Here is a 56,353-nt window from a genome sequence, read left to right as displayed (position 1 = left end):
CGGGGCGAGCGAGACGCCCTCGCTGAAGGTCAGCGTCACGGTCGCGGGCGCGGTGGGCACCACGGAGTTCTGCGCCGGGTCGGTGGAGATCAGCGTGGCGTGCGCGGCGGCGGTGCCGGCCGCGCCGAGCAGCAGGATCAGCGCCGCGCCGAGGGCGCCGAGCAGGGCCCCGAGCCTTCTCAACATGGTTCGGTCAGCTCCCGGGTCGGTAGGTGAGGGGCTGGACCGGCACCTGGACGGTGATGGTGGCGCCCTTGGCGAAGGTCAGGTCGAGTTCGAGCCGGTCGCCCACGGCGGGGTCCTTGGACCACCCCATGATCATCAGGTGGTTGCCGCCCCGCTCCAGCTTGAGCGCGCCGTGCGCGGGCACCGGCAGGCTATCGGCCTGCTCCATGGTGGAGCCGGTCGAGCGGTGCATGGTGACCGACTTCGCCGCGGGGCTGCTGACCTTGACCAGCTGGTCGTCCCCGCCGCCGTTGTTGGTGACGGTCAGGTAGCCCGCGCCCATCCCGCCGGGCGTGGCGGGCAGCGGTATGTACGAACCGGAGATGCTCAGCTCGCTGGCCTTGGTGTCAGTGGCGCCGTCGGAGCCGCAGCCGACCACGAACACCCCGGCGGTGAGCGCCGCCGCCAGGCCGGCGCCGATCAGGGCGCTGCGACGGAAGGCGTTCACGCCGGCACCCCCTTGGCGAGCAGGGCTAGGTCGTGGGTGAAGGTCTCGGTGGAGCTGCCGCTCAGGTAGAGCAGATGGGCCTTGTTGTCGGAGGGCAGGAAGGCGAGCACCTGGGCGCCGTGGGTGGAGGTCACGCTGCCGTCCTTGTTGACGATCGGGTCCTCGACCATGATGCCGAGCGGTTTGGCCGCCGCCTTGACCTTCGTCAGGTCGCCGGTGAGCCCGACGAAGCTCTTGCCCATCGAGTCCAGCCAGGTGCGCAGCACCTTGGGGGTGTCGCGGGTCGGGTCGGTGGAGACGAAGACCACGTCGATCTTCTTCTGGTCCTCCGGCGAGAGCTTGGACATCGCCACGCCGATGTCGCCCATGGTGGTCGGGCAGACGTCGGGGCAGCTGGTGTAGCCGAAGAAGAGCAGCGTCGGGTGGCCGTCGGTCTGCTTGCGCAGGTCGTACGGCTGCCCCGAGGTGTCGTTCAGCACCAGGTCGGGCTTGTCGAAGTGCTTGCTCAGCACGCTGCCCTGGTACGGGGAGTTGCTGGTCTCCCTGGTCACCTTGGCGGTGCCGTCGGTGCCGTCGGTGGAGCCGCCGCTGGAGCCGCAAGCGGTCAGGGTGAGCGCGGCGGTCAGCGCGAGGGCGGCCGCGCCGAGCAGTCGGTGGTTCTTGGCCATGGTGGTCGGTCCCATCTGGGTGGTGCGGTGGCCGGCCGGGGCCCGGCGGGGGCCCCGGCCGGCCGAGGGGGTCAGGAGGCGCTGCTCTTGCGGCGCAGGCCCATGACGCCGAGGGCGGCGCCGAGCACGCCGACCACGATGCCGACCACGCCGAGGGTGCGGGCCGCATTGTCGGTGCCGCCCGCCTTCGAGGTGGCCTCGGCCGTCTTGGCCTGGTCCTGGGAGGCGGTCATGCCGTGGTGGTCGCCGGCGGCGTCGGCCTTGGTGAGGGTCAGGGTGGGCGCCGGCTTCGCGGGCTCGGGCTGGCCCTCCTTGGCCTCGTCGATCCAGCGGACCACGTTGCCGTCGTCGTAGGTCTGGAGTGCCTTGAAGGTGAGCTTCTCGGTGTCGGTCGGCAGCGCGCCGAGCGAGACCCGGAACTCCTGGAACTGGCCGGGGGCGATCTTGGTGCCCGCGTCGGCGGTCCAGGTGATCTTGGAGACGGCCTCGGTGATGTCCTGGCCGTGTGCCTTCAGCGGCTTGTCGAGCTTGGACTTCTCCAGGGTGGCCGTCCAGCCCGGCAGCGGCTGGGTCCGCACCGAGGCCATCGGGTGGTCCATCGGCAGGCTGACCTCGAGCTTCACGGTGGAGGCGGTGTCGCTCTCGTCCGGCACCCGGAAGGCGACGGCGGTGTACCCGCCCTGGGCGGCCGTACCGGGCTGCACCGTCACGTGCGCGAACGCGGGGGAGGCCACGGCGACGAGCGTGGCGGTGGCCACGGCCACGGTGGCGGCGGCGAGACGGTTGGCAGGGGTGAAGCGCATGACGTACTCCAAGGGAGGCGGGCACGCGGAAACGCACGCGTGCACGACGGAAGAGGCGGTGGGTGCTGGCCGTCGGTGGTCCGGACGGCCGTGCTCGGGCGCACGCCTCTGCTACTCGGAGGTACCTGGAGAGGTCAGCGCGCCAGGGCGGCCACGGGCGGGCCGCGCCGGATCACGCTGTGCCGCAGTGCGGCGGTGACGGGCAGCCGCCAGCTCCCCGCCCGCTCGGGCCGGGCGCGGTACGCGGCCGGGGCCTCGCCGAGCAGCACGGCGCTCAGCAGCGCGAGCGCCCGTCGCAGCGGCGCCGCGTACTCCCGGGCGGCCTCGCGGGTGACGGTGGCCATCAGGCGCAGCAGGCGCCAGAGCGCGGCCTCGCCTCGCCGCAGCCACCAGCCCGCGACCACGGCGGCGGCCAGGTGGCCGAGCAGCATCGCGGGGCTCAGGCCGAGCGGCGCGGAGTGCGGCGCGGCGGTGACGTACGCCTGCGGGTCGAGCCCGGCGGCGCTGACCACCTGCTCGGGGGTGGTGCCGAGCGGCACCACGGTCAGCCCGTCGCGCGGGTTGTCGTCGCAGAGCAGCCGGCCGGCGACCTGGGCCAGTGGGCTTCCGCCCATGCCGCCCATGCCGCTCATGCCGGGCATGCCGGCGGCGTGACCGGCGCAGTAGTGGAAGAGCAGGTGCAGGCCGAGCTGGCCCGCGCCCAGCGCGGTTGAGATCGCGAACAGTGAGCGCTCACACCCGCCGAGCAGCGCGGCCACCGCGCAGACGGCGGCGAAGCCGAGCGCCAGCGTGGGCGCCGACACCTCACCGGCGCCCAGCAGGGCGTGACCGGCGGCGGCCACCAGCGTGCAGACCAGGGCGAACGGCACCGCACGGGCCAAGCGCAGATCCCAGGCGGCGGCCGGGGCCTGGCGGCCCTGGGCGGCGATGCCTGTGCGCGAGGCGGCGGTGACGGTAAGCATGGCCGGGCAATCCTCTCATCACCTACCTGGGCCGCCGGGGGAGGGTGCAGAAATACATCAGAATGCCCCGTTCGGCCCCGGCGCGTGGCCAAGGCCATGCGCCGCTCGGCACAGCACGCTGCCCCAGTCCATCCGCCGAACGGGCGGTACCGGGCCCGCCGTACGGTTCACCGCGAGATCGGTCGGAGATACCTAGTTGTATGTGGAGCCGCAGCCAGGAGGGACCTCCCGTGGACATCTGGTGGACTCTGCACCTCAAGCGCGACCCGGCCAGCGTTCCGCTGGCCCGGCGCATCCTGCTCGGCGCCATGGACACCGCCGGGGTCGATCCGCAGATCGCCCACGACCTGGGCGTCGCGCTCAGCGAGGCCTGCGCCAACGCGGTCGAGCACGCGGTCGGCGAGGGCTTCCAGATCACCGCCTCGCTGGAGGGCGACCGCCTCCGGATCGAGGTCACCGACTCCGGCCCGGGCCTGCCGGCCGTCGCCGCCGCCCCGTCGCCGCTGCCCCGGCTGCGCCGCCCCGCCCCGGCCGCCCCGCCCCGGCCGGCCGTCCACCGCCGCACCCGCCGAGGCCGCGCCTCCCTCCCGGCTCCCGTCCCGACCCGCCCCCGCCCGGCCGGCCCCTACGACACCCACGTCCTGCCGCTGCGCCGCCCCGCCGCCACCCGCACCCCGGAGTTCGACGGCCTGCCCGACCTCTTCGCCGAGAGCGGCCGCGGCCTCTTCCTGATCCACGCCCTCACCGACCACGTCCAGCTCCACAACCACCCCCTGCGAGGAGCGACGGTCAGCTTCGACAAGCAGCTGAAGTGGCAGGACCGCGGCCTGTTCTCGGTGGCCTCCTGATCAGCAGCGCTCTGCGTGATCCGGCCAGGAGCTCCCTTCCCGGTGCGGGGGGCTCATGAGGCCGGCACGGAGTGGGCCAGGCGGCGGAGTCCGGCGCGGAGCCGGTCCTCACCGAGCTCCGGCAGCAGGGCGCCTACGTGGTCGGCGGCCAGCGCGGCGAGCAGGGCGTGGGCGTCGTACTCGGGGTCGGCGCTGCCGGTGAGCAGGATCGCCAGGTGGCGGTGCCAGAAGCGGTAGGCGCCGATCCGGTAGCGCGCGCCGGGGGTCGAGGTCTCGGACATCCGGACCAGGGGCAGGTGCGCCACCAGGTAGTCGAGGTACGCGTCGACGAACGCGGGGACGCGCAGGGCGGCCGGGGCGCCGGGGCCGAGCGGCGGCGGGCCGGCCAGGACGGCCTCCTGCAGGGCGCGTTCGCGGGCGTCGAGCAGGGCGGTGGCCAGGCCCGACTTGTCGCCGAAGCGGCGGAACAGCGTGCCCTTGCCGACGCCCGCCGCGGCCGCGATCTGGTCCATCGAGACGGCCTCGACGCCGTGCTCGGCGAAGAGCCGGGCGGCTGCCTCGAGTACGGCGGCCCGGTTGCGGGCGGCGTCGGCGCGCTCCTTGGGCGGCGGGGTGCGGAGCAGCTCCAGTGGCACCGGCTCCGAGGGCCTTGCATAAGCGGACTGTGGTCCGCTAGCGTTCTGGGTCATAAGAGGACTGTAGTCCGAATCCACCGGAGGTACTGGCATGACCGCACTCATCACCCGCGGCGACCTGCTCACGGCGATCGAGACCGGCTCCGTGACCGTGGTCGACACCCTGGGCGGCGCGTACTGGGAGCAGCAGCACCTGCCCGGCGCCGTGGCGCTGACCCCGAGCGAGGTCGATGCCCGGGCGGCCGACGTGCTGCCCGACCGTGCCGCCGCGATAGTCACCTACTGCTCCAACCCGGCCTGCGCCAACAGCGGCCAGGTGGCCGACCGGCTGACCGCCCTCGGCTACACCGATGTCCGCAAGTACCGCGAGGGCATCCAGGACTGGGTCGAGGCGGGGCTCCCCGTCGAGTCGGCCTGACGTCCGGCTTGGCCGTCCGGTCCGCCGTCACCCGTCATAGCCTGGCGGGATGGCGGTGGACTGGGATCTGCGGAAGTTGCGGGTGCTGCGGGCGGTGGCGGAGTGCGGGACGGTGACGGCCGCCGCCGAGCGGCTGGTGCTGTCGCCGTCGGCGGTGTCGCAGCAGGTGAGTGCGCTGGCGCAGCAGGTGGGGGCGCCGATGCTGGAGCCGTACGGGCGGCGGGTGCGGTTGACGGGGGCGGCGCGGTTGCTGCTGCGGCATGCCGAGCGGGTGTTCGGGGAGTTGGAGGTGGCGGAGGCCGAACTCGCCGGGTACCTGCACGGGTTGGCGGGGGAGGTGCGGGTCGGCGCCTTCGCCACGGCGATCGGGGGGCTGGTGGTGCCGATGGCCGTCCGGCTGCGGGCGGCGGCACCGGAGTTGACCGTCACCGTGGTGGAGGCGGAGGCGGGTGAGGCGTACCGGCTGCTGGCGGCGGGCGAGGTGGAGCTGGCGCTGTCGCTGGCGGCCCGGCAGGGGGTGGCGGAGGATGCCCGGTTCGTCCAACGGCCTTTGCTGAGTGACCCGTTGGACGTCGCCCTGCCGCTCGGCCATCCGCTGGCCGAGGTCCCGGGGCTGCGGCTCGCGCAGCTGGCGGACGAGCCGTGGATCTACGGCGCCACCGGCCCCTGGCAGGAGATCACCCTGACCGCCTGCGCGGACGCCGGCTTCGTGCCCGCGCGGGCGCACACCGCCGCCGACTGGTCCGCCGTCCTGGCGCTGGTGGGCGGCGGGCTCGGGGTGGCCCTGGTGCCCCGGCTGGCCTCGGCGGGGCCGTGCTCGCGGCGGGCGACGAGTTCTTCGCCGACCGGGAGAACCTGCTGCTGCCGGAGCGGCCCGAGTTCCGGCCGCACACCTTCGGCAACAAGGGCCAGATGATGGACGGTTGGGAGACCCGCCGGCGCCGGGGCGGCCCGGACGGCGGGGTGCACCCGGGAGCCGGGGACCACGACTGGGCGATGATCCGGCTCGGGGTGCCGGGGGAGGTGCACGGGGTGCTGGTCGACACCGCGCACTTCCGGGGCAACTACCCGCCCGAGATCTCGGTCGAGGGCGCCGAACTGCCCGGCACCCCGGGCCCGGAGGAGCTGGCCGCCGCCGCGTGGCGCCCGCTGGTGGCGCGCTCGAAGGTCCGGGGCCACGCCGCCAACGGCTATGCCACGGTGGACCGTTCACGCGTCACCCACCTGCGCCTCAAGCAGTACCCGGACGGCGGGATCGCCCGGCTGCGGGCCCACGGGGTGGCCCGGCCGGATCAGGCCTGGCTGGCGGCGCTCGGCACCTTCGACCTGGCGGCACTGGAGTACGGCGGAGCGGTCGAGGGCTGCTCGGACCGCTTCTTCTCCGACCCGGCCAACGCGATCATGCCCGGCCGGTCCCGGGTGATGGGCGAGGGCTGGGAGACCAGGCGGCGCCGTGGCGCCGGCCATGACTGGCTCCGGCTCCGGCTGGCCGGCCGAGGGCTGATCCGCGCGGTGGAGGTGGACACCGCCAACTACCTGGGCAACGCCGCCGGTTGGGTCGAGCTGTACGGGCGGGACGGCGAACACGGCGAGTGGTTCGAACTGCTGCCCAGGCTCGCGCTCCAGCCGGACACCTGCCACCGGCTGCCGCTCCCGCACTCCCGCCCGGTGACCCACGTCCGCCTGGACGTGCTGCCCGACGGCGGTGTCGCCCGGCTGCGGCTGCACGGCAGCCTCACCTGACGGCCGCCCGTTCGGCGTAATCGAGCTTGCCCGGCCGAGCCGGGCGTTCGCAGCATGGTGATCATGGACCACCAGATGCGGGCCGAGTACGGCCCCCGCGGCGCCGACGGCGGAGTGAAGACCTGGCACATCGTGGCGGAGGACCCGGCCCGGGCGATGTGCGGCCGGGAGCTGAGCCCGGAGGCCGAGACGCTCTCGCCCGCGCACTGGGGCGACGACCCCGGGCTGTCCTGCCACACCTGCGGGGCGCTGCTGCTGCGCGAATCCCCCTACCTCCCGGCCGAGCACGAGGAGGGCGAGCGCCGTTCCGCCTGGTGAGCCGGGCGGTGGCCGCCCCGGCCCGTACAGTCGGGCCATGGAGCCTCTGATCCACCACGTACCGCTGCGCCCCGGCCACCCCGAGCAGCCCGGGTACGTCGACCAGCTCTGCACCCGGATCGACCAACTCGACCCGCTCGTGCAGGCGTTCGTGGCCGAGCCGGGCCGCTACACCCGGCTCTCCGCCGAGGCGGAGCAGCTCGCCGCCGGGCCGTTGCACGGGGTGCCGGTCGGGGTGAAGGACGTCATCCACGTCAACGGGCTGCCCACGCACGCCGGGTCCGCCCTGCCGCCGGGGGTGCTCACCGGGCCGGAGGGCACGGCGGTGCGGCGGCTGAAGGCGGCGGGGGCGCTGATCACGGGCAAGACCGTCACCGCCGAGTTCGCCGTGCTCGCGCCCGGGCCGACCAGGAACCCGCACAACCAGGCCCACACGCCCGGCGGTTCGAGCAGCGGCTCGGCCGCCGCCGTGGCCACCGGGCTGGTGCCGCTGGCCCTCGGCACCCAGACGGTCGGCTCGATCGTCCGCCCGGCCGCGTACTGCGGGGTGGTGGGATGGCGCCCGAGCGCCGGGCGGATGCCGGTGGACGGCCTGATCCCGCACTCGCCGACCCTGGACACCCTCGGCGTCTTCACCGCCGAGCTGGCCGGGGCCGAGCTGGCCGCCTCGCTGCTGTGCGACGAGTGGCGCCGACAGCCGCCGGCCACGGGCGAACTGCTGCTCGGCGTACCGGACGGGCCGTACCTGGAGCGGGCCACGCCCGAGGGCCGGGCGGTGTTCGAGCAGCAGCTGCGGGTGCTGGCCGGGCTGGGCGTCGGCATCCGGCGGGTGCCCGTGATGGGGTCCTTCGACGAGCTCGTGCAGGACTTGCGGACGGTGATCCGGTACGAGCTGGCGCAGGTCCACGCCGAGTGGTTCGCCCGGTTCGGCGGGCTGTACCGGCCGGAGACGGCCGCCGCGATCCGGATCGGGCGCGAGGTGGACCAGGCCGAGCACGCGGCGGCGCTGCGGGCCCGGAGCCTGTTCCAGGAGGTGCTGGCAGACACCATGGCCGCCACCGGCGTCGACCTCTGGGTCACCCCCGCCGCCCCCGGCGTGGCGCCCGTCGGCCTGGAGACCACCGGCGACGCCGTGATGTCCCTCCCCTGGAGCTTCGCCGGCCTGCCGGCCCTCGCCCTCCCGGCCGGCCGCAGCCCCGCGGGCCTCCCGTACGGCCTCCAGCTGGTCGGCGCGGCGGGGGCGGACGAGCGGCTCATCGAGCTGGCCCGCCCGCTCGAAGGCACGCTGGACCGGGTCTGGCCGGCCGCCTGACCTCGGCCACCGGCTGACCTCGGCTACTTGTCGCGGTACTCGGGCCCGCCGATCAGGAAGAGCACGAGCAGCGTCGGGAAGCCGATCGCGGCCACGATCAGCACGATGGTCTGCCACCACATCAGGGCCTCGCAGGAGAGGTCGGGGATCTTGGTCCCTCCGACGCTAGACGGGCCCCGAGGGCCCCGCCACCGGAGCACCGGGCCCGGCGGCGCGGGACCAAACGTGTGCACGGGTCTGGGCCGGACCGGTTCGGACCCGCACACTGGCGGGATGCAGGTACAGCTCGCGGGCGAACCGCAGAAGCCGGGCAGGACGAGCGAGGACTACGCGGCCGCCTCCCCGGAGGCCCTGGTACTGCTCGACGGTTCGAGTACGCCGGAGGACATGGACTCCGGCTGCCGGCACGGCACCGCCTGGTACGTGCGCAGACTCGGCGCCCACCTGCTCACCCGGCTCACCGACCGCTCGGACCGGTCGATCGCCGAGTGCCTGGCCGACGCCATCGTGGAGACGGCGGCCCTGCACGGCGGGCGCTGCGACCTCGCCCACCCCGGCACCCCCGCCGCGACGGTGGTCGCGGCCAGGCTGCACGGGCGCTCGCTGGAGTACCTGGTGCTCGGCGACTCGATGCTGGCACTGCAGTACAAGGACGGGACCGTCCGGCCGATCGGCGACAACCAGCGCTTCCCCGGCGGGGACGAGCTGCGCCGGCAGGTCTGGGCGACGGTGCCGGGCTCCGCCGAGCGGGCCGCCCTGCACCGCCGCTACACGCTGGCCGTCCGCGCCGCCCGCAACACCGGCCGGGGCCCGTGGATCGCCGCCGCCACCCCCAAGGCCGCCCCGCACGCCGAGACCGGCTTCGCCCGCCTGGACGACCTGCGGGCGGTCGCCGCCCTCACCGACGGCGCCGCCCGCTGGACCGACCGCTTCGGCCTGGGCAGCTGGACCGACGCCCTGCGCCTGCTCGGCGAGGCCGGCCCGACCGCCCTGATCGGCCAGGTCCGCGCCGCCGAGCGCACCGACCCGCACTGCGAGCGCTGGCCCCGGGGCAAGGCGCACGACGACGCGGCGGCTCTGTACGCGGTGATCTGACTCAGCCGGTGACGGTGGCCAGCAGGGCCAGGTCCTCCGGGGTGAGGCGCAGGGCGGCGGCGGCGACGTTGTCCTCCAGGTGGGCCGGGTCGCCGGTGCCGGGGATGGCCAGCACGTGCGGGCCCTGGCTCAGCGTCCAGGCGAGGCGGACCTGGGCGGTGGAGACGCCGTGCGCCCGGGCCACCGTCTCGACCTGCTCGCTCTCGCCCGGCGCCGCCGCCACGCCGGCCTCGGTGCGCTGACCGGCGATGGCGTAGAACGGCACGAAGGCGATGCCCTGCTCACCGCAGAGCCGGAGCATCTCGTTGTTCGCCCCGCCGTCCAGGTGGTACTTGTTCTGCACGCACACCACGGGTGCGATGGCCTGGGCCTCGGCGAGGTGGGTGGCGTTGACGTTGGACACCCCCAGGTGGCGGATCAGGCCGGCCTGCTGCAGCTCGGCGAGGGCGCCGAAGTGCTCGGAGACCGAGGTCAGCGAGACCTGGCGGCGCAGGTTCACCACGTCCAGGTGGTCCCGGCCGAGCTGGCGCAGGTTCTCCTCCACCTGGCCGCGCAACTGCTCGGGCGTGGCGGTGTACCACTCGCCGTCCGGCCCGCGCCCCGGCCCGACCTTGGTGACCACGACCAGGTCGTCGGCGTACGGGTTGAGCGCGCTGTTGATCAGCTCGTTGGCCGAGCGCAGCCAGGAGAAGTAGAAGGAGGCGGTGTCGATGTGGTTGACGCCGAGCTCGACCGCGCGGCGCAGCACCCGGATCGAGGTCTCGCGGTCGCGCGGGGTGCCCTGGTCGAAGGCGGCGGTGCCGGTCAGCCGCATGGCGCCGAAGCCGAGGCGGTTGACGGGCAGGTCGCCCAGCTGCCAGGTGCCGGCCGCGGCGGCGGTCGTGGTGGTGGTCATGGTGGTGCTCCCCCTCGTGATGTCCTTGCCGTGAGGCTCACGCATCATGGACCTCGCGCCGGCATACCGCCAAGATCCGCCGGGAGCAGCGATTCTCACACCGCGAACGGGAACCCGGTGCGGTGCCGCCACGTTTGACCTGGTGAGAATCGGGAGCTGTGACCACCTGGACGAAGTACCTCGACCACCCCGAACTCCCACCCGTCCCCGAGCTGCTGCCGGCCCTGAGCGAGGCGCTGCGCTCCCCCGACCCCGTGCTCCGCGACGACCAGGCGTACACCCTGTTCGCCCGTTGGATACCCGTCCTCCCGCTCGAACTGCTGCGCCCGCTGGGTGACGAGATGGCGGCGCGGCTCGCCGATTCCGAGATCCAGGCGCGCAGTTTCGCCCCGCTGGTGCTGGCCAAGCTGGTGCGGCGCGGGGTGTACGCACCCGACTGGCAGGCAGCCTTCGCCCGCTGGTACCCGGCCGAGACCGACCTGCGCGGCTACCACGCCCACCTCGGCTGGCTGCACGCCGTGGCCCACGGGGCCGATCTGCTGGGGGAGTTGGGCCGCTGCCCGGAGGTTGATCCGTTCTCGATGCTCGAGCTGGCCGCCGCCCGCCTGCTGGCGCCGACCGGCCACCTCTTCGACGCGATGGAGGACGACCGCCTCGGCGCCGCCATCGCCCTGACCCTGACTAGGCCGGAACTGACGGAGCGCCAGTGCTCCGACTGGCTGGTACCGATCGCCGCAGACTTCGAGGCGGGCGAGCCCGGGCCCGTCCCGGCCTACGCGTCGAACACGATGCGGACGCTCCGAGTGGTCCATCTGCTGGCCGACCGCGGCGTACGGCAGTCGGACGGCGGCCCGGTCCTGCAGCTGCCCCGGGCGGCGGCGGTGAAGGCGGCGGTGGCCGGAGTGCTCGCGACCTGCGCGCCGTACCAGGGCTGAGAGCAACCGGCCCACCGAGCACTCGGTCGCGGCCGCCCCGCCGTGCGTCAGGGGGTACGCACGGTGGGGCGGCCGTGGGCCCGGAGGCCCGCGGCCCGTTACGGGCGGAGCGGGAGCCGGGCGGTCCGTGACAGCGACACGCAGATGACGGAGGTGGCGGCCCACACCAGGGGGACGGTCCACGGGCTCCACCACATGAGCGGCAGCGAGACGGCCGCGGCCGCCAGCAGCGCGACGGTGACCGGCAGGACAACGTCGCGCCGGTGCCGCCTCAGCTGCTCGCCGAGCACCTCTTCGACGATCTCGGCGACCCGGTCGTCGATGGTGTCCTCGTAGTGCACGAGGAACTGCTCCATGTCGTCGCTCCTGCCGGTCGGGCAGGGGCGGCCGGCGGCGCTCGAGTGTCGATCGGTCATGTCCCCACGATGTCGCACCGGGCGGCGCCGGGTCGACAGCGTGAACCCACCGGCCGGACGGGGGGTAAACCCTACCCCCGCTCATGGGCTTTCCCCGCTGTCGACGGGTGGTCGGGTTGGGTACCGTCCCCTTGTCGAATCGAGGTGCGGACGGTGACCTGGTCGCCGCCCGCACTGCCCACGAGAGCGGGTCTGAAGCAGTTGACCGAGAACATCGCCGGCCGTGCCACCGGCAGAGCCTGGACGGATGCCCGGCCGCCCCGCGAGGTGGTGCCGGGCAACCCGCTGCGCGCGCTGATCTCCCCGGTGCTGTGGCGGGCGTCGATCCACCTGGTACTCGACGGTCTGGTGGCGCTGGCGGGAGTGGTCGTGCTGCTCGTCCTGGTCGTCGCCGTCTGCCTGGCGCCGGCCGGCCTGGTGGGCCTGCCGGTCACGGTGGCGGTGGGGTGGGCGCTGTTCCGGCTGGCCGCCGTCGAGCGCGCCCGATTCGCCGTGACCTGCGGCCTGGAGCTCGACGAGCTGCCGACGCCGGTCTGGTCGTGGCGGTTGGCCAGGACGCTGCAGTCGCTCGTCCAGAACCGCTGCACCTGGCGGCTGATCGGCTACTTCGTCCTGCTGATGCCGGTGGCGGTGATCACCGTGGTCGGGGTGGCGCTGACCTGGGCCGTGCCGCTGACCCTGGGGCTGCTTCCGGCCTACTACCGGGGTCTGCCAGGCGGGCAGGCCCAGATCGGGCCGTTCCTGGTGGACTCCTTCCCCCGGGCGCTGCTGGTCGCGCTGGTGGCGCTGCTGGTCGGCGCGGTCTTCTCCCCACTGATCGTCAAGCTCCTGCTGGCGCTGGACACCGCACTGGCCGTCGCACTGCTCTCCCGGCCCCGCGACATGGAACTGGAGCAGCGGGTCATCGACCTGACAGAGAGCCGGGCCCGGGTGATGGAGGCCGCCGAGGCGGAGCGCAAGCGGATCGAGCGGGACCTGCACGACGGTGCCCAGCAACGGCTGGTGGCGATGTCGATCACCCTGGGCCGGGTCAGCTCGCGGCTGAAGAAGTCCGGTGACCACGAGACCGGCAAGATGGTCGAGGACGTCCGTCGGGAAACCCTCAGCACCATCGCCGAGCTGCGCAACCTGGCCCGTGGCCTGCACCCGCCGGTGCTGACCGACCGCGGCCTGGAGGGGTCGCTCGCCGCCGTCGCCGCGCTGGCTCCGGTGCCGGTGCGCCTTGACGTCCAGGTGGAGCCGCGCCCCTCCCCCGCCATCGAGGCGGTCGCCTACTTCACGGTGACCGAGGCGCTCACCAATGTGGCCAAGCACGCTCAGGCGACCCGCGCTTGGGTGGAGATCCGACGGGAGGGCGACCGATTGGACGTTAGGGTTGGTGATGACGGGCGTGGCGGAGCCGACCGCGCGGCCGGCACGGGTCTGACCGGTCTGGCGGATCGGGTGTCCGGGGTGGACGGGCGGTTCCGGCTCAGCAGTCCGGTGGGTGGACCGACCGTGATCGAGGTGGAATTGCCATGCGGGTAGTGCTGGCCGAGGACTCCGCGCTGCTGCGCCAGGGCATCGAACTGCTGCTCAGCGAACAGGGGATCGAGGTGGTCGCCGCAGTCGGCGACGGTGAGCAACTCCTGCGCGCGGTGGCCGAACATCAGCCGGACGCCTGTGTGACGGATGTCCGGATGCCGCCCACGTTCGTGGACGAGGGCCTGCGCGCCGCACTGGCGGTACGCGCCCGCTGGCCGGAGATCGGCGTCCTGGTGCTCTCCCACTACGTCGAGGAGCGCTACGCCATCGACCTGGTCAACACCAATGACAACGGGGTCGGTTACCTGCTCAAGGACCGGGTGTCGGACGCCGAGGAGTTCGTGGACGCGCTGCGCCGGGTCGCCGCGGGCGAGACGGTCCTCGACCCGGAGGTGGTCAAGCAGTTGCTGGCCGGCAGCCGGCAGCGGGATCCGCTGTCCACCCTGACGCCGCGCGAGCGGGAGGTCCTCACGGCCATGGCGGGGGGCCGTTCCAATGCCGGGATCGCGGCCGATCTGGTGATCGGCACGGCGGCGGTGGAGAAGTACATCCGCAGCATCTTCGTGAAATTCGATCTGCAGCAGGAGTCCGGAGACCACCGTCGCGTGCTCGCCGTTCTGCGCTACCTGGGAGCTTGAGATCAGTACCACACCCATGAAGCGCCGCGGATTCCTCCTCATAGGGCTGGCGGTCCTCGTCACGGTCGTCTCCGTGGCCAGTTGGGTTGTGGTCGGCCTGCTTCCGGCGCACCACCCGTACAGCGGCAACTGGCAGCAGGACGCGGCCGGCGCCGGCCGGGTGACGGTCCAGGCCGACGGACTCGGCGTGACGCTGACTCAGAACGGCTCCTCGCGCGTCATGGTGGCCATGAGCGGCAGCTACACGGGCCATGTTCCGCGGGTCTCCGTCAGCCGGTCCGGGCCGGAGATCACGGTCACCGCCGGCTGCTCCGACGACTGCTCGGGGGACCTGCAGATCACGGTGCCGCCCGGCCTGGCCGCGCAGGTGAGCACCGGGGACGCCGGGATCCAGGCGAAGGGCCTGACCGGCCGGCTGGATCTGACCACCGAGCTGGGCGGGGTCAAGGTGGACCGGTCGTCCGGCCCGCTGACCGTGCGGAGCACGGACGGCGCGGTGACCCTCGCCGACAGCAGCGCCCCGAACGCCGAGGTGACCACCACCGACGGCGCGGTCAGCGCCTCCTTCACGGTGCCCCCCGCCTCCCTGAAGGTCACCACGGGCTGGGGCGGGGTCGACCTCAAGGTGCCCCACGACGCCACCTACCACGTCGACGTGCAGAGCTCCCAGTCGACGCCGAGCGTCTCGCTGCCGAACACCGCTACGGACGCGCCGCACAGCGTGGTGGTGAAGACCACGCGCGGCAACATCACGGTCCACTGAGCACACCCTGCCGCTCCGGCCATTTCTCCGTTTCGGTACTGAGGAACTGACGTAGTATCGACGGCTTTTTTGCGCGAGCCCGGACTCGCTCGACGGTGCACGTCGGCGTGGTCAGAATCGTCTTTCCCAGCGCTGCGCAGTCCTCTTCGTCTCCCATGTGACGCCGAGGCGGCCGCACCCGCCGTGGGCACCGCCCACCACCCCGCACGACGACAACGGCTGAGACCGATAGGTGGGTTATCCCTACCCCGGTTCGGTGGGCTGGCCACGTGTCGGGCCCGAACGAACTGCTGTTGGCTAGAGGGCAGATGGTCAGGGCGGGGCGGGGCAGGTGCGCCGGACCGCAGCGCGACCGCGAACGACCGGTGAAGGCCACCGGCCTTCCCGAGAACGAGGAGTGGAACCATCAAGACCTCAAGCAAGGCCGGCATCTGGGCCCTTGCGGGCGCCGCGGCCGCGGCCGCGGCCACCGCCTGGTGGGTGACCGACTCCGCGCCGTACCCCTACGGGCAGCACCGACTGCTCGATCTGAACCTGCCGTTCCTGTCCTTCGAGCGGCTGGCCGACCAGCTCCAGCCGCTGCCGGGCGAGCGGATGCTGGAGATCGGTCCCGGCACCGGGCTGCAGTCGCTCCAGGTGGCGCCCCGACTCGGCGCCGAGGGCCGGCTGGACATCGTCGACATCCAGCAGGAGATGCTCGACCACGTGATGCGCCGGGCCGCCGACTCCGGCCAGGACAACATCGTGCCGACCCTGGCCGACGCGCGTGAACTCCCCTTCGAGGACGCCACGTTCGACGCCGCCTACCTGGTCACCGCGCTGGGCGAGATTCCGGACTTCCCCTCCGCCCTGCGCGAGCTGCGCCGGGTCCTCAAGCCGACCGGCCGCCTGGTCGTCGGCGAGTTCTTCGACCGCCACCAGATCCGCCCGGCGAATTTGGCCCGGAACGCCAACGCCGTCGGCCTGCACGTCGTCCAGCAGTCCGGACCGGCCCTGGCCTACTACGCGCTGCTCCGACCCTGCACCTCGGGCTCCGACGGCCGGCCGAACGCCGGTACCGCGGACCTGTGTGCGGCCACCATCGACTGCTGATCGGACTGGAGGTCCGTCGTGAACAACAATTCCGGAATCCGGCGCGTGGCCGAGAGCGAGTGGGGCTTGGTCTACCGCCAGGCACGTGCCCGGCTGCAGGCCAGAGGCGCCGCCGCACTCACCCTCACCATGGTCTCGAGCTGCCTGGTGCTGTTGTTCGCGGCGATCGACAAGTTCCCGAGCGGGGCGGCCTTCGTCTCCAAGATAGGCGTGGTCCGGGCCACCGAGCCGTGGGACGTCGCGCTGCTGCGCCTCCCGCTCTCGATCTTCGTCCCGGCCATCCACCTGCCCTGCTGGACCGCTCTGGTCATGGTGGGCCTCACCTTCGGGATCGCCGAGCTGACCCTCGGCCCGTGGCGCACGCTCGCCGTCGGGTTCACCTGCTCGCTGGTGGGCACGTACTACGCGCGCTTCGGGATCTCCCAGCCGCCCGGCCACCTGTTCCACCTGCCCGCCGAGTTCGCCCAGGTCCGGGACACCGGGCCGTCGGCGGCCGTGGTCGGGCTGGGCCTGATGGTCGCCTGGCGGTTCGGGGCACGCTGGACCGCGCTGGGCGTGGTGCTGCTGACGACCGTGACCACGGTGTTGGACCCGGAGCTGGCGGGTTACGAGCACATGGCCGCACTGGTGACCGCCGGCCTGCTGCTGCTCACGGACGGGGTCGCCCGCAGGCTGGCCGCCCGCAGTGCGCACGGCTCTGCCGCACTGGCACCCCAGCTGCGGTGACCTGACCGGCGGCCGGGGCGGTGACCTTCCGCCACTGCCGCCGCAGGACAGTGAAGCCACTGAGCCCGGACCGGTCGTACCGGTCCGGGCTCAGTGGTCTGTGCGGTGCGGTCAGTCGGCGTCGGCGGGGATGGTGCCGAGGCGGCCGGCCTGGAAGTCCTCCATGGCCTGCTGGAGCTCGCGGTGGCTGTTCATGACGAACGGGCCGTAGTGGGCGACGGGCTCGCGGATGGGGAGGCCGCCGAGCAGGACGACCTCGAAGTTGGGCTGGCGGGAGTCCTGCTTCTCGTCGGCGCGGATGGTGAGGGAGTCGCCGTCGCCGAAGACGACCGCCTGGCCCATGTGGAAGGGGCGGCGCTCGGTGCCGGCGGAGCCGCTGCCGGCCAGGCCGTAGGCGAGGGCGTTGAAGTCGGAGCGCCAGGGGAGGGTGACCTGGGCGCCGGGGTTCACCGAGACGTGGGTCATGGTGATCGGGGTGTGGGTGGCGCCGGGGCCCTGGTGGCCGGCGAGGTCGCCCGCGATCAGCCGGACGAGGGCGCCGCCGTCCTCGGTGCTGAGGAGCTTGACGCTGCTGCCGCGGATGTCCTGGTACTTGGGAGCGATCATCTTGTCCACGGCGGGCAGGTTGACCCAGAGCTGGAGGCCGTGGAACAGGCCGCCGGACATGACGAGGGACTCGGGCGGGGTCTCGATGTGCAGGAGCCCGGAGCCGGCCGTCATCCACTGGGTGTCGCCGTCGGTGATGACGCCGCCGCCGCCGTGGGAGTCCCGGTGGATGAAGGTGCCGTCGATGATGTAGGTGACGGTCTCGAAGCCGCGGTGGGGGTGCCAGGGGGTGCCCTTGGGTTATGTCAGTTAGGGGAGTAGTACCATCCGTTTTCATGTCCGCACCACCAGCGATCACCGGCATGGACGTCCACGCGGCCGTCTACGCGCGCCAGTCCGACGCGCGTGAGAACGCCAGCGAAGCCTCCACCACGACCCAGCGCGAACTGGGTACGGCGGAGGCCAAGCGTCGTGGCGCCAAGTCGGTCACGTACTACGAGGACCTCGGCATCTCGGCGTTCACCGGAGTCGAGCGGCCGAAGTTCGAGAAGCTGCTACAGGACTGCCGGGCAGGCCGGATCAACCTGCTGGTCGTCTACTACGTCAGCCGCCTCTCGCGCCTCGACCCGCTGGACGCGATCCCGGTCGTCGTCGAGCTGTTGAACCTCGGCGTGACCATCGTCAGCGTCACCGAGGGAGAGTTCCGCAAGGGCAACCTGGTGGACCTGATCCACATGTTCATGCGGCTGGACCAGGCCCACAACGAGAGCAAGAACAAGAGCGTCGCCGTCCGGGGCGCCAAGGCCACGGCGCTCGAATTGGGCGGGTACATCGGAGGCAAGGCGCCGTACGGCTTCGAGTTGAAGGCCGAGACCAGGCTCACGGCGGACGGTCGGCCGATCGTCATCCAGACCCTCGTACACACGAAGAACGAGCCGGGGGTCATCCGCGACATCTGGGCGACGATCAAGAAGTACAAGGACCAGGTGTACGACCCCAAGCGGCGCCGCCACCCCGGTTCGCTGGGCGGGATCGTCAACAGCATGAACAACGAGGTCGTCGTGCCCACGCGCGGCGCGACCTACGGCAAGAAGACGAAGAACAGCGCGTGGGACACCAAGACCGTCAAGCGCATCCTCAGGGATCCCCGGATAGCCGGGTTCGCCGCCGTACCCGTCTACAAGGTCGGCGAGAACGGCAAGCCCACGAGCACGGTGGAGAGTTACCGCATCCTCCGCGACCCCGAGACGATGCTCCCGCTCCAGATCTACGAGGCGATCATCCCGCCCGTGGAGTGGTACGAGCTGCAGGAGTGGCTTGACGGACGGGGCCGCGGGAAGGGGCTCTCGCGGGGTGAGTCCCTGCTGTCCGCGATGGAGGTCCTGTACTGCGAGTGCGGATCCGTGAAGACCTCCCACGCCGACAGCGCCAAGGCGGTTAAGCGCTCGTACCGCTGCCGGCGGCGCAAGAGGCTGCCCGGCCAGCACGCCGGAGAGTGCACGGTCAGCCAGGCGGCACTGGACGACCACGTGGCACGCAGCATCTTCGAGCTGCTGAGGGAGGTCGAGCACGACCACGAGGCCCTCGCGGTGCTCGCCGAGGCGACGCGCAGGTTCGGTGTCGCCACTGAGTCCCCGGAACGTTCGCGGGAACGCGCGACCCTCGTCGCGGAGCGCGCTGATGCGGTGCGGGCACTTGAGGAGCTCTACGACGACCGCAAGGCGGGCGGCTTCCGGGGAGACATCGGCCGGCGGAGGTTCGTCACGGAAGAGGCCGCGCTCCTGCACCTCCTGGAGGCGGCCGAGGCGAGGATCGCCGTACTGGAGGAGGCGGCAACCCCGGTGATCCCCATCGCCGAGTGGCTGCCCGAGGACCCGGCGGCCGACCCCATCGGCCCGGGTTCGTGGTGGGAGAGTGCCCCCCTCGCCGAGCGCAGGAAGTTCGTCAAGCTGTTCGTGGACCGGATCACGGTGTCCAAGGCCCCGGAGCGCGGGGGCCGGGCACCGGTGCACCAGCGGGTGGAGATCGAGTTCGCCAAGCGCCGGGAAGCGGCCGACGACGGCGAGGGACAGCGCGTGCTGTGACGGGTGCCGACATGTGAAGGCGGCCCCGGACAACGGATGTCCGGGGCCGCCTCTACGATTTGGGCCGATAGGCCACGTCTCTACGACGCCACCTGCAAACGCGAGGCACTGCCGGCCTCGGGGATCAATGGAACCGTGGTTGGCGCTGAGATTGATCATGGTCTGGGGTTCGGTATCACGGGAGGGATCTTCCGCGCAGAGGTTCGAGTGACGGCTAACTGATCCAGCGTCAGCCCGGCTAGCCTCCGGCCCGTGCCGGTTGAGTTCTTAACTGATGAGCAGGCCGAGGCGTACGGACGGTTCGTGGAGGAGCCGACCCGCCCGGAGCTGGAGCGGTTCTTCTTCCTGGACGACGTGGACCGGGACCTGATCGCGCTGCGGCGGACCGAGCACCACCAGCTCGGCTTCGCGGTGCAGATGTGCACCGTCCGGTACGTGGGCCGGTTCCTGGTGGACGACCCGCTGGACGTGCCGTGGCCGGTGGTCGAGCACCTGGCCGTGCAGCTGGGGATCGAGGACCCCTCGGTGGTGAAGCGGTACACCGAGCGGTCGAAGACCGCGTACGAGCACGCCTGGGAGATCCGGGACGCCTACGGCTACCACCCGTTCGAGGACCACGAGTGGGGCCGGCGGTTCCGGTCGTTCCTGCATGGGCGGGCGTGGACGCACGCCGAGGGGCCGGTGGCGCTGTTCAACCAAGCGGTCGGGTGGCTGCGCAGGCACCGGGTGCTGCTGCCGGGCGTCTCGGTGCTGGCCAAGCAGGTCGCCGCGGTGCGCAAGGTCGCGGAGGACCGGCTGCACGCCACGGTGGCCAACGCGACCCGGCGAGCGGACAGCGCGCTGCCCGGGGACCTGGCGGCGCTGCTGCAGGTGCCGGACGGGCGGCGGATCTCGGAGCTGGAGCGGCTGCGTCGGCCGCCGACGCGCACGACCGGCACCAGCATGGCCAAGGCGCTGGAGCGGGTGGAGGAGATCTCCGGCTTCCGGCTGGGCCGGGTGAAGCTGGACAAGGTGCCGCCGAACCGGCTGGCGACGCTGGCCCGGGTCGGGCTGGGGTCGAAGGCGCCGATCCTGGAGCGCACCCCGGAGCCGCGCCGCACCGCGCTGCTGGCCTCGGTGGTGCGGCACCTGGAGGCGTCGGCGATCGACGACGCGCTGGACGTGTTCGCGCTGCTGATGCAGGTGAAGCTGCTGAACGTGGCGAAGCGGGCCACGGACAAGGAGTGGCTGGCCTCCCGGCCCCGGGTCGCGCGGGCCTCGCGCACGGTGCAGGCGGTGTACCGGCTGTGGTCCGAGCAGCTGGACCTGGTTGCCGAGGCCGGCGCCGACCTGGACGCGGCGGCGCTCTTCCTGGCGCTGGAAACCGAGATCGGGCCGCGCGCCGAGGTCGAGGCTGCGGTGCGGCTGCTGGACGAGCTACTGCCGCCGGGCGACGACGAGTCGGAGGCGGAGATGCGCCGCCAGCTGGCAGGCCGCTACAGCACGGTGCGCCCGTTCCTGTCGCTGCTCGGCGAGTCGAGCGCGCTGGGGGCGGCGGCCGGCGGCAAGCGGGTGCTGGAGGCGGTGAAGCGCCTGCCGGCACTGGCGCGGCGCAAGGTGAAGGCCAAGCCGCTGCTGCCGCGCGAGATCGACCAGAAGCTGGTGCCACCGGCCTGGAAGAAGGCGGTGTACTCCAACCCCGACCTGCCGGTCGGCGCTGTGGACCGGGACGCCTATGCCGTGTGCGTGCTGGAGCAGCTGCACAAGGCGCTCGGACGCCGGGACGTGTACGCCTCGCCGTCGAACCGCTGGTCCGACCCGCGGGCGCGGCTGCTGGACGGTCCGCAGTGGGAGGCGGTGCAGGTCGACGTGCTGCACGGGCTGAGCCTGGACCAGCCGGTCGAGCAGCACCTGGCCGAGCGGGTCGGCGCGCTGGACGCGGCGTGGCGGCTGATGGCCGAGCGGCTGGAGGAGGCAGGGCAGGACGCGAAGCTCAGCTTCGAGGTGCAGCCGAACGGCCGGCTCAAGCTGAACGTGGACCGGCTCGGTGCGCTCGGCGAGTCGAAGTCGCTGAAGTGGCTGCGCCGGACCACCGCGGCGATGCTCCCGAAGATCGACCTGCCGGACCTGCTGTTCGAGGTGGACTCCTGGACGGGGTTCCTGGACGCCTTCGTGCACCTGGACGGCGGCCGGCCGAGGATGGAGCGGGTGAAGACTTCGCTGGTGGCGCTGCTGGTCGCCGAGGCGTGCAACATCGGCTACACCCCGGTCATCGACGCGAACGACGAGGCCCTGACGAGGGCCCGGCTGGCGCACGTTGATCAGTACTACTTGAGGACCGACACGATCGCCTCCGCGAACGCGGCGCTCATCAGCGCCCAGGGCCGGGTGCCGATCGTGGAGCACTGGGGCGAGGGGCTGCTGGCGTCGGTGGACGGGCTGCGGTTCGTGGTCCCGAAACGGACGATCAGCGCGGGCCCGTCGCCGAAGTACTACCACTTCAAGCGCGGGATCACCTGGTTGAACGCGGTGAACGACCAGGTGGCGGGGATCGGGCAGATGGTGGTGCCGGGCACCCCGCGCGACTCGCTGCACGTGCTGGACACCCTGCTGAACCTGGACGTCGGGGTGCGGCCGGAGATGGTGGCGACCGACAACGCCTCGTACTCCGACATGGTGTTCGGGCTGTTCTCGATGCTCGGCTACAACTTCTCGCCCCGGTTCCGGGACCTGGCCGACCAGCGGTTCTGGCGGGCCGAGCTGCCCGGGATGGCGGGCGGTGACTACGGGGTGCTGGAGCCGCTGGCCCGCAACCGGGTCAACCTCGCCAAGGTGACCGTGCACTGGCCCGACATGCTGCGGGTGGCCGGCTCCCTGGTGACTGGCCAGGTGCGCGCCTACGACCTGCTGCGGATGTTCGGCCGCGAGGGCCGGCCCACCCCGCTGGGCACCGCGTTCGCCGAGTACGGGCGGATCGCCAAGACGCTGCACCTGCTGCGGGTGGTCGATCCGGTGGACGACACCTACCGGCGGCAGATGAACCGTCAGCTCACCGTGCAGGAGTCGCGGCACAAGCTCGCCCGGGACATCTGCCATGGCAAGCGCGGGCAGATCATGCAGGCGTACAGGTCGGGGCAGGAGGACCAGCTCGGCGCGCTCGGCCTGGTCCTCAACGCCGCGGTGCTGTGGACGACCCGCTACCTGGACGCCGCCGTCGAGCAGCTGCGGGCGCTGCCGGCCGGGCAGCGCGAGCACCCGGTGCTGGACGAGGACGTCGCCCGGCTGTCCCCGCTTCGCCACGCCAACCTGAACGTGCTCGGCCGCTACACCTTCCGCGCCTCCGGCCCGGCAGGCGGCAGGCTTCGGCCCCTGCGCGACCCGGCGGAGGCTGCGGACGAGGACGATGAGACGGGACCGGACTGAGCGTCAGGAACCGGCCTGGGGGCTGATCAGCGTGCGGACCCGGCCACGGCCTGGACGTCGGCCGCGGTCGCGAGGGCGCCGCTCTGGGCTGCGTCGCCCTGGTAGGACGGGTAGTCCGTGTAGCCGGCCTGTCCTCCGCCGTAGAACGTGGCGGGGTCGGCTGCGGCCAGCGGGAGGTTCTCCCGGTAGCGGCGGACCAGGTCCGGGTTGGCGATGAACGGCGTGCCGAAGGCGACCAGGTCGGCATCACCGGCGTCCACGGCCGCTTGGGCGCGGGCGAGGTCGTAGCCGTTGTTGGCGATGTACGCGCCGGCGAACCGCTCCCGCAGCGCGCGGTAGTCGAGGAAGACGCCCGTCGTTGCCATGCCGCCCTCCAGGACGTGCGCGTACGCCAGCCCGCGCGGGCTCAGCTGCCCGAGGAAGTACTCGAAGTGGCCCTGCGGGTCGGAGTCCGACATCGAGTTGAAGCCGTTCTCCGGCGTCAGGCGCACGCCCACCCGCTCGGCGGCCCAGTGCTCGCCGACGGCGTCGAGGATCTCGTTCAGCAGGCGCATGCGGTTGGCCGCGCTGCCGCCGTACGCGTCCGTGCGGTGGTTGGTCCCATCACGCAGGAACTGGTCGATCAGGTAGCCGTTGCCTGCGTGGACCTCGATGCCGTCGAAGCCCGCCTGCCTGGCCAGCTCGGCGGCGCGACGGAACTGGTCGACGACGTCCGGCAGCTCGCCGGCGTCGAGCGCGCGGGGCGTCACGAAGTCCTGCGGGCCGCTGTAGGTGACGGCCTGGCCCGCGGGTGCGAGCGCCGAGGGGGCGACGGGCTCCTGCCCGTCCAGCAGGCTCGGGTGGGAGATGCGGCCGCAGTGCTGCAGCTGGACGAAGATCCGCCCACCCTCCTCGTGGACGGCGTCGGTCAGGCGCCGCCAGCTCTCCGCCTGGGCGCCGGTGTACAGGCCGGGCGTGAAGGGGTAGCCCACCGCCTGCGGGGAGACGGTGGTGGATTCCGCGACGATCAGGCCCGCGGTGGCGCGCTGACGGTAGTGGTCGACCATCAGCGCGGGAACGCACCCGTCGGCGGCGGCGCGGTTGCGGGTCATCGGCGCCATCACCATCCGGTTGGCGAGCGTGAGGCCGCCCAGGTCGAACGGCGCGAACAGGTCGAGGTGCATGCGGAACTCCTGCGGTGCGGCGAAGATCGTAGGACAGCTGTCCTAGAGCGCCGTCACGCTAGGCCGCTGGTCTCGGCGGTGTCAACGGCTTGACGATCTAGGACGGCTGTCCTACGTTGTGCCTCTAGGTCGACTGTCCTACGGCATCGGAAGGGGATCACCATGGCTGCTGTGGCGACCCGGGAACAGATCGTGGCGGCGGCCGACCGGCTCTTCTACCACGGCGGTTACGAGCACACCTCGTTCGCGGACATCGCCGGTGCGGTCGGCCTGTCGAGGGGCAACTTCTACTACCACTTCAAGTCCAAGGACGCGATCCTGGACGCGGTGATCGACGCCCGCCTCGCCGACACCCGGCGGATGCTGGAGCAGTGGGAGGCCGAAGCGCCGACCCCGGCCGGGCGGATCATGCGGTACGTGGAGATCGTGCTGACCAACCGCGCCGACATCCAGGACTACGGCTGCCCGGTGGGCACCCTGACCACGGAGCTGGCCAAGCTGGAGCACGCCATGCTGGGCCAGGCCGGCCGCCTGTTCACCCTGTTCCGCACCTGGCTGCGCGAGCAGTTCGTGCTGCTCGAGCATGCCGAGCAGGCCGACGAGCTGGCGATGCACGTGCTGGCGTTCAGCCAGGGCGTCGCCGTCATGGCCAACGCCTTCCACGACGAGGCGTTCATCCAGCGCGAAGTCGACCGGATGCGCGAGTGGCTGCACACCTACGAGAGATGAGAGAAAGCATGTTCGTGGTCCTGCTCCGGTTCTCCGACAACAAGGCCGCCGCCGCCCAGCACATGGCCGGCCACCAAGAGTGGATCAAGCGCGGCCTGGACGACGGGGTCTTCCTCCTGGTCGGCAGCATCCAGCCGGGCCTCGGCGGCGCGGTCCTCGCCCACAACACCTCGCCCGAGGAACTGCGTAAGCGCGTGGATGAGGACCCGTTCGTCGCCCAGGACGTCGTCACGGCCGAGATCATCGAGATCGCCCCGGGCATGGCGGACGAGCGGCTGAGCTTCCTGCTGTGACGACACTCCGAGGATCTTGGCGATCGACGTGATCGTCAGGGGCTTACCGCTAGCCACGTCCTGACTGATCCCCGAAGCCGGTCACCTCGCCGAACGCAGCCTTCACGGTGTCGGTCACGTCCTCGGCGTAGAACTCCAGTAGCTGCCGGCCGCGGTGCCCCTGCACCAGGATGTCCGCGATATTGTCGCCGGCCGCGTTGTCGAGCCAGTCCCGGATGGTCGGCCACGATCTCCCGCTCATGCTCCGAGTCTCGCCGGGGCTTGGGCCGTCTGCTCGTCGTGCTCGCGCAGCATCCGCATGACGGTGGCGGGCGAGGGGTGCTGGCCCCTTTTCGCGCCCGTGGTGATGACGAGCCGCTTGGCGATGTCGCGCAGGCTCATCTCCTGGTCGCGCAGGTGGAGGGCCATGGACAGCATGGACTCGTCGGTGACGCCGGCGCCGCCGATGGTCTTGCCGCGCTTGCGGGCGGACTCGTGGCCCTCCAGAGTGCGGTCGCGGATGTACTCGCGCTCCATGCCGGACATCGCGGCGAGCACGGTGAACACGATGCCGGAAGGGTCGTGCGAGCCCTTGAGCTCGCCGGTGAGGAACTCCAGCCCGACGTCACCGGCCTTCAGCTCTTCGGCGAGCATGGCGAGTTCGATCCCGCGGCCGAGCCGCTTGTGCTCGTGGACGACCAGGGTGACGCGGACGCCGGAAGAGCGGATCTCCCCGGCGAGCCTCACCGCGGCCTCCAGCTCGGGGCGCCGGGTCGCGCGAGTGGAGATCTTCTCCGCGAAGACCCGGGTGACCCCGGCTTCGGTGAGGGAGTCGAGCTGCGCGTCCAGGGACTGCCGGGCGGTCGAGGCACGGGCGTACCCGAGACGGACGTGCCCGACCGGTTCGGCGCCGGCGCTCACCGGCCGAGGCAGCTCGGCCCACACGGACCCCGGCTTGCGTACGGCTGGGGTCGGCACGCTCAGCACCTTGGCGAGCTGGGGCACGAGGCGGAAGCGGGCGGTGTGGTACTGGATGGCCACCTTCCCCTTGCCGGTGCGGCACGGGGAGCCTGCGGGGGCGGCGCAGGTAGACATCGGGCAGTCGTGCGATTCCACGCGCTTGAAGTCGTCGCTCACGACCGCTGAGCGTTTCATGAGGGTGTTTCAGGTGTCCAGCCGTTTGCAACAACTCATGAAACGTGATCGGTGCAGGTAGCCCGGCGTACGGCCGAGTGTTTCACGAGCGACCACCTATGAAACAGCGGCCAAGCCCACACCATGATCAATCTCAGCGCCAACCACGGTTCCATTGATCCCCGAGGCCGACTGCAGGGACGAAAGGGCTGGCCAAACGAGCGCGAGGCCCGACTCGAACTCTTTCGCTGGCTGCACCGCTACAACACCGTCCGCCGCCACTCCCGCTTGGGACAGCGCAGCCCGATCGCCTACGAGCACGCACTCAACACAACATCAACTACGCTGGCACAAGCCGCATAACCCGTGTCCAAGATCCGGGGTGAAGGCCCGACGTCAGCTTCCGACGATCACATCCATAGTGAAGATCGATTTGCACTTCGAGCACTGGAGCCGGTTCGTGCTGATCCGTTGCAGCGTGTGGGTGGAACAAACCGGACACTTGTGACCCTTGGGCATCGTTCTACTCCTGCGATCGGATGCGTGCGCTTCACGCGATAGCCGCGAGCGTACGCTCGCTCGGCGTTTGAAGCCGCGTTTCGCTCTAATCAATACTGTGTTGCTGCAAGGCTGTTGATCGATGGCGTTGTCACAGGTCAACGGCCCGACGTGGGTTCTATCGCCAGGCGCTTCGCGAGCATCATCGGACCTGAAATGGCCTCAGGGCACCTGCTGACCTGCCTATATGGCTGCGTGGTCAAATCCTGCAAAAAACCTGCTTGGGCGCGATCATACTTGACGCTGCAACGGGCATGGTGGTAGCGGTAGTTGGGTGCATCGTGGTTCGGTCTTCCATGGGCCGAACCGCTCCAGCAGGTTGCGCCACTGCACTCCGGTCCGAACTCGGTGCAGGACACTGTTGATCACCTGTCGATGGTCCCGCCACCTGCGGCAACGTCCACCACGCACCGGCAGAAGCGGCGCCAGCCAAGCTCATTCCGCATCCGCCAGATCACCACAACCAGCCATATGAAGCTAACGGTCCGATGATCGGAGTGGCAGGGCCTAGCTCCAGGGGCCGAGGACCGTCAGCGTCGGCTTGCGGTACGAGACCTCGACGCCACCGCCCACCGTGACCGTGACGAGCTCAAGTGCCAGTTCACAGAGCGCTTCTCCTGCGATACCGGCTAGCTGGGCGCGGGTCGTGACCGCTGCGTCGGCGAGGATCCGAGAGGGCGAACTGAACTCGAACCGTCCGAGGTCGTAGCGCCCCGCCAGTCGGAAGACCACGGTGGTCGCGGGCTGCGGAGCCCGCAGCTTCTTCGCCAGCGCCGCCCGTTCCTCGGAGGACTCGGGGCAGCCACATGGAGTCCCCTGGACCTCGGTCGGCGAGAGGAACAGGGCGCCGTCACAGTGGTGGACGAGTCCCTGCGGCCCCCACAGCCGCAGCTCTGTCGTGACGGAGTCCACGCCGTCGAGGACGACACGAACCGCAGGAGAACCGGTCACTACCCCCTGGGCCCAGTCGTCGGCCGTTGTGCCGCCGAGGAGTTGGGAGATCGCTGCAGCAGTCTCCGGGGTGGTGGTGGAGACCCGCCAGTTGGGTAGCGACTCAGGGCGGTTGTCGATTCGGCGGCCGGTGTGGAAGCGGCCCACGACTGCGTCGTTGGGCGTGCAGACCGCCAGGCCCACCGAGGGGTCACCGGCGGGCTCCCGGTCACGTAGCGCTGCGAGCGAGCCGTCGATCACGCGGCTGGAGCGGGGGAAGTTGGTAGTGGCCAGTGCTGGCCGAGCCGCCGTCGCTGGGAACTGAAGGGCCTTCAGACAGGTGGCCGCAGAGCGGGCGTCCGGCTGGGCGGCGCTGAGGGACAGCTGGGGCATGTGGATCCTCTTGCGGTGGCCGGCGGGCTGCAACCCGGGCTACCGCATGGCGACATCGTGGATGGGCGGTTGGGGGAGAGGGTGGCTCCCGACTGGGAGCGAGAAGGCGGCGATCGGACGTCAGCGTCGAGATCGCAGGAGCCGGGCTGGCCGCGGTCTGTCGCGGTGGCACGGCGGAGAAGCTGCGTCGGCGTCCAGCGCAGGTGGCCTGCGGCTGCGGACGGCAGCTGGGGACAGACCCGTCAGATGGGTCTGGGGGAGGCGCTGGGGGTGGTCACGGCGGAGCCCGAGACGAACCGCGCGGCGGTGGCCAGGCAGAAGCTGCGGGCTGCAGCTGCGTATTGCTGAGGCGGCATGCGGGTCCCTCCTCGGTGCGCGCATGGGCTGCAACCCTGCACCGTGGTCGACGTCGTGGATGGGCGCTGCGCGGTTGGTGGCCGCGTGGGGTGTGACGTTAGCTCTGGATCCCGGCCGCGCCAAATGGCTGGTCGGGCTCGCGAGCACAGTAGGAGCGGCCCGGCCGTTTTCCAAAGACGATCTCGAGTGGTCCTGGCGAACGGTCGACAGCGGCCTGGGTGACGGACGCGGCCGGGTCACTCGTCGGTGTGGACCGGCTCGGACGGCATCTTGCCGCCCCGGAGGAACTCCTGCACCAGCGGCGTGGGCGCGTATCTGCGGTACTCGAAGGAGAGGCCGATCGCGATCTTCCCGCGCAGCCGTTTGCGGTTGTGGGGGAAGTCCTGGCAGTACTTCTCGGCGGCCGCCAAAGCCTTGGTTGTGAACTCGGCGCCCTGCGCAGCTAGTCGGTAGCCCTGGACCACGTGGTCGGCGAGTTCCTGCATGATCTTCTCTTCGGGAGAGGTCGGCGGGCCGAGGAGGTCCTCCAGGGGCAGGTCGAAGACCTTGGCGAAGCCGATCGCCTCGTTGAGGTTGATCCGTCGGCGCGGCTCGCCGCTTTCGATGCGCCAGACCGAGGACTGGTTGATCGGGTAGCCGGCCTCGGTCATGCGCTTGGCCAGCTCGCCGGTGCTCCAGCCGCGGCGCTCGCGCTCCATTCGGACACGCTCGGCCGCATTCTCCTCGCTCATGCCAGCGGGGGCTCCCGGGCCTGCAGGCTCGCTTCCTGGCGACTCCGCTTCCGGCCCGCCAGTCGTGTCGTCCGTGGGCTCGTCCGTCCCGGGCATCAATTCACCTCGCATCTGATCCTGAGGCGGCTTGCATAACGGCCGCCAGGGTGCCATGGTGATGCACGGTGAAGCGCATGTCAAGCCAAACCGCATCGCGGCGCGGTGCTGCGCTCACCCAGAAAAGGCCGAAGGCCCCCGGTGCTATCAACACCGAGGGCCTGAAAGGTCCCAAAACCGCCCATCCACGACGATCGACCACGGTGCAGGGTTGCAGCCCATGCGCGCACCGAGGAAGGACCAACGTGCTCCAGCGTACGGCGTCGCCCCTGTGTGGCGCACCTGCCTCGCACACCTCCTCCCCGAAGGCGGGGTGGTAGGCCATGGCGCGCATCCGCACCATCAAGCCCGAGTACCCCGTCTCGGAAGACCTCGCCTCGGTCTCCCTGGCCGCCGAGCGCACGTTCGTCTGCCTGCTCACCCAGGCCGACGACGAGGGGCGCCAGCGCGACAACGCGGCCGTCCTCAACGGCGCGCTGTGGTCGCTGCGGCCCGAGCACACCGCGCTCGACACCGAGGACGAGCTGCGCCAGCTCGCCGAGACCGGTCTGATCTGCCGGTACACCGGCTGCGACGGCCGCCAGTACCTGCACGTCACCAAGTGGCACGAGCACCAGAAGATCTCCCACCCCACCGCATCGCGCCTGCCCTCCTGCCCCGTCCACGAGCCCGCCGGTTGGTGCGGCAAGTGCAAGGCCAAGGGCCAGGGCTGCGCGCGCCCGGCTCCGGAGAACTTCCGGAGCCTTCCGGAGCCGCTCGCGACCCTCGCGGAGGCCCTCCCCGCCCAGCGGCCCTTCGCGGCCGACGCCGAGTCCACCCCCGCCGTGGCCCTGCCGGTGCCAGCTGCGGCAGGGCCGAGCGAAAGCGCAGGTCAGACCGCTTCTCCGGAGTCTCTCCGGAGGGCTCCGGAGAACGTCGTGCCTGGACCATGGACCTTGGACCATGGATCTACCCCTGAAGGGGGCGGCGGCGCCGCGCCCACCCCGGCACCCTCGTCGGCAGCACCTGACCGGGACGGCCCGGTCCTGGTCGCCGCGCCCACCAGCAAGCCGTCGGTGAACGCGGGCGACCTGGTGGCCGAGTACGTCGCCGGCTGCCGGAAGCCGGTACCGGCCAACGTGCGGGGGCACCTCGGCAAGGTCATCAAGGACCTGCTCGACGGCGGCACCAGCGACGACGACATCCGCGCCGGGCTGCGGCTGTACGCAGCGAAGCCGATGAGCCCGAGCGTGCTGCCGAGCATGGTCCACGAGGCGATCAACGCCCAGCCCGCCGCGCCCTCCCGCGCCGGGCAGAGCGCTGCCCGCGCGCCGTACCGGCCATTCGCCAACCCGGCCGACGCCCGCGACTACTACGAGGGGGACCTGTGATGACCGGCCTGCCCAACCCCCGCCGCACGGACGAGCGTCGCGACCCGCAGGCGGCCTCCGGCGCCGTCCTGCGCCTGGAGCGGATGCTGGCCGCAAAGGGCATCGACCCCGACCGGCCGTTGCCCGACACCGACCAGCCCTCCACCGCGCTGGAGCTCGCCGACCGCCGCATCCCCCCGCGCTACCGCCTCGCCGAAGCCGACCACCCGGAGGTCACGACCTGGGTCCAGCAGGTCACCCTGGCCTGCCGACCCGGCCCCGGCAGCACCCTGGGCATCGCCCAGGGGCCCTCCCTCCTGATTGCCGGACCCACCGGCTCGGGCAAGACCCACCAGGCGTACGGAGCGATCCGCAGCCTGCTGAAGGCCGGTGTGCGTCTGCGCTGGACCAAGCTCACCGCCACGGAGCTGTACGCCTCCCAGCGGCCCCGCCAGGGCGCGGACACCGAGCGGGAGATGCGCGATCTGATGGCGAGTCCGCTGCTGGTCCTCGACGACCTCGGCGCCGCCAAGGCGTCCGAGTGGACCGAGGAGCTCACCCTGCGGCTGGTCGACCACCGCTACGAGCACCTGCTCCCGACGATCTTCACCACTAACCTGGCGCCCGGCGATATCAAGAACGCCCTCGGCGACCGCACCGCCTCCCGCCTCGCCGAGATGTGCGAGCGCGCGATCCTCACCGGCACCGACCGCCGCAGGCTACGCGCCGCCTGACCGGTGCCGGTGCCCGGTACGCCCCGGCCGGTGCGCCGACCTCCCCGAACTTCACCCCGCCCTCGCCTCGCCGCTTCGCCATACCTGCATGCGGCGAGGCCACCCCTGGAGCACCACCCTTGACCACCATCGCGATACCCCCTGCCCGCACCCCGTCCGCCCAGGTCACCCTCTGGGACCGCCTCGCCGTCGCCCTGCTCGGCGTCCTCGGCTTCGTCCTGTCCTACGACGCGCTGCGGCAGATGGCCGGCGCGACCCACGTGCGCGGACCGCTCACCTACCTGTTCCCGATCATCGTCGACGGCTTCATCGCCTACGGTGTGCGCGCCCTGCTCGTCCTGCGCGAGGCTCGATGGCCCGCCCGCGCCTACGCCTGGATGCTGTTTGCCGGAGCGACCGCGACCAGCGTCTGGGCCAACGCCCTGCACGCCGTCCGCCTCAACCAACTGCCCACCGCTAGCAGCGGGCTGAGGCTCACCGACACCGTCGTCGGTGCCCTGTCCACCCTCGCCCCGCTCGCCCTCGGCGGCGCCGTCCACCTCTACATCCTCATCGCCCGCCACGGGCACGACACCCCAACCGCTCCCGATGAGCAGAACGCCCTTCCGCGCACCGAGACTTCTGCCGACCCGGTGACCGCCGACCCTGAACCGGAGCTCCGGCCGGAACGAGCGAAGGACCGCAGCGACGAGAACGCGCTCCTGACGCTCATGTCCGCCGCCGGACTTCTGCCCGCAGAGTGGCGCGACGCGCTGCCCGACCCCGAACCGGCAGAAGCCGACGACCAACCGGCCGATGACCCTGACCCCCAGGCCGAAGCCGCCGAAGGTGCCGCCGGGGCGGAGAACAAGCCGATCGGGCGTCCGCCGGGCGCGCCGATGGAGCGACTGCTGGAGGTGGGCCGCGCGGCGGTCGCCGCCGAGGGCCGTCTCACCCGCGCGATCGTCGAACAGGCCGTCCGCGACGCCGGCCTTCCGCTCGGCAGTACCCGCCTCACCGAGCTGATGCGAAAGCTCCGCGAGGAGCAAGCCGACGAACAGAACCCTCCGCACCCGGAGACCGACTGACCAGCCTCGGTGTCCGGCTGACCGACCGGGTCGGTCAGCCGGACACCGACTTCTGCCGACCCACCGCCGTACTCGGCAGAAGGCCACCACCGCCCGGTCACTGCACCCGGCCGGACTCGACTCGCACCGCGGACACCAGTCCCACGCGGCGTTCGGTCCCGGGAAGGCCGCGCCTGACGCACCGCCCATACCTGCGAATTCCGGCACGGCCAAACCGGCAACCACCCGGACACTGCCCACCCACAAGCTCACCAGCCCGAATCGCCAGCCGCCACCGAGGAACGACACGCGTGAACGCCGTCCGACGAACCCTGCACAGCCTGCTCGGGAAGCCCGTAAGCTCCCAGGACTGCAACGGAGTTGACCACCTCCACGACAACAGCGGAGCAAGCGAGTGCGTACGGGGCCCCTACGGGCCCACGTACGCGGACGCCCCCGCCCAGGAGGGCGTGGACGAGCCGGTGCTGCCGAGGGCGGCAGCACCGGAGCTTCACCGCGAGGGCGCGGCGAAGCAGGAGAAGACGCCCGCCGTCGAGCCGTCCACGCCCGCCCGAGCTGTTGCCCCTGCTGAGCGCGTCAGCGTCCGCCGTCCCAAGCGCCGCCGACGTGACAACGACAACCCCAAGACGAAGAAGCTCGGCTTTCGCTGCACCGAGGAGCGCGAAGCGCAGATCAAGCGGCTCGCGCAGGCAGCCGGCCTGAACGTGGCCGACTACCTGGAGCGCCAGGCCCTGACCGCCGGCGGCGCCGACGTGGTGACCCGTGACGAGCAACTGGATCAGGCCGTGCAGGCGCTGGATGCCGCGCGGTTCCAGGTCGCCCGGGTCGGTGTCAACGTCAACCAGATCGCCTTCCAGCTCAACGCCGAAATCGACATCGAGCACGGCCCAGCGCAGGCCACCCTGGTCAAGGCCAAGGAGGTAGTGGCCGAGATCCGCAGGGCGGTGGCCGAGGTGGACGCTTCGGCGATGCGGGTGGCAAAGGCCGCACGCCGGTGATCACCACCGCCCGCTCCGGCAGGAACACGTTCAAGGCGCTGGACTACCTGTACGGGCCGGGCCGACGCAACGAGCACACCGACCCGCACCTGGTGGCCTCCTGGGACGGCTTCGCCCCCGACCCCGGCCGCGACTCCGAGGCCACCCTGGCCCAGCTGCGCGATGCCCTGGACCTGCACGTCGTGCGCTACGGCCATCCGGTCAAGAAGCACGTCTACCACCGCATGGTCCGTGCCGACCCCACCGACCAGAACCTGAGCGACGAGGAGTGGGGCGCGATCGCCCGCCGGGTCGTGGCCGCCGCCGGCATCGCCCCCGACGGTGATCCGGACGGCTGCCGGTGGGTCGCCGTCCACCACGGGGACAACCACATCCACATCCTCGCCACCGTGATCCGCGCCGACCTCACCCAGGCACGCCTGCGGGGCGACCAGTACCGGACGGAGACCGAACTCACCGAGATCGAGCGGGAGTACGGGCTCAAGGACTGGTCCGGCACCCGAACACCCGAGTACCGGGCCGGTATCCCCAAGCGTGCCAAGAGCCCCGAGCTGCGCAAGGCCGAGCGCCTCGGCCAGGAGGAGACCGGGCGGGCCCGGCTGCGGACCGGTGTGCGCCGGGCCCTCGCAGGCGCGGCGGGCGAGGAGGAGTTCCTCGCCCGCCTCACCGCGCAGGGCATCGAGTTCGAGGTCCGCCGCCTGCCCTCCGGCGATGCCAAGGGCTACAAGTTCGCCCTGCCCAGCGGCGATCCGGGCGGCCCGGTGTGGTTCTCCGGCAGCCAACTCGCCGCCGACCTCACCCTACCCAAGATCCACGAGCGCTTCGCCACCGGTGTCGACCAGCCCGCACCCCACCGCCCGGTCAGGCAAGGGCAACCGGACACGGGCCGGTACCGCGCCAGCACCACCGTCGACCACACCACCACCGTCATCGACGACGAGCCCCAACCCGGTCAGGTCGCCGCGGTGGTCAGCGGCGCGATCGAGATCCTCGACACCCTCGCGATCACCAGCCCCGTCCTGTCCCGGAAGGAGATCAACCAGGCCGCCCGAGCCCTCGAATACGCCGCGATCGCCCGCACCCGAGCCGCCCGCACGGAGGTACGAGCGATGCGCTCGGCCGCCCGCGAACTCCTCTACGCCGGCCCCACCGGCAGCCGGAGCGGCGAGGAAGGCACGGCCGCCGCCACGATCCTGTCCAGCCTCATGCTGCTCGCGATCATCATCGCCAAGTGGCACGCTGCCCAAGGCCACCGCCACCAGGCCGACGCCGCCCGCACGGCAGCCGATCACCTTCGTGCCGCCTACACCTGGCAAGCGGCCAAGCCGATCGCCCACCTCACCCTCGAAGGCCACCGCCTCCCGAAGCCCGACCACGACCGGCAGGCCGACGCCGTCCGCCGCACCCTGCCCGCCGACCAGGCCACCCGCCTCCTCGCCGAGGAAAACTGGGCAGCCCTCGCCGCCACCCTCGCCCAGGCCGAAGCCGCCGGCCACAACCCGACCACCCTGCTCACCAACGCCGCCGGGCGCCGCGAACTCGCCACCGCCGACTCACCCGCCGCCGTCCTCACCTGGCGCATCCGCCGCGACGCCAACCTCCCCGCCCCCGCACCAGCCGCCACCCCCGACGAACTGCGCACCAGGGCAGCCCGCGCCCGTACCACCAGCCGCACCACCGGCACACCGGCTACCCCGGCCATCACACCGCCGACGCCGGTCGCCCCCGACCAGGTACGCCGAACACGCTGACCAACCCAGGTGGGCGGGTACGGAGCCACTGCCCCGCCCACCAATCCCGCCCCCGGCATGGCCGGAGCGCCACAACTACCCTGCAGCACGGTGACGGTGTCGATTCGATGTCCTTCTCGCTGGGAGTGATCCATTCCCGCAGCGCACGTCGTATGGTCCCTTGCTGCCCCGCTGCCGACCTGAAGGGACCGCATGACCGACTACGACCACGACTTCTACAACCCCGCCCCCGAACCCGCGCGTGCCGTCATCCGCGCCGTCCCGCACCCGGCCGAGCTCAACCCGCGCGGCATCACCATCACCTGCACCGGCTGCGGCGCCCGCCGCGACTGGCTCCTCCTCGCCGTCCACGACCAGATCTTCGTCCGCTGCCGCTGCGCCCACGAATGGCGCGAGCCCGACCTCACCCGGGCCGACTTCGACCCGCACTACGTCGAACCCGAGCACGAGTGGGACGACTTCGACACCGCCATGAGAGCCCTCGCCTTCGACGGACTCCTCGCCGGAACGACCTGGAACCTGGACTGAGGTCCACGCCGCACCCGCCGCTGTTCACCTCCGACGCGTGCGGTGTCACGCCCAGACGAGCGAGGACAGCGCGGTACACGGACGGCGCTTCGACTACCGGCGGAGGTCGACCTGGATGACGGCGTGGCGGCCGTTGGTGCGCCACAGCGTCCCGGCGCTGTCGAGCTGAGCGACGACGGCAGCGTCGACGCCGACGATCACGTCCGACTTCAGCGTCCGCAGAGCCGTGACGGCTGAGGGGAAGTGGCTGGCCACCCCGGTGAACGCAGTGGTGGGCGGCCACAGCTGATCGCCCACCAGCCGCCGGTAGTTGAGGTCGCCCTTGAGGATCGTCATCGCCGCGCCGACGAACTCGGACCGGAGGTCGGCCGGCATGTCGTGGAACGGCAGCGGCGCGCAGAAGAACGGGTGCGTGCGGACCACGAGCGTGCCGTCGCTCATCGCTTGCCACAGTCGTTCGCCGATCGTCGCGGCAGCCGCCGTGGGGGCGGTGCGCAGGCGCTGGACGGTGGCGAGGACGTCGGCCATCGTCGCGTCCGACACGTAGTACGGCTGCGGCTTCACGTAGACGACGACCTGTGCTGCCAGACCGGAAGCCAGGAGGTGGTCGACCAGCACCAGGTCCGGCAGGAGCTCCCGGCCGGTGTTGTCCGCGATGATGCAGACACGCCCGCCCACGGCCCGTTCCAGCTCGGCCCAGAGCGACTCGCTGTCGTCGGCCACCAGGTCGGAGGCGACCGATCCTCCGGCCTCCGCCGTGATCTGGAAGCTCAGGTCGGCACGGTTGCCCCAGAGCGCCGAGGAGAGAAGCGCGGCGGCCCGCTTGTCGGTGAAGTCCGAGGGCAGGTCGCCGAGGGCCGCCAGCTCGGCGTCGACGGCCGGGCCGGCGAGTTCGGCGTCCTTGAACGGTGCGAATGGGTCGATGCCCTGCCAAGTCCCGGGCCGGAAGTAGCCGGTGGCTTCGAGCAGCCTGCGGTAGAAGTAGCTTTCGGCCCACAGGAACGGCGCCCTCGCCCCACGGCCGTCCGAACAGGCCGTCACCCCACTCCATCCACTGCTGGTGGTCGTGGGCACCGGTGCTGAGCGGCTGCAGCACACCGTCAGTGCTCTCGGCGAGGAGTTCCTCGATCGCGACCCGCTCGCTCGGCCCGTACGGCAGTGCGCCGAGAACCTGCTGGACGAGCTTCGGGTGCCGCTCGTGGAAGACACCCCAGGCGAAGGATCCGGGGACATCACTGCGGATCACAGGTGCAGTCATCACGGTCGGGCTCGTCCCTCTCATCGACATCTCAGCTGACAGTTGTCCAGCCCCACGGGCGTGGACCGCTCTGCCCTTGCAGGCAGGAGAGACGGTAGTGGGCTTCTGCCCGGTGTCGGGTTGGATCGGCTGCCGCGTGCTGGAGTGCGAAGCAGGTGACCCGGAGCTCGCGGATGCTCCGCAGCACCGGGTAGCCGGCCCAGGTCATCACGTCGGCTCCGTACGCCTCGCAGAAGTCGGCGTACTCACTGTCCGAAACCGAGCCGAAGCTGCCGTAGCCGACGGCGGTGGCGGTGAGGTCCCACTCGGGAGGCCCCAGGGAGGTCCGTTCGAAGTCGAGCAGGTACGTGGCGGTGGGGGTGACCGCAACGTTGCCGCGCCAGGCGTCGCCGTGGATGACGCTCGTCGGTAGGCTCGGCCGGAGGCCCTGCCACGCCGTTTCGAGTTCGGCCAAGCGGTTGCGCAGCCACTGTCGCTGGTCGTCGTCGAGGGTTGCGGCGGCGTCGATCCGACCGGCCAGCCGGACGAATGGGTCGAGGTGACCCAAAGGGAAGGTGGGAATGGGGAGTTCGTGGAGGCGCCGGAGGAGCGGCGCGATGTCGGCGGCTGCCCCTGGCTGGTGCAGGGGGAGCTCGTGCCAGAAGGTCACCGGGTTGCCGTCCACATTGAGCGGCTCCGACAGGTGCGCGAGCGGGCGCACCGCGAGCACCCCGCAGTCGTACAGCCAGCGGGCGACAGCCAGTTCGCGGCTTGCGGCAACGGCTTGGCCAGGGCGGCTGATACGGGCCACGATCCCGTGCGGCAGCCGCCACAGCGCGTTCTCCCCGATCCGGATCGGTTCGGCGCCGACTGCGGACAGGCCGATTTCCGCGCATGCCTTGAGTAGCAGGGCGCGGGAGTCTTCGAGGCTGCTCACACCGCCACCGTAGCGGCGATCTGTTCCCGTAGGTCCCGGATGTTGGGGAGACTGCGGTGGCCGTGGGCGACCCGGCGAAGCTCGGCGAGCTCGTAGTTGGCACGGAGCGAACAGAGGCCATTGGGTCGACGTCCTTCGCCGCCAACTCGCCCGAGGCCAGTGCGCAGACACCGAGGCCACGAGACGAAGCTGGCACTGCGGCAGCGATCACCAGCCGACGTCGAGGCTGGGCCGTCCTCGGAAGGAGGAAAGCCCAGCTGTTTTCTCAGCGAACAGGTGAGGACCTTGGCATCAGGCGGTGGCAGTAAGTTCCCGCGCCCGTTCCGCGAAGTCCACCACCAGGCGGTGACCGCCGAACGGCTCCATACGGCGCTGGAGGTCCTGGACGGCTTCGATGGCGCGGGAGGACTGCACCTGCTTGGTGAGCGAGAGAGTCCGCACACCGGCAGCATGCGCTGCTTCAAGGTCGTTGCGCTGCAGGTGCGAGACGGCCAGCGCTGCCTGGGACATCGCGCCGCGCCGGGCACGCTTCTGCTGCCTGGCGTGATCGATGGAGAGGCGGGCGTGCTCGGCCGCGTGCTCGGGCTGGCCGAGGTCGCGGAAGGTGTTGGCGTGCTCGCCGTGGAGGTAGGCGGCGTCGATGAACTTCGCCCACTCAGGGTCCTGGTCCGGCTGGACCCGCTCGAAAGCGGCCTCGGAGCGGATGATGGCCTGAGCGGCGCCGACCTTGTCGCCGAGCTTGGCGAGCGCGCGAGCTTCCAGCGCCCAGAGATCGGCGAGGCAGGCGGGCGAGGAGACCCCGGAGAGTCCGGCCCGTCCGGCTTGGGCGAGGCGGCGGCCCTCCTCAGGATGGCCGAGAAGGGTGGCCTGGTCGGCCATGCCGGCCAGCACGTGGGCGCCGAGCGCGGGGTTGTGCGACTCCTCGGCGAGGCGGAGGGACTGGATCAGGTAGCGCTGGGCAGTGCCGTGTTCGCCGTTGTCGTAGGCCATCCAACCGAGGAGGTACGTCTGCTCGGCAGCGGCCTCGCACAGCGCCTGCCGAACTTGTTCGGTGTAGGTGCGGCGGAGGAGCGGGTAGACATGAGCGTTCATGTACTGGGCGAGCGCGAGCCGGCCTGAGCCGCCGCCCTGGAAGATGTCCATCTGCTGGAACGCGCCGAACATGTTCCGAACAGCCGTCACGTCTTCCAGCCGTACCTGCGGTCCGGGAGTAGGGGACTGGTCCAGCGTGCTCAGCAGCCAGTCACGCGAGGGCCCGACGCCGGCGACAGCGGCGAACGGTGCCATGGCCAGGAACTTGCGACGGTCCACGTCAGCTCTCCCCAGGTTGGTGACGGCTTCCACGGTAGCCGCGTACGAGGAGTTGTACACCAGTGAGCGATCGGCGGACGGGGCGTCTGCGAGGCCGAGATCGTAGGTGGTGACCCGGTAGCCGAGTTCGGCGGAGAACACGTCAGCCAGGATGTCCGGCACCGGCTGGCGTGGAATCTCGCCTCCCACCCAACGACGGACGCTCGTCGTGTCCGGCGCGATGTGAGGCTGGCCCCACTCCTTCGCCTTCGCACGAACTCGCCTGCTCAGCTCGCCCCGGCTGATGCCGGACTGCTCCAGCAGCTGCTCGAGTTTGGTGTTCACCGGTTTCATCGCCAAGGCCCCCAGCACGATCGGTAGCGGAAGTAACACCCTTCGACACCCCCGCCGACATTACTCCCGATTACTCAACAGCGGTTACCTGGTTGCCCGAAGTGATCTGCACCGCTTGAGGAGTACTCAGCCATGAGGACCGAGAGCACAGCAACTGACGTAACGTCACTCGGTTCTCCGGATGCCTGCCTCAACGCAGGGGAATCGAGCGACCCGCCCGAGGCCGCCAAGTCGACCGAGGGGAGGTGGTACCGCATGGGCCTCCCCCTGGTCCGGCCCGAGCACATGGAACCGGTACGCGAGATCATCCGCGTGCACCTGCGGCTCTGGCGCAAAGCCGAGTTGAGCTTCATCGCCGAGCTCGGCGTCACGGAGTTGCTCACCAACGTCTACAAGCACACCCGCGGTGACTGCGAGCTTGTTCTGTCGGAGACGGACTCTGGCGTCTTCGTCGGGGTCAGCGACTTCGACGCTACCCTTCCGATCATTCGGGAGCCGTCCGACGACGAAGTAGGCGGACGAGGGCTGTTCCTGCTCGCAGCCATGGCGGATGGGTTCGGCACTGAGCCGTGCAGATCAGGCAAGCAGGTCTGGTTCCGGCTCGGCCCCGAGGCATCAAGGCCCCGCCAGGGGGAGAGCGCCGCATGACGTCGGCACCCACCCTGCCTGTCGCGCCGCCTGGAGGGCTCGGCATGACCCAACCCGGCGTGCTCTACCGGTGCACCTCGTACTTCGACGTGCACGGCACCGAACTGGCCCAGCTCTTCGACTGGGAGGTGCTGCCGAATGCGGAGGCCGCGTACAAGCGCCTGCGGCGAGCCGCTGCCGGCGTCAGCCAAGCACTGAGTAGAGGCACGGACGCCGAGCTTCGAAGGTGGCTGGGCGACCACACCGTCCTTCCGTCCGTGGCCAGGGCGATCGACGGCGGCGGTGGCTACGAACTGGAGCTGTGCAGCACCGGAGTCCGCATGGTGCTCGCCGTTCATCGCATCACCCTGCTACCTCTGCTGAGTAGACGTCACTTCAGCTGCCCGGCGCTCGCCCTGCGCGGGCGACGGCTCTGGGCAGACAGTCGCGACAGCGCTGGCTGACCCGGTCACCCCGCGTATCGCGGAGTGCGGCAGAGCTTGGTTCTGACGCCTGCGCATGCTCGACGCTGCCTTCCGCCTCTCACCACTGAGTCAACGACGTGCCTGTGTGCGCCCGAAAAATCCCTAATGCCCTGCAAGCAGCTGATTCGAATGGAGACCCCATGCCCGAGTCCGTGGTGAAGCCCGGTCTGCCGGACCCGCCGTCCGGCTACCGATACCTCGACTTCTTGGGCGGCCCCAGCCGCCTTGTCCACGAGGACACCTGCCGGGGCTGCTTCATGAACCTCGCCGAACGCGAGCTGCCCGACATCCTCGCCCCCGTGTACGACGACGGCGTCATCACCGTCAGGCAGGACGCAGAGTGGGCCGTGCCCGGCTTCATGGTCGTCGGTGTCCGGCCGCACATCGGTGCTCTCGACGAGATGGAACTGCCGCTGGTGGAACGGCTCGGGCGGGTGACGCACTCCGTCCGGCGGGCCATGCGCGAGCGGTTGGGTCTGGCGGCGGTGCAGATGTACCAGGAGGAGAAGCTCGACCGGCCGCATTTCCACGTGTGGATGCTCCCGCTGTGGCCGGACACCATGGCGGCCCACCGCATCAACCCGCGGATCTACGAGTCCAACATCGCCCGCTACCTCACGCTGTTCACCCTCGAATCCCACGAGGTGGACATCCGCCGCTGCGCGGACGAGGTGCGCGGCTTCCTCACCGGCGTACCCGAGCTTGGCGCTGACACGCGCGCCTGAAGCCGAGCGAGCCTCGTCCAGAGCCGAACAGGCGGCGTTCCCGGCTACAGCCCTCGCGCCCAACTGCCGCAGGCGGCCCGTCGCAATGGCGGGCCGCCGTATCGAAAGGAGATCGAACGAATGCGTATCGCACATGTCGCCCCCTTATGGGAGAGCGTCCCTCCCCGGGGCTACGGGGCGGTCGAGTCGCTGGTCGCCGACCTCACCACGACCCAGGTCCTCGACGGGCACGACGTCACCGTCTTCGCCTCTGGCGACTCCAAGGTGGCCGGCAACCTCCACAGCATCGGTACGACGGCTCTCCACGCGGACCCGAGTGTCAGCGAGCCCGAGGTCTACCGCATGCTCCAGCTCCAGGAGGTACGCGACCGCGCCTCCGAGTTCGACGTCATCCACTCGCACGTCCACTCCAACACCGGGTGTATGGCGATCCCGGCGCTCCACGGACTGCGAACCCCGGTGGTCCACACCGTGCACTGCTTCTTCAACGAGGACAACACGCCGCTCTTCCGCCGGTTCGCCTCCGAGCGCTACGTGGCGATCAGCAGAGACCAGCGCTCTCACCTGCCGGAACTCAACTACCTCCGCACCGTCCACCACGGCATCGACGTGGCAGCCTTCCCCTTCGGCACCGAGGCCGCCGACTCGTGGCCGTACCTGGTGTTCCTCGGCCGGATCCGACCCGAGAAGGGTGTCCATGTCGCCATCGAGGCGGCGCGCCGTGCAGGGCTGCGCCTGAAGATCGCCGGCCGGATCAAGCCTGGTGACCGGGCGTACTTCGAGCAGCAGGTCCAGCCACACGTGGATGGCGACCAGGTGTCCTTCCTGGGTGAGCTCGACTTCCAGCAGAAGGTCGCCCTGCTCGCCGGCGCCGCTGCCACCCTGATGACCTCGCTCATCCCCGAGCCGTTCGGGCTCGTGCCGATCGAGTCGATGGCCTGCGGCACACCGGTTGTGTCGCTGCGCGCCGGGGCCGCCCCCGAACTCGTCCGAGACGCCGTCACCGGCTTCCTCGCCGACAACGCCCAGCAGATGGCCGACGCGATCCGCCGCCTGCCCGCGATCGACCGCGCCATCTGTCGCGCCCACGTGGCCGCGGAGTTCTCGATCCGCCGGATGGCGGACGGCTACCAAGCCGCCTACCAGATGGCCACGCAGGGCTGATCCGGCTTCGCACTGCTCAACTCACCTTTCCACTAGCGCCAGTGAGGCATCATGCGCAGTGTCATCCTCAGCGCGGGCAAGAGCTGCTTTGTGGCCTGCCCCGGCTGCTACAACTACTTCGGCCGCACGATCACCGAGACGCCCCAAGTGCTCAGGTTCGCGGCCGGCTTACGCGACCGGTTCGGCCTCGAGAAGATCACCGTCGGAGGCGGCGACCCGCTCACCCGGCCGGACATCGTCATGTTGCTCAAGGGCCTCCACGACCTGGGCCTCCAAATCCACCTGGACACCGTCGGCACCGCCTTCCTCGGTGCGGCCCGGATCCGTTTCATGGGCACGGGCGCCGTCGAACAGGTCGCCGCCGACGATGTGGCCGCCCTCAGCGACCTGATCGGCATCCCGCTTGACGGAAGCACCGACGCCGTGCAGCAGCAGTTCCGCCGACACGCGACCATCGCCTCGCAGCTGGCGGTCCTATCCCTCCTGGAGAAGGCTGGAGCCCGGATCTGCGTCAACACCGTCGTCCACTCCGGCAACACGGGTGACATCGCGGCGATCGCGGAGCTCCTCAGCGGATTCGTCGGCATCGTGGAGTGGCAGCTCTTCCAGTTCATGCCGATCGGGCCCTTAGGCCACCGGAACCGCGAGCGCTACCTGATCAGCGAGAGCGACTTCCAGCACGCCGTTGCCATCGCCCGTGACAACGCGCCCGGACACGTCAGGATCGCGGCCAAGAGCGCGGGCGGACGCAAGCACCGCTACCTGCTGATCGACTCCGCCGGCCTCGTGTGGACGCCGGAACAGTCGCAGGAAACCGTTTGGCACAGCGAGGACGCCAACGACCGCCGACACCTGATCGGCAACGTCAGCGATGCCGACATCCTCGACCGCCTGGCCGCGCTGGAGAACGCTGCCACGGAGGTTCCGGCATGACGGCCGCCGACCTGCTCGTCGTTGTCGCCCACCCCGACGACGAGACCCTGCACTGCGGCGGGCTCCTCCACCGCACCGCCCTTCGTCGCGGCACAACGGTCACCGTCACCCTGACCCGCGGAGGCGCGGGGAGGACCCTCGGCATGTGCACCGAAGAGGACCTTCCCGCCGTTCGTGAACAGGAGCTGCGTCGCGCCGCCGAGGCGCTCGGAGTCACCTGCGCCGAAGTGCACGACCTTCCCGACGGCAGCCTCAGCGACCACGAGGCGACCGGGACAACTCTCGTTCTCGAGGCACTGCGTCGCTGGAAGCCCCATCGAGTGGTGGCCTTCCCACCGAACGGGATGAACGGCCACCCGGACCACCGCGCCGCACACCGGATCGCCCTCGCTGCGCTCGACCGCTATGACGCCAGCCCGGATGTGCTCCTGGTGACCAGCACTATCCAGTACACCGAACCGGCCAGACCCGGATTCCTGGACCCCAGGAAGGTCGAGGCGATGCGGCTACCGCCCACCCTACGGATGCAGCTGGGCGATGCCCTGGAGACGAAGCTGCGCGCCATGGGCCACTACGAGACCCAGGCGCGCAGCGTCGCGAAGATCCTTCGCTGCTACCCGGAGACGCTTCTCAGCGAGGCGTTTCACCGGGTGTCCGGCTGACGAGCTGACGGCTCACACGGCGGCGGTCAGCAGCTTGCGGACGTGTTCCACCGCCTCGGCCACCGGCACGGACTGGGTCTCGCCGGTGGTCCGGGTGGTGACCTCGACCGTGCCGTCGGCCAGACCGCGGGCGCCGACCGTGATCCGGTAAGGAATGCCGACCAGTTCGACGTCGCGGAACTTCACACCGGGCCGCTCGTCACGGTCGTCCAGTAGGACGTCGACCCGCTCGCCCTGCAGCTGCCGGTACAGGCCCTCGGCGGCCTCGACCACCTTCTCGTCGCCGGTGCCGAGCATGACGACGGCCACCTCGAATGGGGCGACGGCGGCGGGCCAGATGATGCCCTTGTCGTCGTGGTGCGTCTCCACAATGGAGGCCAAGGCGCGTTCCACGCCGATTCCGTAGCTGCCCATGATCGGGACGACGCGCTCGCCGTCCCGGCCGAGCACGGTCACGCCGAGGGTCTCGGTGTACTTGCGACCGAGCTTGAAGATGTGGCCCACCTCGATCGTGACCACCACCTCCAGCGGCGTGCCGCACTGGGGGCAGGGCTCGCCAGCGGTCACCTCGCGCAGGTCCGCCCACCGCTGCACCGCGATGTCCCGCTCGACCGACACGCCGCGCAGGTGGACGCCGTTGGTGTTGGCGCCGGTGGTCATGTCGGTGCGGCCGCGCAGGGCTTCGTCCGCGAGGATGGGCAGGTCGACGACGCCGACCGCGCCCAGGCTGCCGGGGGAGGCCCCGAGCGCCGCCTGGATCTCCTCGGCGGTCGCGGGCCGCACCGCCGTGGCGGCGAGAGTGTCGATGAGCTTCTGCTCGACGAGGCTGTGGTCGCCGCGGACCAGGACCAGCGTCAACTGGTCATCGACCACATACACCAACGTCTTGATCTGCCGCTCGGCCGGCACGTCGTGCTGGACGGACAGCTCCTCGATGGTGCGCGCGTTCGGGGTGTCGAACCGCTCGGGGGCGTCCAGGCCGGGGCCGTCCACCACGGTGGGCAGCGTGGAGGTGGCCTTCTCGGTGTTCGCCGCGTAGTCGCATCCGGGGCAGCGGACCACCAGGTCCTCGCCGGCGTTCGACGGGCTCATGAACTCGACCGACGCGCTGCCGCCCATGCTGCCGCTGGACGCCTGCACCGGGATCGCGGGCAGGCCCAGGCGGGCGAAGATCCGCTCGTAGGCGGCCTTGTGCAGGTCGAAGGAGCGGTCGAGTCCGCCGGCCTCGACGTCGAAGCTGTAGGAGTCCTTCATCGTGAACTCGCGCACCCGCAGCAGGCCGCTCTTCGGGCGGGCCTCGTCCCGGAACTTGGTCTGGAACTGGTACCACATCTGCGGCAGGTCCCGGTACGACTTCAGCTCCTGCGACAGGACGGTGAAGATCTCCTCGTGCGTCATGCCGAGTGCCAGGTCCGCACCCTTGCGGTCCTTGAGCCGGAACATCTCCTCGCCCATCACCTCCCAGCGGCCGCTGCGCTGCCAGATCTCCGCCGGGTGGAGGGCGGGCAGGATGAACTCCTGGGCGCCGATCGCGGTCATCTCCTCGCGGATGATGTCCACGATCTTGGCGCGGACGCGCACGGCCAGCGGCAGCAGGGAGTAGTGGCCGGCCATGAGCTGCCGGACGAACCCTCCTCTCACCAGCAGGCGGTGACTCACCGCATCCGCGTCCGCCGGGTCCTCCCGGAGAGTGGGCACGTACAGCTGGGACCAACGCATAGGACCGGAGACCGTCCTCTCGGTGAAACTGCGGAGTGTCGCGGCGGCGCTCACGCCGACATCACGACGGGGAACGCATTCTAGTGGCGGAGCCCTGCCCGAATCGCTCCGTTTTGAGAAGCCCAGGTCAGAGACCACATGAAGAGCGGCATCCCTGATGACACGGACGGAGGCCGATGGCTGACACACCGGATGAGAAGCCTCGCAGCGATCAATCCGTCGACGCCATCTGCCGCTACTACGACACCCTCGGTGAGGGAGAGCACGACCGGCTCACCAAGGATGTCGCCGGCCGAGTCTCCTTCGAGATCCACCGCCGCTTCCTTGCTCCATATCTGACGAGAAATCAGCGAGTGCTGGAGGTTGGCGCGGGCCCAGGCCGCTTCACGACCGTGCTCGCCGAACACGGTGCCCGAGTAGTGGTCACCGACATCTCGCCCGTCCAACTCCACCTGAACGAAGTCAACGTCGCCGCAGCGGGCTTCGAACGCGCCGTCGAAGCGCGCCACACACTCGATGTCCGCGACACGAGCCGCTTCCCTGACGCTACGTTCGACATGGTCCTCGCCTACGGAGGCCCGCTCTCGTACGCCTTCGAGCAAGAACGCCAGGCCCTCGCCGGCCTCCTCCGCATCGTGAAGCCCGACGGCATCGTGGTCGCCTCGGTGATGTCCTTGTGGGGGAGCTGGCGAGCCCGCTTCCCCGGCGCCACCCAACTCGCCCTCCGCTACGGCACCGACGTCACGGACGCCGTCATCCGAACCGGCGACCTGCGCCACGTACCCGGCATGGTCCACGTCTGCCGCATGTTCACCTGGGAGCAGTTCGCCGCCCTCGTCGCAGAATGCGGCGGCGAGATCCTCGCGGGATCGGCGAGCAACTGGGCGAGCCTCGAAGACCCAGACGTCCTGGCGGGTATCGAGGAGTCCCCGCAGCTCTGGGAGCGTTTCCTCGCCTACGAGACCGCTGCCTGCGCCAGCCTTGGTGCCCGCGATGGGGGCACCCACATTCTCGTCGCGGCTCGGCGGCGCGGCTGAGTTCCCGGACGGGACAGCCACCAGGGAACCCATCGCTCGGGCACTCACTGGAGCAGCCACACTGGCGGCATGGCAGGCACTCGACGTCCGCGCCACGGAACGAGCCTGGCGCCACTACGAACTGGGCAACAGGACGAGGCCATGAACCGCCTACGTCAGGCGCGGCTCCTTGCCAATCGCACGGGGTCGGCCCGCCAACGCGTCCGAATCGACCAAATGGTCGGTAAGTTCGAAGCATCGCGGTGAGGGCGGCGATCTCCCCGGCTATCACTGCCTACGGGAAGCCAGGACATGCAGGAGCGCCACCAAGGTTCCCGAACCCATGAGCTTCCCCTCCGCGATGAGCATCGGGATCTCGGACATCGGCACCCACGCGACGTGGCCGGCCTCCTCACCGTCCTCGGGCGCGCCCACGAGGGTCGCCCCCTGGCCGACGAATACCTCGTGCGGAGAGTCCACCATGCCGACCATCGGCTGGAAGCTAACCACGTGGTCGAGGTGATCCGGCTGCCAGCCGGTCTCCTCTTCGACCTCGCGCAGAGCAGCCCCCAGACCGTCCTCGCCAGGATCGACGATGCCACCGGGAAGCTCCCAGCCCCAGGACTGCGGTACGAAGCGGTACCGCCAGAGCATCAACACGCGGTCATCGGCATCCAGCACCGCGGCGATGGCCACGCGCTTCAACCGCACGACGTGATGCTCGAAGCGCGCCACGCCAGGCGGCTCAACGTCCACGAGCGCCAGCTGTACCCATGGGTTGTCATAAACCACGCGGTCGCCGTAGATCTTCCACGGCTCGAGCCCATCGGCTTGAGCGCTCATCAGCAGTCACATCCTGGGAAGGCAGCAGTGGGCATAGTTGACTACACCTGCCGAGTGGGTGGCGCACGTTGAGCGTATGTGAACCAGTCTCGTTCGTGGTGATCGTTCTCACGCTGGGCGGCCGGAGCGCGCGGGGCGTCGTCGGTCTGGTCGCTGCCATGTCTGATTCCACGGTTGCTACCCCGATTGACGAGTTCAACGCCAAGCCGTTCCAGCTGGGTGTAGGTCGGCATCCCCCAGGCGCCAAGCGCCACCACGGAGTTGACGTCGGTGCCACGAACTACGCTGGCGGCCATGGACTGGCTTGATCGGGTGGCGAAGCTGCGGCAGTGGACAAACAACGAGGTCCGCGCTCCGCACAAGCCGCTGTTGCTGCTGTACGCGCTCGGCAGCTTCCAACAGGATGCTGACGGTGAACTGCGCTACAGCGCGGTCGAGGAGGAGCTGAAGCGGCTGCTGGTCGAGTACGGGCCACCGAACCCGACAACTCCCGCGTATCCCTTCCACCATCTGGTCAGTGACGGCGTGTGGGAAGTCAGGACCGATCGTGGCCACGGAAGCCCGGGAAGTGGGGTCCGGGCTCTCCGTTCCAGCGGCGCCACCGGCAGGCTCGTGCCAGAGTTGCGGACGGCGCTCGCCACGGAGCCTTCGCTACTGGGACGGATGGCTAGAGTGCTGCTGGACATCCACTTCCCGCCGTCACTGCACACCGATCTGTGCGAGGCCGTCGGACTCGACCTGGAGTTGGCCGAGACCGGGCCCGTGGCTGGCCTGCCGGGTGGCGCGGACACCGCTGCGCGACGACGGCGGGACCGGCGGATGCGTGAACTCATACTGACTGCCTACGAGTTCCAGTGCGCCTTCTGTGGCTTCGACGGCATGCTCGGCGCGAGCACAATCGGCCTGGAGGCCGCGCATGTGCGCTGGTGGTCATACGACGGTCCGGATGAGGTCGATAACGGCCTGTGCCTGTGCTCGTTGCACCACAAGCTCTTCGACAAGGGTGTTCTGGGCTTGGGCGAGGGGCATCGCATCCTCGTGTCGCAGCGTTTCGTCGGCCGTAGCGAGGCCAGCAAGCAGCACGTGCTCGCGCTGGCTGGGCGGCCGGTCATTGGTCCGCAGTCGGGCCTGCCACCCGTCGCCGGTCGGCATCGCGAATGGCATGCCCGACAGGTCTTTCACGGTGTACCCCGTGTGCCAGCAGGGCAGCCGGTGCTGACTGGGTGACAGCTGGCCAGCCGCGCAGCACCGGTTGCCAGGGCAACGCGGTGTAGCCTCGCCCGCCGCCCGCTCGCCCCCAGTCGTGGTTACTGACAGTTAATGCTTGCAACTGGAGTTGAATCATGTCATCCTGCAAGGCTTTGTCCTCGCAGGCATGAATTGGGGGAGTTTGGATGACGACCAACGGTTCGGGGGGCGCCGACCCGCAGATCGCAGAGGTTGCGGCACGGTCTGCCAACTTCGGCTATCTGCTCCAGCATGAGCCGCTTCTGGTGTCGTACGGGGTGGCAGCGGAGTCGTATGTGCATTCCGATGCCAACGGCGCCATGTTCAAGGCGCGTGCGTTCGGTGAGGTGATGACCCGATACCTGGTCGGCCTGCTTGGCATTCGGGTAGACCCCCGGGACCGCCAGGTCGATCGGATCAACGCGCTGGCCCGTGAGGGCATCCTCCACCCCCAGGTGAAGGCATGGTTCGAGTCGGTACGCGCTACAGGAAATCGTGCTGTCCATGACCACTACGCTGAGGTCCGGGCCGCCCTAGCCTGTGTTGAGAACTGTTTCCGGCTCGGGGATTGGCTTCACCGTTCCCTGACTCCCGACACCACGCACCGCGTGTTCCTTCCCCCGGCACCCGCGGTCCAGGGACCGGTGCCGGCCACGGCCCAGGAGCAGCGGGAACTCGAGCAGCTCCGTGCCGAGCTGGACGCCTACCGCAGCAAGCTTGCTGAGGCTCGCCTGCGCTATGACGGCAAGCAGGACCGGCTGGAGCGTGAGCGGGCAGCCCGTGAGCTGGCGGAGGCAGAGCTCCTACGGGCCGAGGCTGACCGGGCCGCTCTGCGTGAGCTGGTCGATCATCTCAACACCCGCCTTGAGCAGTTCACCGCAACCGAGTTGGTGTTCACTGCGCCCGCACGGCTTGGTGCGTCGGCGCGTGACGAGATCATTTCCCGTGCCCACAAGGCGGCTCAGCCGCCGATGAACGAGGCCCAGGTGCGGGCTGGGATCGATCGCATGCTGGAAGCCGCCGACTGGGTTGTCCAGGACGCTCCAGCGGCCAATCTCCTTGCCGGCCGGGGAGTGGCTCTTCGAGAGGTGAGCACTGCCGTCGGCCGAGCCGACTACCTTCTATATGTCGATCGTCGGCTGGTCGGCGTGCTTGAGGCTAAGCGCGAAGGCGCCGATCTGACCGTTGCCCAGGACCAGGCAGCGCGTTACGCCTCTGGCCTGACGAAGGGGCAGCAGCTGAGCGCATGGCGGGCGACTCTGCCCTTCCAGTACGTCTCGGACGGCAACACCTTCCGCTTCAAGAATGAGTTGGATCCTGATGCCCGCACTCGCGACGTTTTCGCGGTGCACCGTCCGGAGACGATCGCTAGGTGGATCGAGGAGGCCGATGCCGATCCGCAGGCGCCCACCTTCCGTGCCCGGCTTCGCCGGTTGCCCCGAACCTTCCTCGACCCGGAGCCGCTCCGGCCAGCTCAGGTCAAGGCGATCACTGGTCTCGAGCGCTCACTGGCGAAGGACGACCCACGGGCGCTGATCCAGATGGCAGCTGGCGCCGGTAAGACCTACACCGTGGTCAGCGAGAGCTACCGGCTGCTCAAGCACGCCAAGGCCAAGCGGATCCTCTTCCTGGTCGACCGCAACAATCTTGGCAAGCAAGCCGCCATGGAGTTCGACAACTTCAACACCCCTGATGACGGGCGTAAGTTCACCGAGCTTTACCCGGTCCAGCGGATGTCGGGCAAGACTGTGCTGGGGTCTTCTGACATCGTCGTTTCCACCGTGCAGCGCCTGTGGTTGGCGCTGACCGGACGGGAAATTCCTGATGCGGACACCGAGGACGCGGCGCTTGACCGCTACGACCTGATCGACGGCCCGGTGGAGGTCGGCTACAACCCCAAGATGCCGCCGGAGAGCTTCGATCTGATCGTCGTCGACGAGTGCCACCGCTCCATCTACGGCAAGTGGCGCGCGGTGCTGGAGTACTTCGACGCGCACCTGGTGGGCCTGACGGCCACCCCGGTCAAGCAGACGTTCGGCTTCTTCTTCCAGAACATCGTCAGCGAGTACACGTACGAGCAGGCTGTCGCCGACGGCGTCAATGTCGACTTCGATGTGTTCCGGATCCGTACCGAGCTGGGAGAGAAGGGCGGCACCATCCCTGCCGAGACTGTGGTGCCCGTCCGGGAACGCAAGACTCGTCGCGACCGGTACCAGGAGCTGGAGGACGACCTGAGCTGGGCTCCCTCGCAGCTCGGCCGCTCGATTATCAGCCGGGGGCAACTGAAGCTGGTTCTGGAGACGTTCCGCGACCGACTGTTCACCGACATCTTCCCGCCAGTGGGGGAGGGTGAGACGGAACACCGACGGACTCACGTTCCCAAGACCCTGATCTTCGCGGTGGACGACAACCACGCCGAGGAGATTGTGGCAACGGCCCGGCAGGTCTTCGGCAAGGGAGATGATTTCTGCGTCAAGATCACGCACGCGGCCAAGCACCCCGATCGGTTGATCCAGGCGTTCCGAAACAGTCCTGAGATGCGCATCGCAGTCACCGTCGACATGATCGCCACGGGAACGGATGTGAAGCCTCTGGAGTGCGTGTTCTTCCTGCGTGATGTGAAGAGCTGGGCCTACTTTGAACAGATGAAGGGCCGTGGCGCGCGCACCATCGACGCGGACGAGTTCCAGGCTGTGACACCCGACGCGAAGGTCAAGGTTCGCTTTGTGATCGTTGACGCGGTCGGAGTCACGGACTCGCCGCGCGTGGATGCCCGGCCGCTGGTACGTGCCTCAGAGAAGCAGATCCCGCTTCAGCGACTGATCGATAAGAGCGCGACCTTCGCTCTGACCGAGGACGAGATCGCGACTCTCGCCGGCCGTCTCGCCCGGCTGGACAGGCAGCTTACTGATGAGGAGCGAAGTGAGCTCGCCGAACTGGCGGGAGGCAAGGAGCTGAGTGAGATCGTCGGCGGCCTTGTCCGCGCGGTGGACCCGGATGCTCAGGAGAATGCTCGCCGGATTGGAGGCCCTGAGGCTGTCCGCCAGCTCGCGATCGACGGGCTCACCCCCTTCGCGAACCGCGAGCTGCGGGAGCGAATCATGCAGATCCGCCGGGCCCACGACATCGTCTACGACGAGGTGAGCGTCGACGACATCGTGGAGGCCCGAGGCATCACCGCGGAAGAGATCGCGACCCAGCGGGTCACCTCCTGGCAGCAGTACCTCAACGAGCACCAGGACGTGATTGCACCGCTGGAGGCAGCCTTCCGTGAGCGCCGTGACCCGCACGAGGTGTATCGCCAGTTGCGTGACCTCGCGCGCCGCATCGAGCGTCCGCCCTACCGCTGGACGCCGGATGCCTTGTGGAACGCCTACGTGCAGCTGGGCAAGGCTGCCGCGCGGCCCCAGCACGGCGCGGGTGTTGTCGACCTCATTGGCCTCCTTCGGGTAGAGCTTGGCCTGGACGAGACGGCAAGGCCGTACCGCAGCCTCGTGGAGGAGCGGTACGCCGCGTGGCTCCTTGGCCAGCAGCAGGCCGGCGCCGCGTTCACCGGCGACCAGATCTGGTGGCTCGAGCGCATCGTCGACGTCATCGCCACGGACGCGGCGATCGAGCCCGACCACCTCAAGGACGTACCCTTCATCGAGCGCGGCGGAGTCGACGGCTTCCTCGCCGCCTTCGGTGGCGCCCGCGCGGCAGAGATTCTGGAAGACCTGGGACGGGAGCTGAGCGCGTGAGCGGGGAACTGCCGAAGGGGTGGGCGTGGGCAACGCTTGGCGACATCTCTCATTCAGTGAGAAATGGAATCTTTATTTCCCGGCCGGGCATTGAGCCGAACGGCGTGCCGATCCTCAGAATTAGCGCGGTTCGCCCTATGCGGCTCAACGTCGAGGACGTTCGTTACACGGGGAAGTCATCCGAGGAAATCTGTGATGCTGGCGCAAGCCTGGACCCCGGAGATCTTCTCTTCACGCGCTACAATGGAAACTCCAACCTAGTTGGAGGATGTGCAATTGTGCCAAATGGTGTGCGGCTTGTGACTTATCCCGACAAGCTAATCCGTGCCAGGGTAATGAAAGACGTCGTCGATCCCAAGTTCGTTATGTATGCCTTCGCCTGGGAGGGCGTCCGAAGTCGAGTGCGCTCCTATATTAAAACCACCGCCGGGCAGGCCGGAATTGCAGGTGGGGAGCTAAAGAAAGTTGCCCTCCCTATTCCACCACGGGCAGAGCAGTCGCGAATTGTAGCTTTGCTTGACGAGCAACTGTCTCGACTTGACCACGCGAGCGCCACGCTCACTAGGGCGGAGCGGAACCTCGGCAGCTTGGCTACTGCCGGGCTTTCCAGTTTGCTGGGCGAACACGAGCGGGTCACGCTCCAAGAGGTTCTGGCGGCGGGGCTCTCGAATGGCAAATCGGTAACTACTCGCGATGGTGGCTTTCCAGTCCTTCGGCTGACGGCACTGGCTAATGGGCGAGTGGATCTCACGCAGCGGAAGAGTGGCGACTGGGACGAGGATCAGGCGAGGCCGTATCTCGTCTCGCGTGGAGACTTCCTGATTTCCCGCGGAAATGGCTCTATTTCCCTTGTTGGACGGGGCTCGCTCGTAGAGTCAGACCCAGATCCAGTTGCATATCCTGATACAATTATTCGAGCTCGGCCAAACTCAGAAAAGATTCTTTCGTCCTTCCTGAGGATCATCTGGAACTCCGGAATTGTTCGCAGGCAGATTGAGCAGCAAGCCAGGACCACTGCGGGCATCTATAAGGTCAATCAGAAGATCCTGTCTTCTGTCTCATTCCCTCTCCCTGACTTGGTCGAGCAGCGCAGATTCTGTGCACAATATGAAGACCTTGAATGGAAGATGTCGAGGCTCTCTGTTGGGGTGGAACTGAGTCAGGCGCGCGCGGAGTCCTTGCGCCGTTCTCTTCTCGCGGATGCGTTTAACGGGCGGCTTGTGCCTCAGAATTCGAGTGACGAGTCGGCTGAAGCTATTTTGCATCGCATCTCTGCTGATCGTGGTCCCGCAAAGCGTCGCTCATCTGGACCCAGCCTTAGCCGGGTGGCCGGTAGGGCTGATTTCTCGCAGGCGCGGCTGAAGGAGTCTGCGCCCACCGCCATTGTCCCCGTCGGTTTCGGCTCTCAGACCACCCTCGACCTGGAGATCCCCGAGTGACCACCCTTGCAACCCGTCGTCTTGTCGACAAGCTCTGGAACTACTGCAATGTCCTTCGGGATGACGGTGTCTCCACCATTGACTACGTTGAGCAATTGACTTTCCTGTTGTTCCTTAAGATGGCGGATGAGGCCCAAGCTCGGCCGGCCATGTTCCGTGAGCAGGTCCTTCCGGCTGGTCCGGCTTGGGAGGGCCGCGGGTGGGCGGAACTGGTCAGCGCCAAGGGCGATGCCCTTGAGATCGCGTACCGCCATCTTCTCGAAGATCTCGGCAACTCTTCTCCTGGCACTACCTTCAACTTGATCTTTAACGGGGCGCGAAACAAGATCCAGGATCCAGCCAAGCTACGCCGCCTCATTGTCGATCTGATTGGTAAAGAGGACTGGTCGCAGCAGGGCACCGATGTAAAGGGCGACGCGTACGAGGAGCTGCTGGCAAGGGGCGCCGAGGACATTAAGTCTGGCGCGGGCCAGTACTTCACGCCCCGCTCGCTGATCCAGGCAATCGTCGACTGTGTGCGGCCTACGCCGGACGACACAATTACGGACCCGGCCTGCGGTACTGGTGGCTTCCTCCTGGCGGCGGCGGAGTACCTCATCCACGAGTACGGCACCAGCCTTACCCCAGAGCAGCGCCGCGCGCTGAGCTCGGGCGGGATCTGGGGTACCGAGCTGGTGCGCAACACTGCGCGCCTGGCCGCTATGAACCTCTTCCTGCACGGCATCGGGCATGCCAACGGACCGAAACTGGTCAGGGACGAGGACGCTCTTGCGCAGCCGCCGGCAAAGCGAGCCAGTCTTGTCCTTGCCAATCCGCCCTTTGGAAAGAAGTCCTCCATCACCGTCTACGGCGAGGACGGAAGTGCCAGCCGCGAGGCCATCGCGTATGAGCGCCGCGACTTTTGGGTCACCACCACCAACAAGCAGCTGAATTTCGTCCAGCACATCGCCTCCCTGCTGGAGATCCATGGTCGGGCGGCGGTGGTCCTTCCCGACAATGTCCTCTTCGAGGGTGGAGCCGGCGAGACCATCCGCCGTCGGCTGCTCAAGGAGTACGACCTCCACACCATGCTCCGCCTGCCTACTGGCATCTTCTACGCGGGCGGCGTCAAAGCGAACGTGCTGTTCTTTGACCGGAAGCCAGCGCGCCCCGAGCAGCCGTGGACGGAGAAGCTATGGGTGTACGACTTCCGTACTGCGCAGCACTTCACACTCAAGCAGAACCCCCTCATGCGGGCCACCTTGGACGACTTTGTCACGTGCTTCGCGGCGGATGACCGCAGCAAGCGGATCGAGACAGAGCGCTTCAAGCCCTTCACGTACGACGAGCTTGTGGCCCGAGACAAGGTAAGTCTCGACATCACTTGGCTTCGCGACCCGAGCCTGGAGGATGCTGACTCCCTGCCTGCACCCGAGGAGATCGCCGCAGACATCGTTGAGGACCTCCAGGCCGCTCTTGACGAGTTCGCCGCGATTGCCGACTCTCTTCGGGAGGCGAGGCAACAAGCGGCTCAAGACGCAGCGGTAGAAGGCGTGCCTGTGCAAGGTGACGTGTCTCGCTGACGTGAGCGCGACGCAGTGTGGAGGTCCGGGGGCTCCCGCCAGGCGGGAGCCCCCGGACCACTGTGATCCTGGTGGCGCGGCGCATCCAGAAACGGCCGGACTCACTGGCCGTTGGCCTGGTAGGTCTTCTTCCATAGGGCGCGGTGGCGGGGGTCGCCTTGGCCAGCCCCGTTGACGTGGGTCAGCGACTCCAGGGTGGCACCGTTGTTCCAAACGCCGAAGTGATCGCGGTGGATGGCGATGATGCCGTTCGCCTGGGCGAAGGTCTCGGCCGGGCGGGTGAAGCGGGTGGTAGCGACGAAGATGGCGACGTCGGCTTTGAAGTGCTGCTTAGAGCCCAGGAGATCACGCACCTCACGGCTCGCTATCGAGGCGGTGGGTGCGTAGCGCTTGCACTGGATCACCATTGTGCGTCCGTCCGGCAGGCGGCCGAGCACGTCAGCTCCGTTGTCGCCGGCCCCGCCTACTCGTTGGACCTCGGAACACCCGTCCCGGCGGCAGAGGCCGGCGACCAGCTCCTCGAACTCGGTGCCAGTCATCTTGTCCACGTCGGCGAGAGTTCGGTGGCCAGCCCGCACCAGTTCCTCGGCCCGCCACTTCCGATCGCCGCTACGAAGGAGGCGGTCGGTGCGCCACAGCCACCGCCCCAACGCTCCAACACCACTGATCCCGGCCGCGCCAAGGAGGTATGGCCAGATCAGCGACCAGTAGGCCGAGAGGAGGAGCAGGAGCATACTGGCGCCAACGGCCGTTGCCTTCCACTGGTTGTTCCGGCGCCTCCGCGCAGATGTGCGACGTCCGCCTCGCCTGGCCATGCAGTCCCCCTCCGAAGCTCCCGGTCAGCAGTGTTGGGCACGGAGAAGGCCAGGGGAAGGCCGCCTCGATCACCGGAGAGGCGGCACTGTGGGTAGGTGGCCCGCGCTTGTCTCAGATCGTGCTGGTGGGGTACGACGGCAGCATGCTTCGTTGGTCACCCCTGTCGCGCGTCAGACTTTGTGGCGGGGCTCGTTTGTTGCGGGTCCTGCTGCTTGAAGGAGTCTGATCGATCATGGTGAGGCCACCGGCACTGCCGCCGGAGGAGAAGGTCCGGATCGTGCTGTCGATCCT

At 69.8% G+C, this 56,353-nt stretch carries 55 protein-coding genes and 2 pseudogenes (1 of these 57 cut by a window edge); 35 read left to right on the top strand and 22 right to left on the bottom strand.

What is annotated here, in order from left to right; translation table 11 throughout:
* From ABT095_RS15525 to ABT095_RS15505, 5 genes are all read right to left on the bottom strand, one after another.
* On the bottom strand, positions 1-186 hold the start of the coding sequence (locus ABT095_RS15525) for a copper resistance CopC/CopD family protein (RefSeq protein WP_350529912.1). It extends 1,866 nt beyond the left edge of the window; the window shows 186 of its 2,052 coding nt (coding positions 1-186); the start codon lies at positions 184-186; its stop codon lies beyond the left edge, outside the window.
* A 7-nt stretch (positions 187-193) separates the two neighbouring features.
* The gene (locus ABT095_RS15520) at positions 194-673 is read right to left on the bottom strand and encodes a copper chaperone PCu(A)C (protein WP_350529911.1); all 480 of its coding nucleotides are present in this window, start codon (positions 671-673) and stop codon (positions 194-196) included.
* Positions 670-1,341 carry an SCO family protein gene (locus ABT095_RS15515; protein WP_350529910.1) on the bottom strand — a complete coding sequence of 224 codons (672 nt, stop codon included), beginning with the start codon at positions 1,339-1,341 and terminating at the stop codon, positions 670-672. The genes ABT095_RS15520 and ABT095_RS15515 overlap by 4 nt, the downstream gene beginning before the upstream one ends.
* Before the next feature lie 71 nt (positions 1,342-1,412).
* Positions 1,413-2,144: a YcnI family copper-binding membrane protein gene (locus ABT095_RS15510; RefSeq protein WP_350529909.1), complete on the bottom strand. Its 732-nt coding sequence runs from the start codon at positions 2,142-2,144 to the stop codon at positions 1,413-1,415.
* A gap of 134 nt (positions 2,145-2,278) precedes the next feature.
* Entirely contained in the window at positions 2,279-3,106 is an 828-nt protein-coding gene (locus tag ABT095_RS15505) for a hypothetical protein (RefSeq protein WP_350529908.1), read from the bottom strand.
* Between the two features lie 230 nt (positions 3,107-3,336).
* Here ABT095_RS15505 and ABT095_RS15500 point away from each other — a divergent pair, with 230 nt between their 5' ends.
* Positions 3,337-3,954: an ATP-binding protein gene (locus ABT095_RS15500; RefSeq protein WP_350529907.1), complete on the top strand. Its 618-nt coding sequence runs from the start codon at positions 3,337-3,339 to the stop codon at positions 3,952-3,954.
* A 53-nt stretch (positions 3,955-4,007) separates the two neighbouring features.
* Here ABT095_RS15500 and ABT095_RS15495 read toward each other — a convergent pair whose 3' ends face one another.
* Positions 4,008-4,643 (bottom strand): TetR/AcrR family transcriptional regulator, encoded by a 636-nt coding sequence (locus ABT095_RS15495; protein ID WP_350529906.1) that lies wholly within the window; start codon positions 4,641-4,643, stop codon positions 4,008-4,010.
* Positions 4,644-4,680: 37 nt separating this feature from the next.
* Here ABT095_RS15495 and ABT095_RS15490 point away from each other — a divergent pair, with 37 nt between their 5' ends.
* The 6 genes from ABT095_RS15490 to ABT095_RS15465 all read left to right on the top strand — a co-directional run bounded on the left by ABT095_RS15490 (position 4,681) and on the right by ABT095_RS15465 (position 9,475).
* Positions 4,681-5,007, top strand: a complete 327-nt coding sequence (locus tag ABT095_RS15490) for a rhodanese-like domain-containing protein (RefSeq protein ID WP_350529905.1) — start codon at positions 4,681-4,683, stop codon at positions 5,005-5,007.
* Between the two features lie 49 nt (positions 5,008-5,056).
* Positions 5,057-5,923, top strand: coding sequence for a LysR family transcriptional regulator (locus tag ABT095_RS15485; protein WP_350529904.1), 867 nt, complete (start codon positions 5,057-5,059; stop codon positions 5,921-5,923).
* A complete protein-coding gene (gene alc, locus ABT095_RS15480) occupies positions 5,821-6,750 on the top strand; it encodes an allantoicase (RefSeq protein ID WP_350529903.1) in 930 nt (309 codons plus the stop codon). The genes ABT095_RS15485 and alc overlap by 103 nt, the downstream gene beginning before the upstream one ends.
* Positions 6,751-6,813: 63 nt before the next feature.
* Complete coding sequence (locus tag ABT095_RS15475; protein WP_350529902.1) at positions 6,814-7,068, top strand: hypothetical protein; 255 nt, start codon at positions 6,814-6,816, stop codon at positions 7,066-7,068.
* Positions 7,069-7,105: 37 nt separating this feature from the next.
* Positions 7,106-8,380, top strand: coding sequence for an amidase (locus tag ABT095_RS15470; RefSeq protein ID WP_350529901.1), 1,275 nt, complete (start codon positions 7,106-7,108; stop codon positions 8,378-8,380).
* A gap of 273 nt (positions 8,381-8,653) precedes the next feature.
* On the top strand, positions 8,654-9,475 hold the full coding sequence (locus ABT095_RS15465; protein ID WP_350529900.1) for a protein phosphatase 2C domain-containing protein: 822 nt from the start codon (positions 8,654-8,656) through the stop codon (positions 9,473-9,475).
* A gap of 1 nt (position 9,476) precedes the next feature.
* Here ABT095_RS15465 and ABT095_RS15460 read toward each other — a convergent pair whose 3' ends face one another.
* Positions 9,477-10,370 (bottom strand): oxidoreductase, encoded by an 894-nt coding sequence (locus ABT095_RS15460; protein WP_350529899.1) that lies wholly within the window; start codon positions 10,368-10,370, stop codon positions 9,477-9,479.
* 158 nt (positions 10,371-10,528) lie between these two features.
* On the opposite strand from ABT095_RS15460, the gene ABT095_RS15455 reads away from it, so the two are divergent.
* Positions 10,529-11,305, top strand: coding sequence for a DUF2785 domain-containing protein (locus ABT095_RS15455; RefSeq protein WP_350529898.1), 777 nt, complete (start codon positions 10,529-10,531; stop codon positions 11,303-11,305).
* Between the two features lie 98 nt (positions 11,306-11,403).
* On the opposite strand, the gene ABT095_RS15450 is transcribed toward ABT095_RS15455, so the two are convergent.
* Positions 11,404-11,721, bottom strand: a complete 318-nt coding sequence (locus ABT095_RS15450) for a hypothetical protein (protein WP_350529897.1) — start codon at positions 11,719-11,721, stop codon at positions 11,404-11,406.
* Between the two features lie 153 nt (positions 11,722-11,874).
* Between ABT095_RS15450 and ABT095_RS15445 the strand changes: the two genes are divergently transcribed.
* From ABT095_RS15445 to ABT095_RS15425, 5 genes are all read left to right on the top strand, one after another.
* On the top strand, positions 11,875-13,248 hold the full coding sequence (locus ABT095_RS15445) for a sensor histidine kinase (protein WP_350529896.1): 1,374 nt from the start codon (positions 11,875-11,877) through the stop codon (positions 13,246-13,248).
* Positions 13,239-13,883 carry a response regulator transcription factor gene (locus ABT095_RS15440; protein WP_350529895.1) on the top strand — a complete coding sequence of 215 codons (645 nt, stop codon included), beginning with the start codon at positions 13,239-13,241 and terminating at the stop codon, positions 13,881-13,883. Before ABT095_RS15445 ends, ABT095_RS15440 begins: the two co-directional genes overlap by 10 nt.
* 73 nt (positions 13,884-13,956) lie before the next feature.
* On the top strand, positions 13,957-14,646 hold the full coding sequence (locus ABT095_RS15435) for a DUF4097 family beta strand repeat-containing protein (protein ID WP_350529894.1): 690 nt from the start codon (positions 13,957-13,959) through the stop codon (positions 14,644-14,646).
* Positions 14,647-15,126: 480 nt separating this feature from the next.
* Complete coding sequence (locus ABT095_RS15430; protein ID WP_350529893.1) at positions 15,127-15,738, top strand: class I SAM-dependent methyltransferase; 612 nt, start codon at positions 15,127-15,129, stop codon at positions 15,736-15,738.
* A gap of 18 nt (positions 15,739-15,756) precedes the next feature.
* Positions 15,757-16,464, top strand: coding sequence for a hypothetical protein (locus ABT095_RS15425; protein ID WP_350529892.1), 708 nt, complete (start codon positions 15,757-15,759; stop codon positions 16,462-16,464).
* A gap of 111 nt (positions 16,465-16,575) precedes the next feature.
* Here the strand turns inward: ABT095_RS15425 and ABT095_RS15420 are convergent.
* Positions 16,576-17,310, bottom strand: a pseudogene (locus ABT095_RS15420) (pirin family protein); the annotation flags it as partial.
* Between the two features lie 35 nt (positions 17,311-17,345).
* On the opposite strand from ABT095_RS15420, the gene ABT095_RS15415 reads away from it, so the two are divergent.
* Both ABT095_RS15415 and ABT095_RS15410 read left to right on the top strand, forming a co-directional pair.
* Positions 17,346-19,094 (top strand): recombinase family protein, encoded by a 1,749-nt coding sequence (locus tag ABT095_RS15415; RefSeq protein ID WP_350529891.1) that lies wholly within the window; start codon positions 17,346-17,348, stop codon positions 19,092-19,094.
* Positions 19,095-19,346: 252 nt separating this feature from the next.
* Positions 19,347-22,496, top strand: coding sequence for a Tn3 family transposase (locus ABT095_RS15410; protein ID WP_350529890.1), 3,150 nt, complete (start codon positions 19,347-19,349; stop codon positions 22,494-22,496).
* Positions 22,497-22,522: 26 nt separating this feature from the next.
* On the opposite strand, the gene ABT095_RS15405 is transcribed toward ABT095_RS15410, so the two are convergent.
* Positions 22,523-23,659 (bottom strand): alkene reductase, encoded by a 1,137-nt coding sequence (locus tag ABT095_RS15405; RefSeq protein WP_350529889.1) that lies wholly within the window; start codon positions 23,657-23,659, stop codon positions 22,523-22,525.
* Positions 23,660-23,821: 162 nt separating this feature from the next.
* Between ABT095_RS15405 and ABT095_RS15400 the strand changes: the two genes are divergently transcribed.
* Positions 23,822-24,388 carry a TetR/AcrR family transcriptional regulator gene (locus tag ABT095_RS15400; protein WP_350529888.1) on the top strand — a complete coding sequence of 189 codons (567 nt, stop codon included), beginning with the start codon at positions 23,822-23,824 and terminating at the stop codon, positions 24,386-24,388.
* A gap of 8 nt (positions 24,389-24,396) precedes the next feature.
* On the top strand, positions 24,397-24,681 hold the full coding sequence (locus ABT095_RS15395) for a YciI family protein (RefSeq protein ID WP_350529887.1): 285 nt from the start codon (positions 24,397-24,399) through the stop codon (positions 24,679-24,681).
* A 49-nt stretch (positions 24,682-24,730) separates the two neighbouring features.
* Here the strand turns inward: ABT095_RS15395 and ABT095_RS15390 are convergent, their stop codons facing one another.
* Both ABT095_RS15390 and ABT095_RS15385 read right to left on the bottom strand, forming a co-directional pair.
* Positions 24,731-24,922: a hypothetical protein gene (locus ABT095_RS15390; RefSeq protein ID WP_350529886.1), complete on the bottom strand. Its 192-nt coding sequence runs from the start codon at positions 24,920-24,922 to the stop codon at positions 24,731-24,733.
* Positions 24,919-25,815 carry a recombinase family protein gene (locus ABT095_RS15385; RefSeq protein WP_502884880.1) on the bottom strand — a complete coding sequence of 299 codons (897 nt, stop codon included), beginning with the start codon at positions 25,813-25,815 and terminating at the stop codon, positions 24,919-24,921. Before ABT095_RS15385 ends, ABT095_RS15390 begins: the two co-directional genes overlap by 4 nt.
* A gap of 123 nt (positions 25,816-25,938) precedes the next feature.
* On the opposite strand from ABT095_RS15385, the gene ABT095_RS15380 reads away from it, so the two are divergent.
* A complete protein-coding gene (locus ABT095_RS15380; RefSeq protein ID WP_502884879.1) occupies positions 25,939-26,157 on the top strand; it encodes an integrase core domain-containing protein in 219 nt (72 codons plus the stop codon).
* A gap of 483 nt (positions 26,158-26,640) precedes the next feature.
* Here the strand turns inward: ABT095_RS15380 and ABT095_RS15375 are convergent.
* The 3 genes and pseudogenes from ABT095_RS15375 to ABT095_RS15365 form a co-directional block, all read right to left on the bottom strand.
* Positions 26,641-26,781 (bottom strand): annotated as a pseudogene (locus ABT095_RS15375) (transposase); the annotation flags it as partial.
* Positions 26,782-26,859: 78 nt separating this feature from the next.
* On the bottom strand, positions 26,860-27,675 hold the full coding sequence (locus tag ABT095_RS15370) for a recombination directionality factor (RefSeq protein WP_350529884.1): 816 nt from the start codon (positions 27,673-27,675) through the stop codon (positions 26,860-26,862).
* 593 nt (positions 27,676-28,268) lie between these two features.
* Positions 28,269-28,763, bottom strand: coding sequence for a helix-turn-helix transcriptional regulator (locus ABT095_RS15365; protein WP_344468825.1), 495 nt, complete (start codon positions 28,761-28,763; stop codon positions 28,269-28,271).
* A 419-nt stretch (positions 28,764-29,182) separates the two neighbouring features.
* Here ABT095_RS15365 and ABT095_RS15360 point away from each other — a divergent pair, with 419 nt between their 5' ends.
* The 6 genes from ABT095_RS15360 (at position 29,183) to ABT095_RS15335 (ending at position 35,286) form a co-directional block, all read left to right on the top strand.
* Positions 29,183-30,229: a hypothetical protein gene (locus ABT095_RS15360; RefSeq protein WP_350529883.1), complete on the top strand. Its 1,047-nt coding sequence runs from the start codon at positions 29,183-29,185 to the stop codon at positions 30,227-30,229.
* Positions 30,229-30,942: an ATP-binding protein gene (locus tag ABT095_RS15355; protein ID WP_502884878.1), complete on the top strand. Its 714-nt coding sequence runs from the start codon at positions 30,229-30,231 to the stop codon at positions 30,940-30,942. The genes ABT095_RS15360 and ABT095_RS15355 overlap by 1 nt, the downstream gene beginning before the upstream one ends.
* A 119-nt stretch (positions 30,943-31,061) precedes the next feature.
* The gene (locus ABT095_RS15350; RefSeq protein ID WP_350529882.1) at positions 31,062-32,009 is read left to right on the top strand and encodes a DUF2637 domain-containing protein; all 948 of its coding nucleotides are present in this window, start codon (positions 31,062-31,064) and stop codon (positions 32,007-32,009) included.
* A gap of 449 nt (positions 32,010-32,458) precedes the next feature.
* On the top strand, positions 32,459-33,007 hold the full coding sequence (locus tag ABT095_RS15345) for a plasmid mobilization protein (RefSeq protein ID WP_350529881.1): 549 nt from the start codon (positions 32,459-32,461) through the stop codon (positions 33,005-33,007).
* Positions 33,004-34,758, top strand: coding sequence for a relaxase/mobilization nuclease domain-containing protein (locus tag ABT095_RS15340; protein ID WP_350529880.1), 1,755 nt, complete (start codon positions 33,004-33,006; stop codon positions 34,756-34,758). Before ABT095_RS15345 ends, ABT095_RS15340 begins: the two co-directional genes overlap by 4 nt.
* A 192-nt stretch (positions 34,759-34,950) precedes the next feature.
* Positions 34,951-35,286 carry a hypothetical protein gene (locus tag ABT095_RS15335; protein WP_350529879.1) on the top strand — a complete coding sequence of 112 codons (336 nt, stop codon included), beginning with the start codon at positions 34,951-34,953 and terminating at the stop codon, positions 35,284-35,286.
* Between the two features lie 93 nt (positions 35,287-35,379).
* On the opposite strand, the gene ABT095_RS15330 is transcribed toward ABT095_RS15335, so the two are convergent.
* The 3 genes from ABT095_RS15330 to ABT095_RS15320 form a co-directional block, all read right to left on the bottom strand.
* Complete coding sequence (locus ABT095_RS15330) at positions 35,380-36,327, bottom strand: damage-control phosphatase ARMT1 family protein (RefSeq protein WP_350529878.1); 948 nt, start codon at positions 36,325-36,327, stop codon at positions 35,380-35,382.
* 248 nt (positions 36,328-36,575) lie between these two features.
* Positions 36,576-37,460 carry a phosphotransferase gene (locus ABT095_RS15325; RefSeq protein ID WP_350529877.1) on the bottom strand — a complete coding sequence of 295 codons (885 nt, stop codon included), beginning with the start codon at positions 37,458-37,460 and terminating at the stop codon, positions 36,576-36,578.
* A gap of 291 nt (positions 37,461-37,751) precedes the next feature.
* Complete coding sequence (locus ABT095_RS15320) at positions 37,752-39,104, bottom strand: NsdA family TPR-like regulatory protein (RefSeq protein WP_350529876.1); 1,353 nt, start codon at positions 39,102-39,104, stop codon at positions 37,752-37,754.
* 132 nt (positions 39,105-39,236) lie between these two features.
* Here ABT095_RS15320 and ABT095_RS15315 point away from each other — a divergent pair, with 132 nt between their 5' ends.
* From ABT095_RS15315 to ABT095_RS15290, 6 genes are all read left to right on the top strand, one after another.
* A complete protein-coding gene (locus ABT095_RS15315; RefSeq protein WP_350529875.1) occupies positions 39,237-39,752 on the top strand; it encodes an ATP-binding protein in 516 nt (171 codons plus the stop codon).
* On the top strand, positions 39,749-40,195 hold the full coding sequence (locus tag ABT095_RS15310; protein WP_350529874.1) for a hypothetical protein: 447 nt from the start codon (positions 39,749-39,751) through the stop codon (positions 40,193-40,195). The genes ABT095_RS15315 and ABT095_RS15310 overlap by 4 nt, the downstream gene beginning before the upstream one ends.
* Before the next feature lie 161 nt (positions 40,196-40,356).
* Positions 40,357-40,941 (top strand): HIT family protein, encoded by a 585-nt coding sequence (locus ABT095_RS15305; RefSeq protein WP_350529873.1) that lies wholly within the window; start codon positions 40,357-40,359, stop codon positions 40,939-40,941.
* 120 nt (positions 40,942-41,061) lie between these two features.
* On the top strand, positions 41,062-42,105 hold the full coding sequence (locus ABT095_RS15300) for a glycosyltransferase family 4 protein (protein ID WP_350529872.1): 1,044 nt from the start codon (positions 41,062-41,064) through the stop codon (positions 42,103-42,105).
* A 90-nt stretch (positions 42,106-42,195) separates the two neighbouring features.
* Positions 42,196-43,038 (top strand): radical SAM protein, encoded by an 843-nt coding sequence (locus ABT095_RS15295; RefSeq protein WP_350529871.1) that lies wholly within the window; start codon positions 42,196-42,198, stop codon positions 43,036-43,038.
* On the top strand, positions 43,035-43,700 hold the full coding sequence (locus ABT095_RS15290; RefSeq protein WP_350529870.1) for a PIG-L deacetylase family protein: 666 nt from the start codon (positions 43,035-43,037) through the stop codon (positions 43,698-43,700). Before ABT095_RS15295 ends, ABT095_RS15290 begins: the two co-directional genes overlap by 4 nt.
* 12 nt (positions 43,701-43,712) lie before the next feature.
* Here the strand turns inward: ABT095_RS15290 and ABT095_RS15285 are convergent, their stop codons facing one another.
* Positions 43,713-45,419: a proline--tRNA ligase gene (locus ABT095_RS15285; RefSeq protein ID WP_350529869.1), complete on the bottom strand. Its 1,707-nt coding sequence runs from the start codon at positions 45,417-45,419 to the stop codon at positions 43,713-43,715.
* Positions 45,420-45,595: 176 nt separating this feature from the next.
* Here ABT095_RS15285 and ABT095_RS15280 point away from each other — a divergent pair, with 176 nt between their 5' ends.
* Positions 45,596-46,456 (top strand): class I SAM-dependent methyltransferase, encoded by an 861-nt coding sequence (locus ABT095_RS15280; protein WP_350529868.1) that lies wholly within the window; start codon positions 45,596-45,598, stop codon positions 46,454-46,456.
* 267 nt (positions 46,457-46,723) lie between these two features.
* On the opposite strand, the gene ABT095_RS15270 is transcribed toward ABT095_RS15280, so the two are convergent.
* Complete coding sequence (locus ABT095_RS15270) at positions 46,724-47,278, bottom strand: NUDIX hydrolase (RefSeq protein WP_350529867.1); 555 nt, start codon at positions 47,276-47,278, stop codon at positions 46,724-46,726.
* Positions 47,279-47,572: 294 nt separating this feature from the next.
* Between ABT095_RS15270 and ABT095_RS15265 the strand changes: the two genes are divergently transcribed.
* The 4 genes from ABT095_RS15265 (at position 47,573) to ABT095_RS15250 (ending at position 55,246) form a co-directional block, all read left to right on the top strand.
* The gene (locus ABT095_RS15265) at positions 47,573-48,505 is read left to right on the top strand and encodes a phosphorothioated DNA-binding restriction endonuclease (RefSeq protein ID WP_350529866.1); all 933 of its coding nucleotides are present in this window, start codon (positions 47,573-47,575) and stop codon (positions 48,503-48,505) included.
* A 167-nt stretch (positions 48,506-48,672) separates the two neighbouring features.
* Complete coding sequence (locus tag ABT095_RS15260) at positions 48,673-52,245, top strand: DEAD/DEAH box helicase family protein (RefSeq protein ID WP_350529865.1); 3,573 nt, start codon at positions 48,673-48,675, stop codon at positions 52,243-52,245.
* Positions 52,242-53,684, top strand: coding sequence for a restriction endonuclease subunit S (locus ABT095_RS15255; protein ID WP_350529864.1), 1,443 nt, complete (start codon positions 52,242-52,244; stop codon positions 53,682-53,684). Before ABT095_RS15260 ends, ABT095_RS15255 begins: the two co-directional genes overlap by 4 nt.
* Positions 53,681-55,246 (top strand): class I SAM-dependent DNA methyltransferase, encoded by a 1,566-nt coding sequence (locus tag ABT095_RS15250; protein ID WP_350529863.1) that lies wholly within the window; start codon positions 53,681-53,683, stop codon positions 55,244-55,246. Before ABT095_RS15255 ends, ABT095_RS15250 begins: the two co-directional genes overlap by 4 nt.
* 101 nt (positions 55,247-55,347) lie before the next feature.
* Here ABT095_RS15250 and ABT095_RS15245 read toward each other — a convergent pair whose 3' ends face one another.
* Entirely contained in the window at positions 55,348-55,785 is a 438-nt protein-coding gene (locus ABT095_RS15245; RefSeq protein WP_350530037.1) for a restriction endonuclease, read from the bottom strand.
* A gap of 388 nt (positions 55,786-56,173) precedes the next feature.
* On the bottom strand, positions 56,174-56,353 hold a 180-nt coding region (locus ABT095_RS15240), incomplete at its 5' end, for a hypothetical protein (RefSeq protein ID WP_350529862.1).

It is taken from the genome of Kitasatospora sp. NPDC002227 (assembly GCF_040296285.1).
GTDB lineage: Bacteria > Actinomycetota > Actinomycetes > Streptomycetales > Streptomycetaceae > Kitasatospora.
Note: the sequence above shows the minus strand (reverse complement) of the source record. Positions and strands in the feature narration are given on the sequence as shown.

Coding starts and splice junctions, on each gene's coding strand:
- ABT095_RS15515 (WP_350529910.1), bottom strand. CDS start 1,341: ATGGCCAAGAACCACCGACTGCTCGGCGCGGCCGCCCTCGCGCTGACC.
- ABT095_RS15505 (WP_350529908.1), bottom strand. CDS start 3,106: ATGCTTACCGTCACCGCCGCCTCGCGCACAGGCATCGCCGCCCAGGGC.
- ABT095_RS15490 (WP_350529905.1), top strand. CDS start 4,681: ATGACCGCACTCATCACCCGCGGCGACCTGCTCACGGCGATCGAGACC.
- ABT095_RS15395 (WP_350529887.1), top strand. CDS start 24,397: ATGTTCGTGGTCCTGCTCCGGTTCTCCGACAACAAGGCCGCCGCCGCC.
- ABT095_RS15315 (WP_350529875.1), top strand. CDS start 39,237: ATGAGGACCGAGAGCACAGCAACTGACGTAACGTCACTCGGTTCTCCG.
- ABT095_RS15470 (WP_350529901.1), top strand. CDS start 7,106: ATGGAGCCTCTGATCCACCACGTACCGCTGCGCCCCGGCCACCCCGAG.
- ABT095_RS15365 (WP_344468825.1), bottom strand. CDS start 28,763: ATGAGCGAGGAGAATGCGGCCGAGCGTGTCCGAATGGAGCGCGAGCGC.
- ABT095_RS15320 (WP_350529876.1), bottom strand. CDS start 39,104: ATGAAACCGGTGAACACCAAACTCGAGCAGCTGCTGGAGCAGTCCGGC.
- ABT095_RS15390 (WP_350529886.1), bottom strand. CDS start 24,922: ATGAGCGGGAGATCGTGGCCGACCATCCGGGACTGGCTCGACAACGCG.
- ABT095_RS15460 (WP_350529899.1), bottom strand. CDS start 10,370: ATGACCACCACCACGACCGCCGCCGCGGCCGGCACCTGGCAGCTGGGC.
- ABT095_RS15385 (WP_502884880.1), bottom strand. CDS start 25,815: ATGAAACGCTCAGCGGTCGTGAGCGACGACTTCAAGCGCGTGGAATCG.
- ABT095_RS15355 (WP_502884878.1), top strand. CDS start 30,229: ATGACCGGCCTGCCCAACCCCCGCCGCACGGACGAGCGTCGCGACCCG.
- ABT095_RS15440 (WP_350529895.1), top strand. CDS start 13,239: ATGCGGGTAGTGCTGGCCGAGGACTCCGCGCTGCTGCGCCAGGGCATC.
- ABT095_RS15280 (WP_350529868.1), top strand. CDS start 45,596: ATGGCTGACACACCGGATGAGAAGCCTCGCAGCGATCAATCCGTCGAC.
- ABT095_RS15475 (WP_350529902.1), top strand. CDS start 6,814: ATGGACCACCAGATGCGGGCCGAGTACGGCCCCCGCGGCGCCGACGGC.
- ABT095_RS15245 (WP_350530037.1), bottom strand. CDS start 55,785: ATGACTGGCACCGAGTTCGAGGAGCTGGTCGCCGGCCTCTGCCGCCGG.
- ABT095_RS15450 (WP_350529897.1), bottom strand. CDS start 11,721: ATGACCGATCGACACTCGAGCGCCGCCGGCCGCCCCTGCCCGACCGGC.
- ABT095_RS15510 (WP_350529909.1), bottom strand. CDS start 2,144: ATGCGCTTCACCCCTGCCAACCGTCTCGCCGCCGCCACCGTGGCCGTG.
- ABT095_RS15310 (WP_350529874.1), top strand. CDS start 39,749: ATGACGTCGGCACCCACCCTGCCTGTCGCGCCGCCTGGAGGGCTCGGC.
- ABT095_RS15265 (WP_350529866.1), top strand. CDS start 47,573: ATGGACTGGCTTGATCGGGTGGCGAAGCTGCGGCAGTGGACAAACAAC.
- ABT095_RS15335 (WP_350529879.1), top strand. CDS start 34,951: ATGACCGACTACGACCACGACTTCTACAACCCCGCCCCCGAACCCGCG.
- ABT095_RS15260 (WP_350529865.1), top strand. CDS start 48,673: ATGACGACCAACGGTTCGGGGGGCGCCGACCCGCAGATCGCAGAGGTT.
- ABT095_RS15405 (WP_350529889.1), bottom strand. CDS start 23,659: ATGCACCTCGACCTGTTCGCGCCGTTCGACCTGGGCGGCCTCACGCTC.
- ABT095_RS15360 (WP_350529883.1), top strand. CDS start 29,183: ATGGCGCGCATCCGCACCATCAAGCCCGAGTACCCCGTCTCGGAAGAC.
- ABT095_RS15495 (WP_350529906.1), bottom strand. CDS start 4,643: ATGACCCAGAACGCTAGCGGACCACAGTCCGCTTATGCAAGGCCCTCG.
- ABT095_RS15465 (WP_350529900.1), top strand. CDS start 8,654: ATGCAGGTACAGCTCGCGGGCGAACCGCAGAAGCCGGGCAGGACGAGC.
- ABT095_RS15370 (WP_350529884.1), bottom strand. CDS start 27,675: ATGCCCCAGCTGTCCCTCAGCGCCGCCCAGCCGGACGCCCGCTCTGCG.
- ABT095_RS15285 (WP_350529869.1), bottom strand. CDS start 45,419: ATGCGTTGGTCCCAGCTGTACGTGCCCACTCTCCGGGAGGACCCGGCG.
- ABT095_RS15305 (WP_350529873.1), top strand. CDS start 40,357: ATGCCCGAGTCCGTGGTGAAGCCCGGTCTGCCGGACCCGCCGTCCGGC.
- ABT095_RS15380 (WP_502884879.1), top strand. CDS start 25,939: ATGATCAATCTCAGCGCCAACCACGGTTCCATTGATCCCCGAGGCCGA.
- ABT095_RS15400 (WP_350529888.1), top strand. CDS start 23,822: ATGGCTGCTGTGGCGACCCGGGAACAGATCGTGGCGGCGGCCGACCGG.
- ABT095_RS15300 (WP_350529872.1), top strand. CDS start 41,062: ATGCGTATCGCACATGTCGCCCCCTTATGGGAGAGCGTCCCTCCCCGG.
- ABT095_RS15485 (WP_350529904.1), top strand. CDS start 5,057: ATGGCGGTGGACTGGGATCTGCGGAAGTTGCGGGTGCTGCGGGCGGTG.
- ABT095_RS15290 (WP_350529870.1), top strand. CDS start 43,035: ATGACGGCCGCCGACCTGCTCGTCGTTGTCGCCCACCCCGACGACGAG.
- ABT095_RS15270 (WP_350529867.1), bottom strand. CDS start 47,278: ATGAGCGCTCAAGCCGATGGGCTCGAGCCGTGGAAGATCTACGGCGAC.
- ABT095_RS15415 (WP_350529891.1), top strand. CDS start 17,346: ATGTCCGCACCACCAGCGATCACCGGCATGGACGTCCACGCGGCCGTC.